The organism is Erwinia sp. 1181_3 (assembly GCF_052824965.1).
The window spans coordinates 1-57,671 of sequence record NZ_VTDE01000011.1 but is presented as its reverse complement, the minus strand read 5'-3'; the positions used below and the strand labels follow the sequence as shown (position 1 = coordinate 57,671).

The window sequence follows — 57,671 nt, the reverse complement described above, 5'->3', positions numbered from 1 at the left end:
GGATTTTTTGCTGCGCAGGAAGTGCATCGAGAATGGTCGCGGGCAGGCCACGTGTTTCAGGTCCAAACAGCAGGTAATCCCCCGCCTGATAGCTGACAGCGCTGTGGGCAGGTGTTCCCTTGGTCGTTAGGGCAAACATGCGCTGTGGGGCTTCTGAGGCCGCAAATGCCGCATAGCTCTCATGATGGGTAATGGCGGTGAACTCATGATAATCCAGCCCGGCACGGCGTAGCCGTTTGTCATCCCAGGCGAAACCGAGCGGACCGATTAAGTGCAGTTTAAAGCCCGTATTGGCGCACAAACGAATGATATTGCCGGTGTTCGGCGGAATTTCGGGTTCAAATAAAACGATATTTAGCATGTTACGGCCCTCAGGAACGAGGGCCGAAGGATAGCAAATTATTCACGCTGAGTGGTATACAGCGGTAGCCAGAGTGTCAGACGCAATCCACCCAACGGGCTGTCGTCAGCTTTGACCCAGCCGCGATGCTGCTGAATAGCATTATCAACAATGGCCAGGCCCAAACCTGTGCCGCCGGATTCACGATCGCGTGCTTCATCAGTTCGATAGAACGGACGGAAAATCTGTTCGCGATCTTCCTGGCTGACACCAGGCCCATCATCATCCACATGCACGGTGATACCCTGTTTATCCACGGCAAAACTGACGGAAATCTTGCTGTGTGAATAGCGAAGCGCGTTGCGAACGATATTTTCCAACGCACTTTCGAGCGCACTGGGGTTCCCGTACAGCGGCCACGGACCGGGTGGATAAGGCACCTCCAGTGTTTTCCCCATCTGTTCCGCTTCGAAGCGTGCATCTTCCAGAACATCGGACCATAAGTGGTTAGCCTTAATGGCTTCACTGACCAGCGCATTGGTATGCTGAGTGCGTGATAACACCAACAGATCGTTGATCATGCCATCCAGACGCTGTGCCTCCATCTCAATCCGTCCCAGCTCTTTGCCTTCACCATGACGACGGCGCATCAACGCGGTCGCCAGCTGCAAGCGTGTCAACGGGGTGCGTAATTCGTGAGAGATATCGGACAGCAGCCGCTGCTGAGAGTTCATCATACGTTCCAGCGCACTGACCATCTGATTAAAACTGGCACCCGCGGCCAGAAACTCTTGCGGTCCGGATTCCAGTTCAGGCCGCTGACGCAGATTGCCCGCCGCAACATCATCGGCAGCATGTTTAAGCTTACGTGCGGGTTTCGCCAGGCTCCATGCCAGCCACAACAGCAGCGGTGAACTGATCAGCATCGTGACAATCAGCAGTAACAGCGGGCGGTCAAACAGCAGATTAATAAAATCGAGCTGCGAACTGCCTGCCGGACGGATCAGATACAGCTGATAGTTATCTTCTCCGTCGCGTATGGAAAACGGCCCGACCATCTCAAGTCGGCCATATTTTTTCTTCTGCGGATGATCGGCATTATCGGACTGGCCGATAAAGTTACGGATCACCTGCATTTCGTTATGCTGAGCGCCAATCACACGCCCTTCGCTGGTGACCAGCAGCAGGCGTTGACCGGGCGGAGCCCATTTATCGATGGCGCGGAATAGTCTGCGCCACCACATTAAGTCATTGGGCGGATCCTGACTCAGCTCCGCTTCAACGTGCTGCTCAATCATAATCCCCTGCCGTTGCTCATTATCCAGCAGCGGCGTCATCTGACGGGAATCGAGCTTGGGCAGCATTAACACCAGCATCAATACCAGTGCCAGAGTCAGCCAAAAAATGGCAAAGATGCGGGTGGTCAGGCTGGATATCATGTAGCAGACACCATCAGATATCCCCGGCCACGCAGCGTTTTAAACCACGGATGGCCGTCTCTGCGCTCCGGCAGCTTACGCCGCAGGTTAGAGATATGCATATCAATTGCCCGGTCAAACGGTGTCAGTCGCTTGCCGAGAACTTCCTGGCTGAGATGTTCACGGGATACGACCTGGCCCAAATGCTGTGCCAGCAGGTAGAGCAACGTGAATTCCGTTCCTGTTAAATCCAGCGTGACCTCATCGAAACTGGCTTCCTGACGACCCGGGTTCAGGCGCAGTAAATCCACTTCCAGCGTGGGTGAGCTGTTGTCGTGCTGTTGCTGCTGTTCACTCCAGTTAGAACGACGCAAAATGGCACGAATACGGGCAACCAGTTCGCGGTCGTTAAACGGTTTCGGCAGATAGTCATCTGCGCCCAGTTCGAGACCAAGGACACGGTCCAGTTCACTACCACGTGCGGTTAACATAATGACCGGCGTCTGGTGCTGCTGACGCAGTTCTTTCAGGGTATCGATACCGTTTTTCTTCGGCATCATCACATCAAGTAATAATAGATCGACAGTGCTGTCCAGTAGCGCCAGTGCCTGTTCGCCGTCACCGGCCACCAGGACATTGAATCCTTCCATTTCAAGCAATTCTTTCAGTAGCGAAGTCAATTCGCGGTCATCGTCAACCAACAGGATCTTATTCATTTTTTATTGCCCTCCGCAGGCAAAATACCGTGAACGAATGCGCTCAATCCATGACTTTACGTAGTTTTACACCCCCTGACGCATGTTTGCAGCAGGCACCGTAGACTCATTCTCGTTGAATCGAAATACGGAAACAAACCTGGGAGTAAACGATGCGCAAAGTTACCGCCGTCGTTGTTGTTCCGGCGCTGATGTTCACTCTCTCCGCCGCATGGGCTGACAACGTCGCGACGACTGACGAGATGCATCAGGATGACGGAGCAAACCGTACACTGAGGCAGGTTCCGCAGAGTCATATGTTTGATGGCATCAACCTCACGGAACAGCAGCGTCAGCAGCTACGAGATCTGATGCAGCAGGCACGACACGATCGTTCTCCTATAAGTATTAACGATTTAGAGCGACTGCACGAACTGATTATTGCAGATAAATTTGATGAAGCGGCCTACAAGGCTCAGGCGGAAAAAATTTCACAGGCAGAGGTAGCGCGCCAAATCGAGATGGCTCGGGTTCGCAACCAGATGTATCACCTGTTAACGCCTCAGCAGCAGGACGTTTTAGAACAGAAACATCAGCAGCGCTTTGATGAAATGCGCCGGCTAACGAACATGCAGCAGGCTTCACCGCTGCAGGCAGCAAGCAGTACCGGCAGTACCCAGTAACATAGTATCCCTGTTTTTCCTTGCCATAGACATATCCCTGTCTTCCCCCGCCATGATGGCGGGGTTTTTTTTGCCCAAAACTCAGTATACTTAGCACTCCGACGTCACGGGGTATTCCATGAATGCAAATTACGCCCGGCTGGTGAATGCCGCTGCCCTTGCAGCGACGGTGCTGGCCTCGATGCTGTTAATTATCAAGATTTTTGCATGGTGGTATACGGGCTCAGTGAGCGTACTGGCGGCGCTGGTGGATTCTCTGGTGGATATTGCCGCTTCGCTGACCAACCTGTTTGTGGTGCGCTACTCACTGCAACCGGCTGATGCTGAACATACCTTCGGTCATGGCAAGGCGGAGTCCCTTGCAGCACTGGCGCAGAGTATGTTTATCTCCGGTTCTGCACTGTTTTTATTCCTCACTGGCTTACAACACCTTGCGTCTCCTGCACCGATGAAAGCCCCGCTGGTGGGGATGGTCGTCACGGTGATTGCACTGGTGGCAACGCTCGTGCTGGTCACATTCCAGCGTTGGGTGGTTCGGCGTACCCGCAGTCAGGCTATTCGCGCTGATATGCTGCACTATCAATCTGACGTTGTGATGAACGGTGCCATCTTGCTGGCCCTGGCCCTCAGCTGGTACGGCTTTCATCGTGCCGATGCGCTGTTTGCGTTAGGGATTGGCGTGTGGATTCTGTACAGTGCTTTGCGTATGGGTTATGAGGCCGTTCAGGCCCTGCTCGACCGCGCCCTGCCCGTTGAGGAGCATCAGGCGATTATAGACATCATTGCGGCCTGGCCCGGTGTTCAGGGGGCGCATGACATTCGCACGCGCCAGTCCGGGCCGACGCGTTTTATTCAACTGCATCTGGAAATGGACGACGACCTTCCGCTGTACCAGGCTCATCAGATTGCGGAGCAGGTTGAACAGGCGCTGCTGCATCAGTTTCCGGGTTCCGATGTGATTATTCATCAGGACCCGTGTTCTGTGATACCCGACAGGCCGCAGGGCAAATTTGAGCTGTAAAGCGTTTTTAAATGAAATGGTTAGCGTTTACACTACTTAAAACGTGATACACCGCAAAAAAAATAGCCGAAAGTTGCCTGACCTGAATCAATTCAGCTTGAAGTGTTTGATATACTATTGCCAATAATTGAGCCGGTTATCTCGTATGTATGTTTTTAATCCCGCTCCGGCGTCCAGAATTCATCATTTGCATCATCAAGTTCAGAGGTTGTCATGATCAAAAAAATCGGTGTACTGACAAGCGGCGGCGACGCCCCAGGTATGAATGCTGCGATCCGGGGTGTTGTTCGCGCCGCGCTCAGTGAAGGGCTGGAAGTTTGTGGCATTTATGACGGCTACCTCGGCCTGTATGAAGATCGCATGGTCAATCTCGACCGCTACAGCGTGTCAGATATGATTAATCGCGGCGGCACCTTCCTCGGGTCTGCGCGTTTTCCTGAATTCCGTAATGACGATGTGCGCACTGTTGCCATCGAAAATATGAAAAAGCGCGGTATTGATGCGCTGGTGGTGATCGGCGGTGACGGGTCTTACATGGGCGCCAAGCGCCTGACCGAGATGGGCTTCCCGTGTATTGGCCTGCCAGGCACCATTGATAACGATGTAGCGGGAACGGATTACACGATTGGCTATTTCACCGCGCTGGAAACCGTTGTCGAAGCGATTGACCGCCTGCGTGACACCTCATCATCACATCAGCGTATTTCTATCGTGGAAGTGATGGGCCGTTACTGTGGCGATCTGACGCTGGCTGCGGCGATTGCCGGTGGTTGTGAGTTTATCGTTCTGCCGGAAATCCCTTACACCCGTGAAGAGCTGGTGAGCGAAATCAAAGCGGGGATTGCCAAAGGCAAAAAACACGCCATCGTGGCCATCACTGAGCACATCTGCGATATCGACGAGCTGGCGAAATTTATCGAAGAAGAAACCAAACGCGAGACGCGTGCCACGGTGCTTGGCCATATTCAGCGCGGTGGCCCACCGGTAGCCTATGACCGCATTCTGGCCTCGCGTATGGGTGCCTATTCCATTGAGCTGCTGTTGCAGGGCTACGGCGGTCGCTGCGTCGGTATTCAAAACGAGAAGATGGTGCACCATGACATCATTGACGCGATTGAAAACATGAAGCGTCCGTTTAAAGGCGACTGGCTGGATACCGCTAAAAAACTTTACTGATGAAAAACAAGGCGCTGCTTGTCAGCGCCTTTATTATGCAAATCGTTATTCCATATAGTTATTACAGCTAATTTTTAATTCTTTAATTCACTCTACACTTTGTGTCACGCTCCTTATCAGATAAACCTTTGGGAGTACGTGCAATGAAGAAGTGGAGTGTAGGAATTACCCTGTTACTGGCCTCAACCAGCGTGCTGGCCAAGGATATCCAGCTGTTGAACGTGTCTTATGACCCAACGCGTGAGCTGTACGAGCAGTACAACAAAGCGTTTAGCGCGCATTACAAACAGGAAACGGGCGATAATGTCGTCATCCGCCAGTCTCACGGTGGTTCAGGTAAACAGGCAACTTCGGTCATCAATGGCATCAAAGCCGATGTAGTGACGCTGGCGCTGGCCTCCGATGTGGATGCGATTGCCGAGCGCGGCCGTATTGATAAGAACTGGATCAAGCGCCTGCCAGATAACTCCGCTCCTTATACCTCCACCATCGTATTCCTCGTTCGCAAAGGTAACCCGAAACAAATTCATGACTGGCAGGATTTAACCAAACCTGGCGTGTCTGTTATCACCCCGAACCCGAAAACCTCTGGTGGTGCACGCTGGAACTATCTGGCGGCCTGGGGCTGGGCACTGGACCAGAACAAAGGTGACCAGGCTAAAGCTCAGGAATACGTGAAGGCCCTGTTTAAAAACGTTGAAGTGCAGGATTCTGGCGCACGTGGCGCCACCAATACCTTCGTTGAACGTGGCATTGGCGATGTGCTGATTGCATGGGAAAACGAAGCCTATCTGGCGGTGAACAAATTGGGCAAAGATCAGTTTGAAATCATCACGCCAAGCGAATCGATCCTCGCAGAACCGACTGTTTCCGTGGTCGACAAAGTGGTGGACGAGCGTGATACCCGTAAAGTCGCTGATGAGTATTTGAAGTATCTGTATTCCACCGAAGGGCAGGATATTGCCGCTCAGAACTTCTATCGTCCGCGTGATGCTGCAGTCGCGAAGAAATATGCCAGCACCTTCCAGCCGGTGAAACTGTTTACTATCGATAATAAGTTCGGTGGCTGGACGCAGGCGCAGAAAACCCACTTCGCTGAAGGGGGGACTTACGACCAGGTGATGAAGCGCTAATTCGTGTAACCCTGAATTGTTCCGAAGGGCCGACATTTGTCGGCCCTTTTTCGTTATTTGATTTAAGTATTTATCAGGTAGCCTGGTTTCCAAAAAAGTACCGTGAAGTGATGATTTCGCATGATATTTCACGCAGCTTAGATTACATTGTGAACAACAATTGGGTAGAGGTTTGGAAAAGATGCTGGAACGAAGGCGGGTTGTTATCACGCTGGTCACTATGGTGGTATTGGTAACCGTCGGTTGTGCTTATATTGCATTGAATTACTTAAAAAATTCTGACCAGTTATGGAAAATAGTCAGCCAGCAATGTGTACCAGGCCAGGAGCAAAAAAACAATCCGTCCCCCTGCCGTCAGGTCAATATTCAGGACGGGTATGTGGTATTAAAAGACAGGAACGGTGCGCTGCAATTTTTGCTGATGCCGGTAGCGAAAATAACGGGAGTGGAGAGCCCGGGTTTACTTAATCCCTCTACGCCTAATTATCTGGCGGAAGCCTGGCGTGCACGTCATTTTATGGAAGAGAAACGCGGTGCGGTTATAGATGATCGGATCTATTCACTGGCGGTTAATTCGCGCTGGGGACGTACCCAAAATCAGTTACACATTCATATCTCTTGCCTGCGCCCGGATATTCGTCACCAGTTAGATGCGCTCAGTGCGCGGCTGAATGATCGCTGGCAAAGCCAGCGTCTTGGCAGCCATGAGTATCTGGTCAGAGTGATCAGTCGTGATGAGTTTAAGCGCACCAGCCCGTTTATCCGTATGGCAAATGAGTTGCCAGGTGCGCGTGAAAACATGGGCAGTTATGGTATTGCCATTGCCGCTTTGGGTGATGGCAGACGAGTGTTGATGGTGGTTAAGCGTAATCTGCTGCTGCTTAATCGCGCCTCTGCGGAGGAATTACAGGACCATCGCTGCGCATTATTGAATTCGACATCGGGTAGTGAGCTTTGACAGGAGCCGGTAAAACCGGCTCCTTTTGACACTACACCGCTTCGTTTTTTTGCACTGGTTCCGGGTCATTTTTATAACGGGCGGTGGCAATCCATGCCGCGCAGAACAGCGTCAGGCGTGCAAAGAAATAGAAGAATGCCATCAGTCCTAACACCGACCCAAAGGCCGCACCGGATGGCGAAGAGGCCAGTTTCGGTAGCGTCAGCGTCATAATAAATTTAATCACTTCAAACCCTATTGCGGCCAGCAATGTGCCACGAAACAGGGCTTTTTTACGCGGCTTATGGCGCGGCAGGATCCAAAAAATCCACAGAAACAGCAAATAGTTAGCGAAAATAGAAATCGACAAGGCAATCAACGTCATGGCCGGCCGCAGCCATTCAATCCCCTCCAGCCCCAGGGCACGTACGATAGCGGCCTGCGCGGCACCCGCAATCGACGTCAGTGATAGCGTGATAATCAGCGCCAGCACCAGTCCGGTTAGCGAAATAAAATCGCGCGAATATTTAAACCAAATTTTTTCCTGATCCTGCGGCGTACGCTCCCAAACATCGCGTGACTGAGCGCGTATCGCTTCGCGCAGATTGCCCATCCAGCTAATCCCGGAATACAGTGCCACCAGCAGGCCCGTCAGGCCAACGGTGGTTCGTTGCTGAATAGCGGTGTTCACCGTGCTTTTTAGCGTGGCAGCCAGTGATGGATCGCTGATATTACTGACGATCGTATTGATCAACCTGGCCAGCAGATCAGGGTTAGACGCCAGCACAAAACCGACGCCGGCGAAAGAGACCATCAGGATCGGGATCAGTGAGAGAAAAGAGAAGTAGGTGATCGCAGCGCCAAACTGGCTGCCAAGACGATCGTTAAAGCGCTCACCGGCGCGGATAAAATGCGCCACTGCTGGAATAGCACGGAACCACTCAACCAGTCGCGATACCCGCGTCAGGGATTTATCTACCGTATGATTGCCGGTTTTCAGGGTGATAAGCGGCTTCTCTGCGGACTGCTCTTCGGGCCGGGTCGTACGTTGTGGTTTCTCTGCCATGAATCCTTCTTTATCCTGGTTTGACGGTAAGACTGCCGCTAATTATAGCCTGCTGGTCAGGTGACGTAACGCGTAAGGGCCTGACTGAGCCATTCAATAAACACTCGCACCCTGCGCGCCAGGTTACGGCGGTGGGGGTAGAGCAGTGAGACGGGCATGGCGCGTGCCGGGAACTGTGGCAGGATTTCGACCAGTTTTTTCTCTTTCAACGCCTGCAATACCCCTGCCCGTGGGACCTGGATAATCCCCAGGCCGGCGATACAGGCGGCGCGGTAAGTTTCAGTACTGTTGACAGTCATCACGCCGCCGGTCTTAATCAGCCGGGCCGTTTTCCCATCGTAATATTCAAACCCTTCAGGCTGGCTCCCCAGATGCTGGCTGTAATGCACCATGGCATGTTGAGAGAGGGCTTCCAGCGTATGCGGTGTGCCAAAGCGCGCCAGATAGCCCGGGCTGGCACAGTTGATCAACGGTAGATGGCCGAGCTGACGCGCAATCAGCCCGGAATCCTCCAGTACGCCAACGCGCACTACGCAGTCGAAGCCCTCGCGAATCACATCCACTCGCCGATCGCTGCTGCTCAGCTCCAGCTCAATTCCCGGGTAATGTTGTAAAAAATCCGGCAGCAGCGGGATCAGGTAGTTACTGGCCAGGCTTACCGGCATATCGACCCGCAGTCGTCCGCTCAGGGTCGCGGGGTCGTGCTGAAACAGCGAGTCCATCTCATCCAGCGTGGCCAGCACATCACGGCAGCGCTCGAAGTAAACCTGCCCATCCTGAGTCAGCTGCACCCGGCGTGTGGTACGGTGCAGCAGACGTGAACCGAGACTGTTTTCCAGCGCCAGGATCTGGCGCGACAGGCTACCCTTTGGCAGGCCCAGGCTCTCCGCTGCTTTGGTAAAACTCTGCATTTCCGCCACTCTGACAAACACCTGCATTGCGTGAATTTTATCCATTGCTGAGCTCATTGTTGTTATTAATGGAACAGTGAAGCGTATTTGAAGACATTTATAGTTCAGCTGGCAGGTAATATCCTCTTTTTTGTCCACAGCCCACTCCCTGGAGAAAAAAATGAGCCAGAAAATAGCACTGATTACCGGCGGAAGCCGTGGTTTAGGCCAGAATGCAGCCCTGAAACTCGCCGCAAAGGGCGTTGATGTGATTTTGACGTACCGTAGCCAGCAGCAGGAAGCGGAAGCCGTTGTGGCCCGCATTCAGGCGCTCGGGGCCCGTGCGGTGGCACTTCCGCTGGATGTGGCGGACAGCCAGAGCTTCAGCGCATTTGCCGCTGAGGTTGCCCAACAGCTCAAAACGGTATGGCAGCGTGAAACCTTTGATTATTTATTAAACAATGCCGGTACGGGTTTGTACGTCCCTTTCACTGACACCACGGAAGCGCAGTTTGATCATCTGGTGAATGTCCATTTTAAGGGGCCGTTTTTCCTGACGCAGATCCTGTTGCCGCTGATGGCTGACGGTGGGCGCATCCTGAATGTCTCCAGCGGTCTGGCACGCTTCAGCCTGCCGGGCTCCAGCGCTTATGCGGCGGTGAAAGGGGCAATGGAGGTGCTGACGCGTTATCAGGCCAAAGAACTGGGCGTGCGCGGTATTGCGGTAAATATTCTGGCACCTGGCGCGATTGAAACGGACTTCGGTGGCGGAAAAGTCCGTGATGATGCGGCAATGAATGCGTTTGTCGCCTCACAGACTGCGCTGGGACGCGTTGGGCTGCCAGATGATATCGGCCATGCGGTTGCCGCGTTGTTCAGCGAAGAGTGCCGCTGGGTGAACGGTCAGCGTATCGAGGCTTCGGGCGGAATGTTCCTGTAATTCTGGGGGCAGGCGGACCGAAACAGAAGGTCCGCCTCTACGGGGAAAGGATTATACCCGGACCGTGCCGTCAATCACGGTGACGGTCTGACCGCCAATCCAGATGCCGTCAGCCGCATAGCGCACGCTGAGGCGCCCGGCCCGCTGCATCGCGCTTCCCTGGCGTACACGGTAATCCAACTCGACGCCACGTGCCTGGAAGTAACGCGCCAGGCACGCGTTGGCGCTGCCGGTGACCGGGTCTTCGGTTAGCGAGCCCTGCTCAATCAGCAGGCCGCGCACTTCGTATTGCTCTTGCCCACCGGGCAAGGGGCCAAACGGCATCACGCCATCGACCCGGGCTTTCTGCACCAGGCGAGAAAACTCCACCACGTCTGGCTTCAGCGCCAGTACGGCATCGGCTGACGTCATGGGCACCAGCAGCCAGCGAATCCCCATATCGGCAATCATCACGGGCAGTTCTGTTTCCAGGTGGTCGCTGTTGAGCGCGCTGCTGATTGGCGCATCGCTGAAGGGCGTGAGGATCGCTTCCGGGGCAGCAAAAGCCAGCGCGCCGTCGTCACTAATTTTGACCCGCACCAGTCCCAGCCCACACTCCTGCACAATCTGGCCAGGGTGGTGAAGTGTGATGCCCGCCTCCAGTAGCGCATGTGCCGTGCCCAGCGTGGGATGGCCTGCAAACGGGAATTCGGTATCCGGGGTGAAAATACGCACCCGATAGTCGGCCGTCGGATCGGTGGGGGGCAGGACAAACGTAGTTTCCGACAGGTTGGTCCAGCGGGCGATTGACTGCATCTGCTCATCACTCAGACCACTGGCATCCATAATTACCGCAAGCGGGTTGCCGTTGTACGGGGTGGAAGTAAATACATCGACCTGTTTAAAAGGGCGTAATTGCGTCATAGCTCTTCCTGTCAGCGTGAAGGTTCCGTTGGTTGACGATCCGCCTGGCGGTTGTCAGTACCGACTATTATGGGTATTAATAAACCACAGTGGTTAAAAAAGTGATGATTTTATGCTGAAAATACTGGGACGTACCTCATCTATCAATGTCAGAAAAGTGCTTTGGCTGTGCGATGAGCTGGAGATCGATTTTCACCGCGAAGAGTGGGGCGATGGTTTTAAGTCACCGCAGGAGGCAGAATTTAAGGCGATGAACCCCAATGCGTTGATCCCGGTGATTCAGGACGGTGAGTTTATTCTCTGGGAGTCAAACACCATCATTCGCTATCTGGCGAACGCTTACGGTGGCGAAGCGCTGTATCCCACGGCACCACAGGCCCGTGCCCGTGTCGATCAGTGGATTGACTGGCAGGCGACGGAACTGAATACTGCCTGGCGCTATGCCTTTATGTCACTGGTGCGTCACTCACCGGCGCATCAGGACCCGCGTCTGCTGGCTGCCGCATCAAAAGGCTGGGCTTACACGATGGGGATTCTCAACCAGCAGCTGGAGCGCACGGGTGCGTATGTGGCCGGGCAGACATTCTCACTGGCTGATATTCCGATAGGCCTGTCCGTGAACCGTTGGTATGAGACACCGCTCGATCACGCTAATCTGCCTGCGGTGCGTGCCTACTATGAGCGCCTGACGGCGCGTAAGGGTTATGCCACCTGGGGCCGTAACGGCACGCCATAACCCGTCCGGGTCGACTTTTTTGCGGTCGACCCGCAGTGGCGTCACACCACGCCGTTACATCCCCGCCGCAATGCCACTCATTTCACACGCCAGCGCGCCCGTACGTTTCAGCGCCCAGGTATAGCGTTCGTCAAAGGGATAACAGCAGGAGAGGCGCAGTGCATTGTTGCAGCGTTCGGAGAGGGTGTAGAGCGCTCCCGGCGTCAGGCAAATCTTCTCCTGCAACAGACGATGGAACAGTTCCACGCTATCGACGTTACCCGGCAGCTCAACCCAGAAGACAAAGCCACCGCTCGGGCGCGTGGCCCGCGTTCCCTGAGGAAAATGGCGGGCGATAATACCGCGGGCCTCTTCCAGCTGCGCGGCGTAACGACGGCGCAGTGAGCGCAGATGATGGTCGTAGCCACCTGACTCGAGAAAATGCCCCAGCGCTTCCGACAGCAGGCGAGACTCTGCCAGTGAAGAGACGGCTTTCAGCCGCGCCAGCTGCTGGCTGAAACGCCCGGCGGCTATCCAGCCAAGGTGGAAGTCGGGGGCAACCGTTTTGGTAAAACTGGTGCAGTACATCACCCAGCCGCCGTCATCGAAGGCTTTTACTGCGGGCGTCAGCGGCCAGCAGAATTGCAGTTCAGTGTACAGCCCGTCTTCCAGCAGCGGCACCTGATAGTGATTGACCAGCCGCGCCAGCCGTTTTTTGCCATCCAGCGTCATGCTACTGCCTAACGGGTTCTGCGCATTTGGCATGGCGATCAGCGCCTGGATACGTTTTTCCTGTAACAACAGCTCCAGCGCATCCAGCGACAACCCGTACTGTGGGTCCGTTGGGATTTCCACCACTTTCAGACCGAGGCTGGCCAGCAGCGGGAACAGATAGAAATAGGTGGGTGTTTCCACGCCGACGCAGTCGCCAGGCTGTGTGACGGCACGCAGCCCGAGTTGCAGCGCTTCCATACAGCCATGCGTCAGGGTGATGTCTTCTGCGCTAAGGGTGATGCCCAGTTCCATTGAGCGGCGTGCAATTTCACGTCTCAGACGCAGACTGCCGGGGGGGAGCGCATAGCGGCCAATGAGTTCGGGCTCCCTGCGCAGAAGCGAGGCAATAATGCGGCTGATTTTCCCTGTCGGGAAAAAATCCCCGCTCTGAGGACAGGCCAGCGAGATATTGGTGTAGTCACTGTGGTTCTGTGCGGCGAACACTGCATCAATCAGATCGAGTTTTTCGCTGCTGGGGGAACGTACGCTGGTGCGCTGAAAAGAGGGCCGGGCCAGCGAAGGCAGCGTGTCGCGCACGTAGTAACCCGACTGCGGGCGAGCTTCAATCAGCCCGCGATCTTCCAGGATGCCATAGGCGGTGAGCACGGTGTTGACGCTGACCTGATGGTTGCTGGCACAGCGGCGAATAGCGGGCAGGCGGCTGCCGGGCATAAAGGTGCCCTGATGGATGGCCTCCGCCAGCGTTTCTGCCAGCTGATGGTACAACGTGATCGGCGGTTCAACGATGGACACAATGTGCTCCTCAACCTGTGGGTACAGTGACTATGTTTGACGTATTGTACTCATAACAATAGCGGGTTTCTGCATCTGTTACCATTGCTGACGGCTGATTACACTGATGCTCTCACTTGGAATGCAGGACAGAAATCATGCTTGATCCCTCTTTTATCAGCTACGTCACGGTGATGTCGATCACCCCAGGCCCGAACAATCTGATGCTGGCCACGTCAGGCGTGAACTTTGGCATACGCCGTACACTGCCGATGGTCAGCGGCATTCTGGTCGGCTGCGGATTACAGACGGCGCTGGCGGGGGCGATGCTTGAGGTATTACTGCAATGGATGGGCGCGATACGTCTGCCGTTGACTCTGCTCGGCTGTACCTACCTGTTGTGGCTGTCGTGGAAGATCTTCCGCTCTGGTGCACCGGAATTACGTGAGAAAGCGCGGCCAATGACCTTTGTCGGTGGGGCGTTGTTCCAGGCCGTGAATCCTAAAGCCTGGCTGATGGCGATCAACGTGGCGCTGATGTACACCGTGAACAGTACGATTCTGACGGTGATGCTGAGTTTTATGGCGCTGAACCTGCCGTGCATTCTGATCTGGGCAATGATGGGCGATCGGCTGGGAAAACATCTGCAGGTGGCGTGGAAACTTCAGCTGTTTAACGGCGTGATGGCGCTGTCATTGCTGGTCACCACGGTGTGGATGCTGGTGGAGGCATTCCAGCTGTCATAATCAGCGGGGAAGAGGGGCAGGCATGCCTGACCCCTACACAGATTACTTGCCGACCACGGAATCCACTGCAACAACGGGTTCGTCATTCGCGGCCGGGTTCATTGGCGTGTAATCCAGCTGCAGAATACGGCTGGTTTCGGCCAGTTCACGCTCAGTGGCTGCCACATTGCCATTCAGTTTCTGACCGTAGAAAGGAATGATCGCCTTTAGCTTGCTCTGCCATTCCGGCGATGCCATCTGGTCTTTGAACACTTTGCTCATCAGGTCCAGCATGATCGGTGCCGCCGTAGAGGCGCCTGGAGAGGCACCCAGCAGTGCCGAAATCGTGCCATCCTGTGAGGTGACCACTTCCGTCCCCAGTTTCAGCACGCCGCCTTTGTTGGCATCCTTCTGAATGATCTGCACGCGCTGGCCGGCTTTCACCAGGCGCCAGTCGGCTTTTTGGGCGTCCGGGAAGTATTCGCGTACGGCGTTGATGCGGTCATCTTCGTTCAGCATCACCTGACCGACCAGATATTTCACCAGGTCAAAGTTATCCAGGCCAACGCGTACCATCGGCATCAGGTTGGATGGCGTGATGGAACCGAACATATCCCACAGTGAACCCTGTTTCAGGAACTTGGTGGAGAACGTGGCGAACGGCCCGAACAACAGCACCTGCTTGCCATCCAGCGTGCGGGAGTCAAGATGCGGTACAGACATCGGCGGGGCACCCACCGACGCTTTGCCATACACCTTAGACTGATGACGCTTTACCACTTCCGGGTTATCGGTCACGAGGAACTCACCACCGACCGGGAAGCCGGCATAGTTTTTCGCTTCCGGAATACCGGACTCCTGCAACAGCGTCAGCGCTGCCCCACCGGCACCGATAAACACGTATTTTGCCCTGATGATTGTTTTCTCATCGTTGTTCTTCAGGTCGGATACGGTGATGCTCCAGGAACCATCGTCATTGCGTTTAATCGCACGCACTTCATGGCTGGTCTGACGTTCAAAGTTTTTGCTCTGCTGTAGCGATGCCACCAGCTGGCGGGTGATTTCACCGAAATTCACATCGGTTCCGGTCGGAATGCGGGTCGCCGCGACTTTCTGCGCGCTGTCACGACCTTCCATCACCAGTGGCACCCACTCTTTAATCTGATCCGGGTCTTCAGAGAACTCCATCCCGCGAAACAGAGTGCTCTGTTGCAAGGCGGCAAAACGCTTTTTCAGGAAATCGACGTTCTCTTCGCCCCAGACGAAACTCATATGCGAGACGCTGGTGACAAAGCTGCGAGGATCGCGCAGGACATTACGCTGCACCTGGTGTGCCCAGAAGCGACGGGAAACCTGGAAGGCTTCGTTAATTTCCACCGCTTTTTTGATATCGACAGAACCGTCTGCGTTCTCTGGGGTGTAGTTCAGCTCCATCAGAGCGGAATGGCCGGTACCGGCATTATTCCAGCCGTTTGAGCTCTCTTCGGCTACACCATCCAGACGCTCTACCATGCCGATGCGCCATTCTGGCTCCAGCTCTTGCAGGTAGGTACCGAGTGTTGCGCTCATCACGCCACCCCCGATCAGTAATACATCGACGTGCTTCTCTACTGCCAGTTTGCGCATGAGACGACATCTCCGTGTTGAAGGAAATCAACATGTTAAGTAGAGAAGCAGTGGCAGGCCTTCTGGAACCCGTCTGACTGCTTCGCCCTTTCTGGATTGCTGACAGCGAAAATCCACATGAATTCAAAGTGTTTAATCGCTGTTCAAAAGCGTCAGAAATATAGCATTGTTACGGGGTAATTAAAAAAGTGTTTAAAGATTAAAAATGAGAATGATGAGCGTTAAAAAATAAGCAACATTGATACGGGCCGTTGAACGGCCCGCCAGGGCGAAGGATATCCCACAGGATAATGAAGGGTAACTATTTGAACAGAATGAAGTTAGGGGCGAGGAGCACTGTCCGGCAATTTACGCAGGGCGATCGCCAGTCGGTTGTAAGCATTCATTAAACCAATGGTGATCGTGAGGTCGGTGATCTCTTTGTCACTAAATTCCGCTTGCACCTGAGCAAAAACCGCGTCCGGCGCGTGGGTCTGTGCAATCAGCGTCAATGATTCTGCCCAGGCCAGCGCCGCCTGTTCACGTGGGGAGAACCAGTTACCCGCTTCGCGCCAGACTTTGGTGAGCACAATTTTGTCCCAGGGCAGGCCCGCTTTATGTAACGCTTTGGTGTGCATGTCGATACAGTAAGCACAGCCGTTGATCTCAGAGACGCGCAGGAAGGCCAGCTCAATAATATCGTGTGGCAAACCGCTTTGCGTGACATAGCCTGAGACACCTGCCAGTGCTTTCATACCCGCGGGTGAAGTGGTGTAGAAGTTGATACGTTCGCTCATTGCCTTGTCCTTTTATCTGGGTAGGGCGCTATTCTCATCTGTTTTATGGGCGGCTAAAAGTGCCAGGAATTCATAAAAATAATGGTCCATCCGTTCCCGATATTCTGCTGCGGCGCGATACGGGCCACTCGCTGAGTGAGCAGATCCGTCAGGGGATCACGCAGGCGATTGATGAAGGGCGTCTGAAGCCCGGATCGCGCGTCCCCTCCTGCCGCGATCTGGCCGCACAGCTTGGTGTGGCACGTGGCACGGTACGCACAGCGTATGACATGCTGGTCGACGGTCAGCGGCTGGTGGCGAAAGGATCGGCGGGCACCTGGGTGAGCGAGGTTCACCACTCACCGGGAAAAAATCTGCTGTCGGATACGGCAGTGATGGCACCGCTGGCGGCGGTTATCCACGCTTTCGATCGTCCGCCGCTGACGTTTCAGATGGGCGTGCCTGCCAACGATGCCTTTCCTGCCAAGGTCTGGTCGCGCATTCTCACGCGTCATGCCCGGGAAATGGTGAGTAAACCGATCGGCTATTCCGATCCGCGTGGCAGCCTGGCACTGCGGGAACAACTGGTCAGCTATCTGTCGATGGCTCGCGGCATACGTTGTCAGGCTTCGCAGGTGATGATCACCAATGGTTATGCCGGGGCGCTGGGGCTGATCTGCCTGGCGCTGGGTTTGCGTGGCAAGTCGGTATGGACAGAAGACCCCGGTTATCTGCTGGCCCGTAAAGCGCTAACGCTTGCAGGTGTCGAAGCCGTTCCCGTTGCCGTGGATGAGCAAGGACTGTGCGTGGAGGAAGGAATACGGCTGGCGGCAGATGCCGCTGCGGTGCTGGTCACGCCGGGTCAGCAGGCCCCGTTAGGTATGACGCTGTCGTTGGAACGGCGAGCGGCGCTGCTGGCGTGGGCGGAACGCCAAACAAGCTGGATTATTGAAGATGACTATCTCGGTGAGTTGCAGCTGGAAGGGCGGGCGGCCCCGGCCCTGGCTGCGCTGGATGGTGGGCGCGTGCTGCATATTGGTACTTTCAGTAAAAACATCAGCCCGTCGCTGCGTCTGGGCTATCTGGTTGTTCCGGCATCACAGGCGGCACATTTTGCTGAGGCAGCTGCGTTGCTGGCACCCGCCTCGTCCTTTGTGCTGCACAACGCGGTGGCTGAATTTCTGCACGAAGGCCACTTTATGCGTCATTTACGCCGGATGAAGCGGCTGTACAACGAACGGCTGGTGGCGCTGCTGGCAGCACTGCAACCGCTGTTCCCGCAGGCAACGCGTGCGGCACTGGCGGTGATCATTGCGCTGCCAGAGGGATGCCAGGATACGCGCATCGCGCAGGAAGCACTGGCGTTTGGCATGGCGCCAACACCGCTGTCGGTGTGGTATCAGGATGAGGGGCGTCGTCGTTATGGGCTGGTACTGAGTGTGACGAATATGCCACGTGAAGGGTTTGAGGCGTGTGCGCAGCAGCTGAAAGCGCTGGTCGGGACATTCGGTTAAATCCTGCCCCGGGGAGGGGCAGGAGGCATCATCAGGCTTTTTTCGCTGCAGCAGCAGCTTTAACGATCACCGCGAAAGCATCCGCTTTCAGTGATGCGCCGCCCACGAGGGCACCGTCGATGTCTGGCTGAGCAAACAGCTCTGCCGCATTTTTATCGTTCACAGAACCGCCGTATTGAATGATGACCTGAGCGGCCACCGCAGCATCTTTCTTCGCAATATGGTCACGAATGAATTTGTGAACGGCCTGAGCCTGAGCAGGGGTGGCAGATTTGCCGGTACCGATAGCCCATACAGGTTCGTAAGCGACAACCACGCCGTTGAACGCGTCAGCGCCCAGGGTGTTCAGCACGGCATCGATCTGACGTGCGCACACTTCTTCGGTTTTGCCCGCTTCGTTTTCTGCATCAGTTTCGCCGATGCACAGTACAGGGATCAGACCGGCTGCTTTCAGCACAGCGAATTTTTTCGCGATCAGCTCATCGCTCTCAGCGTGATAAGTACGACGCTCAGAGTGGCCGATGATGATGTATTGCGCGCCCAGATCTTTCAGCATGTCGGCAGAGACTTCACCGGTGAAAGCGCCAGACAGGTTAACGTCAACGTTCTGCGCACCCAGTGCGATATGGCTACCGGAAATGGCATGTTTCGCCTGATCCAGATACATAACAGGCGGAGCAATCGCCACACCACAACCATCAACACCGCTCAACTCGGTACGCAGACCGGCGATCAGCTCGTTGACCATGTGTTTGTTGCCGTTCAGTTTCCAGTTACCCATAACTAATGGATGTCGCATTGTATCCTCCACGCTTAGAGAGTATTAAAGCTGCCAGCAGGCAGCATTGTCTGCCAGACAGTATAGAGATCAAACATCGGAAAGGCTTTGCTTTTCGTCATCCTTTGGGCCTGTCGTCTCAGGGTGTGCTCAAGGCCAGTTTTAACGGTTCCACCGCAAAGGTTAATCCTTTATCGCCGTTATCGGCCACGATATAGCGCAGTGCCCCTTCGGTCTGTTGGTAAAAGCGAGAGCCTTTGCCTTTGGTCACCAGCGCCTCGGCACGTTTCTGGCTTTGGGCTTCACTCAGCATCGGTTCGAAGTAATGAATCAGCGCTGCGATGTACGCCAGCGCTTTATCGCGTGAGGCTTTCTGTTCCGGGCCGGGAATGGGCAACCAGGTGATCTGCAACGTTTTGATTTTTCCCGTGCCTTGTTCCAGTGCAGTCGACGAATAAAGATTTTCGTTGATCTTGCTGGCAGCACGCGTCAGATTGCTTTTATCATTCCTGCTGTCAATGGCGCGATATTCACTTAACGGTAACGTTTTATTGGCAGCATTATACTTTTCGCGAAACTGGCCGATAGTCATATCAAAGGTGGGGGCGCCGGCCTGTAAGTAGGGCGCGCCAGGCAAATGCTCAGTCCGATCCTGCGGGTCCGGATCGGCGTGTGCCGCAGCGATCGTCATTGCGGATAGCAGTGCAACTGCTGCCAAAATCGCGTTCTTCATTTCAATGACCCTAACCAGTAAACTCAGCCCAAGATTAAAACGGACAATGACCGGCAAAGTCAAAGGGCACCCGGACTCTGAGATAAAAATAATGACGTTACAGCAATGGTGTTTCTCTTTTCGTGGTCGCCTGGGACGGCGCGACTTCTGGATCTGGCAGGTGGCCTGGCTGCTGATGCTGGTGCTGCTCTTTACGCTGGCAGGCAATGGTCTGTTGGATACGCAGACGGCCGCTTTCTGCGTGGTGGCCCTGCTGTGGCCCACCAGCGCTGTCATGGTAAAACGACTGCACGACCGTAACAAAGGCGGCCAGTGGGCGCTGCTGTTTATCGTCGCCTGGATGCTGATGGCCGGGCACTGGGCGATATTGCCGGCAGATGCGCAGTGGCTGGTGGGCCGTTTTATTCCCACATTGATCATGGTCGGTATGGTGGTTGAACTGGGCGGTTTTGCGGGTACACCGGGTGATAACCGGTTTGGCAAAGCGACGCAGCCTGTGGTGTATCTGCGCCGCCGCTCACCGGATTACCAGTAATGTTCGCTGGTGATATGCCCGGGTTTGCGCTTGAGATGTTTACGCATGCCGCGGGTTTCTTTTAAAACTTGCTGGGTATCGCGCACCATTTGCGGGTTGCCGCACAGCATGACATGGCTTTGTTCGGCATCGATGCTCAGCCCGGTCACCGCTTCCAGCTGGCCACTCTCTATCAGCGCGGGCACTCTGCCCGTCAGTGAGCCCGGGCTCTCTTCGCGACTGACCACGGTTTGAATCTGGAGTTTCCCAACGTAACGCTGCTGTAATGCCTGCATCACTGGCAGATAACTCAGATCCTGTGCATAACGTGCGGCATGGACCAGTACGATATTTTTGAAGCGCTCCAGCCCTTTTCCTTCCTGTAAAATCGACAGATACGGCCCGATGGCGGTGCCGGTTGCCAGCATCCACAGCGTTTCGCACTCAGGGATTTCATCCAGTACAAAGAAGCCCTGAGCATCCTGGGTAATCATCACCTCATCGCCGGGTTTCAACGCATGCAGTCGTGGGCTTAGTTTCCCTTCCGGCACGGTGACCAGGTAGAACTCCAGATTTTCATTGCTGGGCGCATTCACAAAGGAATAGGCGCGCACCACACGTTCACCGTCAATTTCCAGTGCCAGCTTGGCATATTGCCCGGCGGTAAACGGGTCGATGGGAGCGGTCACCGTCAGACTGAACAGGCTGTCAGTCCAGTCGGTGACATGTTTAACGCGGGCGTTGACCCATACGGCCATAAAAAAACTCCTTCATTCGCTTGCGACATAAGTGACGTCTCTGCGGCTATCTTCGCCAGCCATCGGTTTTTTTTCCACCCGACGGCCCGGGTGAAAGCTCATATCGACAAAGTATGAGCACTATTTAAACGTAGCGTAAAAAATGTTTTACAGACACGCCTGCTTTTACTGACAGTGGCGCCAGCGTTATTTACCGCGACCCCCTCGCTTTGCTACGCATTCCTGATATTTTCAGCGCCATTGTGCCGGTATGACTGGCCACCCTTGCTGGTTGGGTGAGTTTCCGCTTTTTATAAGAGTCGTAACTTAATGAAAAAAATAGAAAATGGCCATTTGCTGGTGATGCTGATGGCGTTGCTGGCGGTGGGACAGATGGCGCAGACGATCTATGTTCCGGCGATGTCGATCATTGCTGATGTCTTCCATGTACGCGATGGTGCGGTACAACGGGTGATGGCTGCCTATCTGATGGCCTACGGTGCCTCGCAGCTGTTTTACGGCCCGCTGTCTGACAGTATCGGGCGTCGCCCGGTGATCCTGATGGGAATGGCGGTGTTTATTGCCGGATCGCTCACCGCACTGTTGGCAGGCAGTCTGAATGGCCTGGTGCTGGGGGCTGCTATTCAGGGAATGGGCACGGGTGTTGCCGGGGTGATGGCGCGCACAATGCCGCGTGATCTCTACGCCGGTAGTGCGCTGCGTCAGGCCAACAGCCTGCTTAACATGGGAATTTTGGTCAGTCCGTTGATTGCTCCCGTGATTGGTGCCGGGCTGACACACCTGTTTGGCTGGCGCGCTTGTTTCGCTTTTTTACTGCTGTTGTGCCTGATTGTTGCTGGCGTGATGCTGCGTTGGCTGCCGGAAACGCGTCCCGCAGGACAGCAGACACGCCCGCTGTTCTCCCGTTACCGTCCACTGCTGGCCGACAGCAGTTTTGTCCGTTATCTGGTGATTCTGATCGGTGCGCTGTCTGGGATTGCGGTGTTTGAGGCCAGCTGTGGCGTGCTGATGGGAGGTGTACTGGGTATGAGCAGCCTCGCCGTCAGCGTGTTGTTTATATTGCCCCTGCCTGCGGCCTTCTTTGGTGCCTGGTTTGCCGGGCGCAGTGAGAAACCCTTCACCACGGTGATGTGGTATGCGGTGAACAGCTGCCTGCTGGCGGGCGTGATGATGTGGATCCCCGGCTGGCTGGGCGTGATGAATCTGTGGACGCTGATTGTGCCGGCATCGCTGTTCTTTTTCGGTGCCGGGATGCTGTTTCCGCTGGCAACGACGGGTGCAATGGAGCCCTGGCCGTATATGGCGGGCACCGCCGGAGCGCTGGTGGGGGGATTACAGAATCTTGGTTCTGGGCTGGTCGCGTGGCTGTCTGCGCTGTTGCCGCAAACCGGTCAGTTCAGTCTGGGGATGCTGATGTTTGCCACTGCGCTGCTGATCCTGCTGTGCTGGCTGCCGCTGTCAAAACATCCACAGCCGCACGCGGTGTAAGGCTGTCATTTACCCGCTTTGGTACCGGGCGAGGCGTGCCTCGCCCCTACGGTCTCAGAGGCCGTGTAGGGACCCCTAGGGTCTCAGAAGCCGTGTAGGGGTCGGGCATGCCCGACCCGCATTGACACCTACTGAGACGGTAGACGATCACAAAATATACGGGTGCAGGCTTTCGTCTTTCAGATCGAGGTAATGGATCGACTGAATACGGCGGATGGTGCGGGATTTACCACGTATCAGCAGCGTTTCAGTGGTCGCCATATTGCCCTGACGGGTGATGCCTTTTAACAGGTCGCCGCTGGTAATGCCGGTCGCGGAGAAAACCACGTTGTCGTTGCGCGCCATCTCTTCCAGCTTCAGCACCTGTCCGGCAGCAATCCCCATTTCCGCACAGCGTGACAGCTCCTGTTCGCCCAACTGACGGTTCTCAGGGGTATCACCCTTAACGTCATGACGTGCCAGCAGACGAGCCTGCATATCGCCATCCAGCGCACGGATCACCGCTGCGGAGACTACGCCTTCCGGTGCGCCACCGATGCCGTACATCACGTCGACTTCGCTGTCCGGCATGCAGGTCAGGATCGACGCGGCAACATCACCGTCCGGGAACGTAAATACGCGTACGCCAAGCTGTTGCAGGCTGGCAATCACCGCATCGTGGCGTGGTTTCGCCAGCAGGGTCACGGTCAGTTCTGTCAGGGATTTATTCAGGGCACGGGCAACGCGTTGCAGGTTCTCTTCCAGCGGCAGGTTAAGGTCAATAGCGCCTTTAGCCCCAGGACCGACCACCAGCTTCTCCATATACATATCCGGTGCGTGCAGGAAGGTGCCTTTGTCCCCGACGGCCATGACCGCCAGTGCATTGGCCTGCCCCAGTGCGGTCATGCGCGTACCTTCAATGGGATCGACGGCAATATCCACCGCATCTCCGTTGCCTGTCCCGACTTTCTCGCCGATATACAGCATCGGCGCTTCATCAATTTCCCCTTCGCCAATCACGATCTGACCGTCGATATCCACTTTGTTGAGCATGATGCGCATTGCATGTACGGCTGCACCGTCTGCCGCATTTTTATCGCCACGCCCCAGCCACTTATAGCCAGCCAGTGCCGCTGCTTCTGTTACGCGGGAAAATTCAATCGCCAGTTCTCGTTTCATGATATGCCTTTAAGGAAACTAATGAGGCGGGAAGTTTATCACAGGGAGCGGAGCGGGGAAGGGAGATACCCGTGGTCAGGCGACCACGGGCAGGAGATGATTACTTGTCGTCAGCGTCTTCCCATGCCTGCGCACGGGCGACGGCTTTCTTCCATCCTGCGTACAGCACGTTGCGCTGGGTGGTTTCGATGCTTGGGCGGAATTCGCGCTCGATGACGGACTTGGCGCGCACTTCATCCAGATCTTTCCAGAAGCCCACTGCCAGACCGGCAAGGTAAGCAGAACCCAGCGCAGTCACTTCACGCACTTCAGGACGCTCAACGCGCGCACCGAGGATATCGGACTGGAACTGCATCAGGAAGTTGTTCGCCACGGCACCACCGTCAACGCGCAGTGATTGCAGACGGGTGTTGGCATCGTTCTGCATCGCTTCCAGCACGTCACGCGTCTGATAAGCAATGGACTCCAGCGTGGCGCGAATGATGTGGTTAGCATTGGCACCACGCGTCAGGCCGAAGATAGCGCCTCGGGCATACGGGTCCCAGTAGGGGGCACCCAAACCGGTGAATGCAGGCACCATATACACGCCGTTGGTGTCTTTGACTTTGGTGGCGAAATATTCGGAGTCAGTAGAGTCACTGATCAGCTTCATTTCGTCACGCAGCCACTGAATGGATGCACCGCCGATAAACACCGCACCTTCCAGCGCATAGTTCACTTCGCCACGTGGGCCGCAGGCGATGGTGGTCAGCAGGCCGTGTGTTGAGGTCACCGCTTCTGTACCGGTGTTCATCAACATAAAGCAGCCCGTGCCATAGGTATTTTTCGCCATACCCGGCTGGACGCACAGCTGGCCATACAGCGCCGCCTGCTGGTCACCCGCAATACCGGCGATTGGAATACGCGTTCCGCCTTTACCACCGATGTTAGTCTGGCCGTAAACCTCTGACGAGGATTTCACTTCCGGCAACATTTCACGCGGGATATCGAGAATGTCCAGCATGCGCTGATCCCACTCCAGCTTGTGAATATTGAACATCATGGTACGGGAGGCGTTGGTGTAGTCGGTGATATGAACCCGTCCCTGCGTCATTTTCCACACCAGCCAGGAGTCGACGGTGCCGAACAGCAGTTCGCCACGGCGTGCACGCTCGCGGGAGCCTTCCACGTGGTCGAGGATCCACTTCACTTTGGTGCCGGAGAAGTACGGGTTAATCACCAGACCCGTGGTATGACGGATGTACTCTTCCAGGCCTTCTTTTTTCAGCTTCGAGCAGTAGTCGGCGGTACGCGGGTCCTGCCAGACGATGGCGTTGTAAATCGGCTTGCCAGTTTCTTTGTCCCACACAATGGTGGTTTCACGCTGATTGGTGATACCAATCGCGGCAATCTCGTCAGAGTTAATGTCCGCATGTGCCAGGACTTCGACCAGGGTGGAGCTCTGTGACGCCCAGATATCCATCGGGTCATGCTCAACCCAACCCGCTTTCGGGTAGATTTGCTGGAATTCACGCTGCGATACCGCAACGATATTGGAGTCATGATCCAGAATCACGGCGCGGGAACTGGTGGTTCCCTGGTCGAGTGCGACAATGTATTTTTTTTCTACGGTCATAATAGGTTCCTGATGGTGTAAGCAATGAGCAGGATTACGCTTTACGCTGTGCAGCGCGCGGTGCTGATTTTTCCTGTTTCTCCACAACCTTACCCGGAAGGTTGTTGGCAATCAGGGCGCGGTAGCCAAAGGCTCCGAGGCTTGCACCGATCAGTGGGCCAAAGATCGGAACAAGGAAATACGGAATATCACGGGCACCGGTGAAGGCAACATTACCCCAGCCAGCCACCCAGGCGAACAGCTTAGGTCCGAAATCACGTGCCGGGTTCAGTGCAAAGCCAGTCAGTGGGCCCATTGCGGCACCGATGATGGCGATAAGGAAACCAATCAGCAGCGGTGCCATCGGGCCACGCGGCAGGCCGTTACCGTCATCGGTCAGCGCCATAATCAATGCCATCATGATAGCGGTAATGACCATTTCAACCAGGAATGCCTGACCCACGCTGATGTGCGGGTTAGGATACGTGGAGAAGATGCCCGCGAGGTCGAGGCTCTCAACGCTGCCACGTACCATGTGATGTGTCTGTTCGTAATCGAGGAAGAGATTGTGATACAGGCCGTACACCAGCGCTGCGGAGCAGAATGCACCCGCTATCTGCGCAATCGTATAGGGCAGCACTTTACGCCCTTCGAAATTGGCGAATAGCCACAGCGCGACGCTGACGGCGGGGTTCAGGTGAGCACCTGAAATACCCGCGGTCAGATAGACGGCCATCGCAACGGCCAGGCCCCAGACAATACTGATTTCCCAGAGGCCGAAACTGGCTCCGGCAACTTTCATTGCGGCCACGCAGCCAGCACCGAAAAAGATGATCGTGGCAGTGCCGAGAAACTCGGCGATGCACTGCCCCTTAAGTGTACTTGTTGTCTGACTCATGATGAATTCCTGAAGGCGAGGTTAATGGTTTAGCTTCTTAGTTTTGTTTCATCCATGAATCACCCAAATCTTATGTAGGGCTGTTGTGAATTTATCGTTAACGAGCATAAACGAGAAATAGCGAAATCAAAAATTGTGTTCTGTGTCATAAAAATGAGCGTTTTCGCGTCTTTTTGCTTTCCAAAAACGACCTGGTGCGCGTTTGATCGCGTGTGAAATGCGCAATTATTTAACGCTGACCTTACATCAGGAGGGGGAAGATGTTAATGAGACCAGGTATAGACTGAAAATTGTTACAGACTACGCCCTGTAAGGGTTCGCTGCTGGACTTGAGCTGTCGCTCTACTTACAATCGGAGAATCGTTGTTATCCGCGGAATGCCGGTTCATTCCTCACCCCTGCGGCTAGCATCATCAACGCCCTGCGATTAGGAGAGGTTATAGACATGTCATTTGAAGTATTCGAGAAACTGGAAGCGAAAGTGCAGCAGGCGATTGATACCATCACGCTGTTGCAGATGGAAATCGAAGAGCTTAAAGAACAAAACGGTAATTTGAACCAGCAGGTTCAGCAGGCAGCAGGCAGCAGTGATGCGCTGGTGCGTGAAAATCAGCAGTTAAAAGAAGAGCAGCATGTCTGGCAGGATCGTCTGCGGGCTTTGCTGGGAAAAATGGAAGAGGTGTAATGCTGCACCTGGCGTAAAAGCAGGAAGCAAGCAGAAAACGGGTGCCCTGGGGCACCCATTTTATATGTTCGTCTTTATTCGATGTCGAGCGCGTCTTCGGACAGGATCATTCCCGTGTTGTCTGCGTACAGATGATCGCCGGAGAAGAACGTGACGCCACCAAAGTTCACCCGCACGTCGCTTTCACCAATGCCTTCACCTGCAGCCCCGGCAGGAATAGCCGCGATGGCCTGAATGCCGATATCCAGTTCTTCCAGATCATCCACCTGGCGAACAGAACCATACACCACAATGCCTTCCCACTCATTTTGCTGAGCCAGCGTTGCGAGCGCGGCGTCCACCAGCGCACGGCGTACTGAACCACCACCATCAACCAGCAGAACACGACCACGGCCGTTTTCCTCCAGCAAATCATAGAGCAGCCCGTTATCTTCGAAACATTTTACCGTGGTGATTTGCCCGCCAAACGAGGTGCGACCACCAAAGTTTGAGAAAAGCGGTTCAACGACATTCACATCTTCATGGTAGATGTCGCACAGTTCTGAAGTATCGTATTTCATAGGGGTTTCGTCTGTTTGCCGCAGGAGGGCTAAGTATATCGCTTAAAGGCCACTGTTGGCAAAATCATCAATTGTTAAAAATTGCGATGGGTCAAGCACATCGCGTTTAGCTGAACACTAAGCCGATGGCAAACAGGATATTGATCAGCAGGGCTGCTTTAACGGTTTTTTCCAGCATGGGTCGCATCGCCAGTGCACTGGTTTCTCGCAAAATGAAACGTCCCTGCTGCCACAACAGAGGTGCCGCGAGCAGGAATAACCAACCCACCGGACGCAGGCTGACCAGCGCACTGTAGAGAGCAAAGCAGGCCAGTGCGGTGGTTAACAGCACGGCATGATAGCGGCGTGCTCCATGTGCACCCAGGCGAACTGCCAGCGTAAATTTCCCATTCTGCCGGTCGCTGTCGATATCGCGCAGGTTGTTGACGTTCAGTACGGCGGTCGCCAGCAGGCCACAGCCACTGGCGGGCAGCAGCAGCAGCAGATCAATCTGGTGTGTTTGCAGATAGCTACTGCCGATGACCCCCAGCCAGCCAAAGAAGATCATCACAGACAGATCCCCAAGGCCAAGATAGCCATAGGGTTTTTTCCCCACGGTATAAGCGATGGCTGCGACTATCGCCAGCGCGCCCATCGCCACAAAGCCGAGGATATCGGCGGGAGACTGGCAGGCCCGCAGGATCAGTAGCAGGCCACAGCCGGTGGTGATGGCCACGGTCAGCATCAGCGCGATGCGCATCTGCTCTTTGGTGATCGCCCCTTTCTGCATGCCACGCAACGGCCCGATACGCTGCGGCGTATCGCTGCCTTTCAGCGCATCGCCGTAGTCATTCGCCAGGTTAGAGAGGATCTGTAACAGAGTGGTGGTCAGCAGCGCCAGCAGGGCGATGGTGGGGTCAAAATACCCCTGATGCCACGCCAGAGCGCTACCGGTAATGATCGAGGCACAGGCCAGCGGCAGTGTGCGCAGACGCAGGCTTTCCAACCAGGCCTGGGGCATTGAGAGTGGGGGAGCCAGTTGAGTATTATCCATGACAGGTTGCGCCTCCGATCCGTTTCAGGTCCAGTGCGGCGAGTGCCAGCACGATATCGGTGTCATGGTAAGCGGCTTTTTAACAACGGGAGTTAATCCTGGTCAAGTTGGTGCAGGATATAAAAAAAGGAGGCCGAAGCCTCCTGATGTGTCGAGCCGTTTGCTTACAGGATAAAGCGGCTGAGATCTTCGTCAGCCACCAGCTCGTCGAGATGTTTGCCTACATATTCGGCATCAATGGTAATCGACTGGCCATTCAGGTCGCTGGCGTCGTAGGAGATGTCTTCCATCAGACGCTCCAGGACGGTATGCAGACGACGTGCACCGATGTTTTCAGCGGTCTCATTCACCTGCCATGCCGCAGCCGCAATCTTACTGATGCCGTCAGGGGTAAAGTTAATCTCTACGCCTTCCGTGTTCATCAGTGCTTTATATTGCACGGTGATGGAGGCACTTGGCTCTGTGAGGATGCGCTCAAAGTCGTGCGTGGTCAGCGCCTGGAGTTCAACGCGGATAGGCAGACGGCCCTGCAACTCAGGGATCAAGTCTGACGGGCTGGCTACCTGGAATGCGCCGGAAGCGATAAACAGGATGTGGTCAGTTTTTACCATGCCGTGTTTTGTCGACACCGTACAGCCTTCGACCAGCGGCAACAGGTCACGCTGTACGCCTTCGCGAGACACGTCAGGACCGGACGATTCACCCCGTTTACAGACTTTGTCGATCTCATCGATAAACACGATACCGTGCTGTTCAACCGCGTCGATCGCTTCCTGCTTCAGCTCTTCCGGGTTCACCAGCTTGGCGGCTTCTTCTTCCACCAGCAGTTTCATCGCCTCTTTGATTTTCAGCTTACGAGGTTTCTGTTTCTGCCCGCCGAGGTTTTGGAACATCGACTGGAGCTGACTGGTCATCTCCTCCATACCTGGAGGTGCCATGATTTCTACGCCACCGGATACGGCAGCCAGATCGATTTCGATCTCTTTGTCATCCAGCTGGCCTTCGCGCAGCTTCTTGCGGAAGGACTGACGCGCAGCAGAAGGCTCAGGTGCTGCTTCATTCTGGCCCCAGTTATTTTTTGCCGGTGGGATCAACACATCGAGAATGCGCTCTTCAGCCATTTCTTCGGCGCGGTAACGATACTTCTCAATCGCCTGTGAGCGCACCATCTTAATCGCAGAATCGGTCAGATCGCGGATAATCGAATCCACTTCTTTACCCACATAGCCCACTTCGGTGAACTTGGTCGCTTCGACTTTGATGAAAGGGGCGTTAGCCAGTTTTGCCAGGCGGCGGGCAATTTCCGTTTTACCCACCCCGGTTGGGCCGATCATCAGAATGTTTTTTGGCGTCACTTCATGACGCAACTCTTCGTCCAACTGCATACGGCGCCAGCGGTTACGCAGCGCGATGGCGACGGCACGTTTGGCGCCATCCTGGCCGATGATAAATCTGTTCAGTTCGCTGACAATCTCGCGCGGAGTCATAGCAGACATAAATTAGGATCCTTACGCTTTAGACGGTAATGCTTCGATGGTGAGGTTATGGTTGGTATAGATGCAGATATCACCTGCAATACCTAGCGCTTTTTCCACGATGTCGCGTGCGCCGATATCGGTGTTTTCCAGCAGCGCACGGGCTGCTGCCTGAGCGTATGGACCGCCTGAACCGATAGCAATTAAGTCGTTTTCTGGCTGGATGACATCCCCGTTACCGGTAATGATCAGCGAGGCATTTTCATCGGCCACGGCCAGCAGTGCTTCAAGTTTGCGCAGCATACGGTCGGTGCGCCAGTCTTTTGCCAGTTCGACGGCGGCTTTCACCAGATGACCCTGGTGCATTTCCAGTTTGCGTTCAAAAAGTTCAAACAGAGTGAAGGCATCGGCGGTACCGCCCGCAAAGCCCGCAATGACTTTGTCATTGTAGAGACGACGCACTTTTTTGACGTTGCCTTTCATCACGGTATTGCCGAGGGTAGCCTGGCCATCACCGCCAATTACTACCTGGCCGTTGCGTCGTACACTTACTATTGTTGTCACGGGCAGACCCCTTATTGCAGTCGGAAGATGACCCCGCACGTTTTGTACGGGGTACTGATGCAATCAGATATGGGGCGGGTTTGAGGGGTTTCAACCCCCGATGGACAGAGGAATACAATTTGAGTGGCCGGAACCACGCAGGCGTTTTAGCGTGCTGTCGGCCGCACTGCGGTTGTTATACGGTCCGATAACGACACGATTCCAGCCACCGCCGGTCGTGATCCTGCTTTCAAATCCTTCAAAAGCTAACTGAGCACGAATGGACTCGGCCTGGTCGGTACCTTTGAAGGAGCCACACTGCACCATCCAGCGCTGCGCGCTCTCTTTTTCCGCTTCTTTTGGCTTGGTTTCCACTTTCGGCTGCGCGGCAATTTCCGGTTTCGGCTGGCGAACAGGTTCGCGGGTGACCGGAGTTATCGGTGCCGGGCGCGGTGTCTGAGTTTGAGTCTGTGGCTGCGTGCGCGGCTGCGTTTGCTGCTGCGGCATACGCGACTGCTGCTGAAGCTGGCCCTGCTGCTGCTGACGTTGAATGGTCTGCTGGCGCTGCGCCGGCGTTTGTTCATTCCACGGCACTTCGTTGAGCTGAGTAGGTTGCTGGCGCATATCGGCCTGCATCTGGTCCAGTAGCTGACGCTGTTCATCGGTTAACTGGGTCTGGGAATGTGCTTCGCCCCCTGACGTCGGTTCTGTAGGCGTAGGAACGCCAAGCTGACGGTTCTCCAGCTCTTTGATATAGCGCCAGCGTTCTTCCGGTTTGGGTGGCAGGCCATTGCCGGTCGCCTTGTGGTCAGGGATCACTGGTGTATCTTCTTTTTTATGATGCGCGATAAACCACAAGCCACCAATAAAGGTGACCAGAACGGCAACCGCCAGCACTATCATGATTTTTGATACACCGGACCCACTGCTGCGCTTCTTGCTGCGACTGTTGGTATTTTTGCGACGCGTCCCTGTCGAACGCCCGCGGCCTACATAATCTTTTTGTGCCACTATCGTTCCGCTAATAATCGATGAAGGTAAGGCCGGGCTAAAAGAGTGAAAATGTGTACCCGATGATAGCCCGCCATGTTACTGAAGGGCCGGAAGTTTGACCAGCAGCGATCTTACTAAGAATCCGCTGATTTTTGCCCAAAAGCAGGCATGGCGTGCTACCCGCTATCTGGGAAAAATCAATCTTCGTCGCGCAGGGAGGGCGCGGTGCTCCCGCGAATTTTCAGCTCGAAGTCCAGCAGGCGTGAACCATTGCTGACCATCCTGCCCTGCAACTGCTCCAGCAAGAGTAGCATCGCTTCGCGACCTATGTTGAAACGCGGCTGGGCAACGGTGGTTAATTGCGGATCGCTGTAGCGTGACAGTTCGATATCATCGAAGCCGATGATTGACAGATCTTTTGGTACGCGCAGGCCCATATTCTTCGCCTGTGACATCGCACCCAGTGCGATGATATCGCTATGACAGAACAAGGCATCGGGCGGTTTCGGCAGGGTCATCAGATGTTTCATCGCCTGCGAACCGGCATCGAAGGTGAAGTCACCCCGCACGATATAGGTCGGGTCGACCGCCATGCCGTGACGGCGCAGAGCCTGAATATAGCCCTGCAGGCGATACTGGCACAGCGGCATCTCTTCCGGGCCGGAGATGCAGGCAATGCGGCGATGTCCGAGCTTTTGCAGGTGGTTAACGGCTTCAAAGGCTGCCGTCAGATTATCGATATGGACCGTTGGCAGTTCCAGCTCCGGTGCAAACTCATTGGCCATCACCATTGGCGGCAGATTACGTTGCTCTTCCACTCCGGTGTCAAAAGGGACATTGGAGCCAAGCAGCACCATGCCGTCGATCTGGCGGGTCAGCATCAGATTAAGAAAGGATTTTTCCTGTTGGTTCTGGTGAGCACAGTCGCCAATCAGTACCAGATACCCTTCAGCCGCCGCCACGACTTCAATGCCACGAATAATTTCACTGAAAAATGGGTCGCAGATATCGGGCACAATCACCAGTACGGTCCGTGATTCACTGCGTCGCGCGCTGCGCGTCATTGAATGCGGGGAGTAGCCGACGGCGATCACCGCCTGTTCAACCTTATAGCGTGTTGCAGCAGAGACCTTTTCCGGATTCATCAGGGCGCGGGAAACCGTCGCCGTTGATACGCCGGCTTTTTCAGCCACGTTTTTCATGGTCACCACGGATGTGTCTTGATTCTGCTCCAACGCTTTTCTCCTCACGCCAGCCCCTGAGCCGACCTGACCAACTAATAACGATGTATTGTCCGGCGACTCAACATGTCGCTTGCGGTGAACGCCCCCGCATTCTTAACAGATATGCGAGGTGGCTGTTACTTAATTTGCATAAAAATTGTGACTTGTGCGACTTTTTTCGATCCAGTGCGCAACTTTGCAGGCAATCGATTACGTTGTCAGCTTTCTGTCGGGTCGATATCTAACGTCCATTTCACCTTACGGGCCTGAGGCAGTGTTGAGATCAGGGGCAAGCTGGATTTAATCAGGCGCTGCAAGACGGCGCGCGAAGGATGTTGAAGCAGGAGCTGCCAGCGATACCGGCCACTGCGTTTTGCCTGCAATGCCGGAACCGGGCCCATGACCCAGAATGATTCACTGTTAAGTGGGCTGGCTTCGAGCAAATTGCGCAGCTGCTGCAGGAAGAGGTTGGCCTGCTGGTTGTCGTGATCCTCTGCACGAAACAGAGCGTGGCTGGTGAACGGTGGCAGGAACACGCTGTTGCGCTCGCTGAGTGCCTGGTGGGCGAAGGCATCGTAACCCTGATGCATCAGGGTTTGCAGCAGGGGATGTTCCGGATGATGGGTCTGCAACAATACTTCCCCCTGTTTACCGGCACGGCCTGCTCGCCCCGCGACCTGGGTATACAGCTGAGCAAAGCGCTCGGCCGAACGAAAGTCTGCCGAGAACAGCGCGCCATCGACGTCCAGTAGTGACACCAGCGTGACATCCGGGAAATGGTGGCCTTTCGCCAGCATTTGCGTTCCGACCAGAATGCGCGCCCCGCCGCGATGAACCTCAGCCAGTTGCTGCTCAAGCGCCCCTTTACGGCTGGTGGTATCGCGGTCGATACGCGTCAGGGGGACGCCCGGGAACAGCTCACTAATATTGTGTTCGAGCTGTTCGGTTCCCAACCCAACCGGCACCAGATGCGTGGAACCGCACTGCGGGCACTGATGGGGAACCGGACGCTGGCTGTCACAGTGATGGCAGCGCAGTTGGCGCTGATGCTGGTGCAGGGTGTAGTAACGGTCACAGCGCTGGCATTCGGCAATCCAGCCGCATTCATGGCACAGCAGCGTTGGCGAGAAACCACGACGGTTGAGGAACAACAGCACCTGGTTATCGGCTTTAAGATGCTGGCCAATTTTCTTAATCAGCATCGGAGACAGGCCACCCTGAAGCTTGACGCCTTTCAGGTCGACCAGCAGCTGTGTGGCTTTGGTGGCATTTCCGGCGCGTTTGCTGAGGTTAAGCTGGCGATATTTACCGGACTGAACGTTTTGCAGGGTTTCCAGCGCTGGGGTCGCTGAGCCCATCACGATTGGAATATTTTCCTGACGGGCACGAAACACCGCCAGATCGCGTGCGTGATAGCGCCAGCCTTCCTGCTGTTTGTAAGAGCTGTCATGCTCTTCATCAATAATGATGGCGCCCAGACGGGCAAACGGCGTGAAGAGGGAAGAGCGGGTGCCAATCACAATGGCTGTTTCGCCACTGCGCGCGCGCAGCCATACGGCGAGGCGTTCGCTGTCGTTCAGCCCGGAATGCAGCACATCTACCGGGGCGCTAAAGCGCTCACGAAAGCGGGCGATGGTTTGCGGTGTCAGACCGATTTCTGGCACCAGCACCAGTACCTGGCGGCCGTTGGCCAGAATGTTTTCCAGAACGCTGAGATAAACCTCAGTTTTACCCGATCCGGTGATCCCCGCGAGTAACCAGGCAGAAAACTGATCGTCGGCACTGCGTATGGCTCCCACGGCGGTCGCTTGTTCAGTATTGAGCCGCAGACGTTCGCCCTTCACCGTATAATTTTCCCGCCAGTCCTGGTGGGCACGTGGCTGGGCGCGCAGCTCACACAGGCCTTTCGCCCGCAGCGCTTGCAGTGTGGCCTCAGTGATGTCGTGCTGGCTGACTTCATGGCGATACAGCCCGCTGTGTCGCAGCGCAGCCAGTGCCTGCTGCTGTTTTGGGGCACGTTTGAGGCTTTCCGGTGCGGTCGCTTTGCCTTCTTCTGTCATCAGCCATTGCCAGAGAGGGGCTTCTTCGGCGGGTTTGCCCTGACGCAGTAGCACGGGCATGGCGTGGAACAGCACTTCACCCAGTGGATAATGATAATAATCAGCAGCCCATAGCAGGATGCGCCACAAGGAGGCGGGGTACAGTGAGTCGCTATCTAACACCTCATGCACGCTTTTTAGCTGGTCGAGGGGGAAATCGCTGTGTTCAACAATGCCGACAACCACGCCGATCGCCTTGCGCTTACCAAAAGGCACGCTGACGCGCCCACCGACCACGGCATGGCTGAGGTGAGGTGGCAACAGATAATCAAAGTTGCGGGCAAGCGGAACGGGTAGCGCGACCTGAACAACGGGCATGGATTCATCCGGGTGAAAAACAGGGCCAGTTAGTGTACACTGTGTCGTCCGGAATGTGCGGATCCGATTGCGGCGGCTGTTTAATTTCTGTATAGTTCGCCGCCGTTGGTATGGCATTTTGGTATCAACTTCACTTGAAATATTAATCTTCGTGTGGTGCCGGTGCAGGAGTGATCCTGGCGCGGGAGAGCGACACGGCCTTAACTGAGGTTTTCCCATGAAAAAAGGTATTCACCCTAATTACGCTGAAGTTACTGCTAAATGTTCTTGCGGTAATGAAATCAAAACCCGCTCTACCGTGGGTCACGACCTGAACCTGGACGTGTGTGGCAACTGCCACCCGTTCTACACCGGTAAGCAGCGTGATGTTGCTAGCGGCGGCCGTGTGGATCGCTTCAACAAGCGTTTCAGCATCCCAGGCGCTAAATAAGCACCCTGAAAGAAACGGTTACCGTTTCGGATGTAAAAAAAACCCAGCCTCTGGCTGGGTTTTTTTATGCCTGCTTATCGGGAAGCGGCGGTGTGTAATATGCGGGGCTATCGGGTAACCCGGCAGGCCCTGATGTGACATCAGGTGCCTGACCGGATAACCGAACGGTTTAGTATTCCCAGGTCTCAGGATCGACGCCCATTGCACGCATGATCGCTTTTGCTTCCTCGGGAATTTCGTCACTGCGTTCTTTGCGCAGGTCAACATCATCCGGCAGAGGCTGGCCGGTAAATGCATGCAGAAATGCTTCGCACAGCAGTTCGCTGTTGGTGGCATGACGCAAGTTATTAACCTGGCGGCGGGTGCGCTCATCGGTCAAAATCTTTAATACTTTCAACGGAATGGATACCGTGATTTTTTTAACCTGCTCGCTTTTTTTACCGTGCTCAGCGTAAGGGCTGATATATTCGCCGTTCCATTCAGCCATGAGTTACCTTAATCATATTAAATGTAGAATTGCCGAAATTTGGCTAATTATGCCCGAAGTCGATGGCTATCACACCGGGATGGCACAACTTTCTCTGGGGTATATCGACATAATTCTAACGGTTATTGACGCATTGCTCAATCTATACGCAAAGACATTTAGATGTCCAGATGTATTGACGTCTATCTCGCTGCTGTTTACTCTATCAGTCTTATCTTATTAACCAGCAGGAAGTTATGCACCATGACGCGTAAACAGGCAACCATCGCAGTACGTAGCGGTTTGAATGATGACGAGCAATATGGCTGCGTTGTCCCACCGATTCATCTCTCCAGCACCTATAACTTTACCGACTTCAATGAGCCGCGCGCTCATGACTACTCACGTCGCGGCAACCCGACGCGTGATGTCGTGCAACGTGCGCTGGCAGAGCTGGAAGGGGGCGCTGGTGCAGTGATGACCAATACGGGCATGTCTGCCATCCATCTGGTGTGTACCGTATTCCTGAAACCCGGCGACCTGCTGGTGGCGCCGCATGACTGTTACGGCGGCAGTTACCGTCTGTTCGATAGCCTGAGCAAACGCGGTGCGTATCGCGTGAAGTTTGTTGACCAGGGCGATGAGGCTGCTTTACAGGCGGCGCTGGCTGAGAAACCTAAGCTGGTACTGATTGAAAGCCCGAGCAACCCGCTGCTGCGTGTGGTGGATATTGCGTCGATCACCCAGGCTGCGGCAGAAGCTGGCGCGATTAGCGTGGTGGACAATACCTTCCTCAGCCCGGCTTTACAGAATCCGCTGGCGCTGGGTGCTGACCTGGTGATTCACTCCTGTACCAAATACCTTAACGGTCACTCCGATGTGGTGGCCGGTGCTGTTGTTGCCAAAGACCCGCAGCATGTGACTGAACTGGCCTGGTGGGCGAACAATATTGGTGTGACCGGTGGCGCATTTGACAGCTATCTGCTGTTGCGCGGCATGCGTACACTGGCCCCGCGTATGGCGGCGGCACAGCGTAATGCGCTGGCGATTGTCGATTATCTGAAACAACAACCGCTGGTGAAAAAGCTGTATCATCCTTCCCTGCCGGAAAATGCCGGACATCAGTTTGCGGTACGTCAGCAAAAAGGCTTTGGCGCCATGCTAAGTTTTGAGCTGAACGGTGATGAGGCAACGCTGCGTCGTTTCCTGAAAGCGTTGGAATTATTCACACTGGCGGAATCGCTGGGCGGCGTCGAAAGCCTGATTTCCCACACCGCAACCATGACCCATGCGGGCATGTCTGCTGAAGCGCGTGTGGCAGCGGGGATTTCGGAGACGCTGCTGCGTATTTCGGTGGGAATTGAAGATCACGAAGATTTAATCGCCGATCTGGATAATGCATTCCGGATCGCGGCCAAGAGGTAAGCATGAGTTATTCAGCAGTGGCAGGGGCAGACAGTTCGCGGCAGTTACATAAATTTGGTGGCAGTAGCCTGGCCGATGCCAAATGCTACCTGCGTGTTGCCGGGATCATGGCAGAGTACAGCCAGCCGGGTGACCTGATGGTGGTCTCGGCAGCCGGCAGTACCACTAACCAGCTGATTAGTTGGCTTAAGCTGAGTCAGAATGATCGGTTGTCTGCGCACCAGGTGCAACAGGCATTACGCCGTTATCAGAGTGAGCTGATTAGCAGTCTGTTACCGTCGGATGTCGCTGAACCGCTGATTGCTGAGTTTATTCATGACCTCGAAAAACTGGCCGTCCTGCTGGATAACAAAATCACTGATGCAGTTTATGCACAAGTCGTGGGGCACGGTGAAATCTGGTCGGCACGTCTGATGTCAGCGGTGCTGAACCAGCGGGATATTCACGCAGGCTGGCTGGATGCTCGCGATTTTTTACGCGCCGAACGTGCCGCACAGCCGCAGGTGGATGAAGCGAAGTCACAGCCGCTGTTACAGCAGTTGATGGCGCAGCGTCCTGAACAGCGTTTGGTGGTCACTGGTTTTATCTGCGCAAATGATGCGGGTGAAACGGTGCTGTTGGGGCGTAACGGCAGTGACTATTCTGCAACGCAGATCGGTGCGCTGGCCGGTGTGACACGCGTGACCATCTGGAGTGACGTGGCTGGCGTGTACAGTGCTGACCCGCGTAAAGTGAAAGATGCGTGTTTGCTGCCGCTGCTGCGTCTGGATGAAGCCAGTGAGCTGGCACGTCTGGCGGCTCCGGTCCTGCATACGCGTACGCTTCAGCCGGTTTCAGGCAGCGATATCGATCTGCAACTGCGTTGCAGCTATCAGCCAGAACAGGGATCAACACGTATTGAACGCGTGCTGGCTTCAGGCACCGGGGCGCGTATCGTGACCAGCCATGATGATGTTTGTCTGATTGAATTCCATGTACCTGCACAGCATGATTTTGCCGCGCGGCATAAAGAGATCGATCAGCTACTGAAGCGTGCACAGGTTCGTCCGCTGGCAACCGGCGTCCATCCTGACCGTAATCTGTTACAGCTGTGCTACACCTCGGAAGTGGTAAACAGTGCCCTGACTCTGCTGGAGGATGCCGGATTACCGGGGCGTTTGCAGCTGCGTGAAGGCATGGCAATGGTGGCGATGGTGGGGGCAGGCGTTTGCCGTAACCCGCTACACAGTCACCGTTTCTGGCAGCAGATGAAAGATCAGCCGGTGGAATTTATCTGCCAGTCACAGGAAGGCATCAGCCTGGTGGCGGTGCTGCGCGTCGGGCCGACGGAACATCTTATCCGGGGCCTGCATCAGACGCTGTTCCGTGCGGAGAAGCAGGTAGGCCTGGTGCTGTTTGGCAAAGGCAACATCGGTTCCCGCTGGCTGGAGCTGTTTGCCCGTGAGCAGGAAACCCTTTCTGCGCGCACCGGGTTTGAATTTATTCTTGCCGGAGTGGTGGACAGCCGCCGCAGTCTGTTGAGTTACGACGGGCTGGATGCCAGCCGCGCGCTGGCCTTCTTTGAAGAGGAAGCGGTAGAGCAGGACCAGGAGTCGTTGTTCCTGTGGATGCGCGCTCATCCGTTTGACGATCTGGTGGTGCTGGATGTGACCGCCAGTGAAACGCTGGCTGCGCAGTACTTAGATTTCGCCAGCTACGGTTTCCACGTGATTGGTGCGAACAAAGTGGCAGGCGCGGCCAGTAGCAATAGCTATCGCCAGATCCGCGATGCGTTTGCGAAAACCGGGCGCCACTGGTTGTATAACGCCACGGTCGGTGCCGGGTTGCCGGTGAACCACACGGTGCGCGATCTGCGTGAAAGCGGTGACAGCATTTTGTCGATCAGCGGTATCTTCTCCGGCACGCTCTCGTGGCTGTTCCTGCAATTTGATGGCACGGTGCCCTTTACCGAACTGGTGGATCAGGCGTGGCAGCAGGGTCTGACTGAACCCGATCCGCGTGTCGACCTCTCCGGCCAGGATGTGATGCGTAAGCTGGTGATTCTGGCGCGTGAGGCGGGCTACGATATTGAACCTGACCAGGTACGCGTTGAGTCGCTGGTTCCCGCCAGCTACCAGTCGGGATCGGTGGATGACTTCTTTGAGAATGCCGATGAGTTGAATGACCAGATGGTCCAGCGCTTTGAAGCCGCTCAGGAACTGGGACTGGTACTGCGCTACGTCGCACGTTTCGATGCCAACGGCAAAGCGCGTGTTGGCGTGGAAGCCGTGCGTGACGATCATCCGCTGGCGGCGCTGTTGCCGTGTGATAACGTGTTCGCTATCGAAAGCCGCTGGTATCGCGATAATCCCCTGGTGATCCGTGGGCCAGGTGCAGGGCGCGATGTCACTGCCGGAGCCATTCAGTCGGATCTCAACCGCCTGGCACAGTTGCTGTAATCTCCTCCTCATTTGGGCCAGGCATGCCTGGCCCCTTCGCCACACCACACCATCATGAAATTCCCTCATCTTTGTTGAGGATTTGTCACGCCAGGCCATCATTTATCTGTTGACTGAATAACCAATTTCCGTCATTTTGAATGTCTGGACGTCTAAACGGATAGACGTTCAAGGTAGCGAGCCATCTTCAGCAGCGATCGATGAGGTAAAGGGTATGAGTTTTTTCCACGCAAACCAGCGCGAAGCATTGAACCAAAGTCTTGCCGAAATCAGCGGGCAAATTAACGTTTCCTTTGAGTTCTTTCCGCCGCGTACCAGTGAAATGGAAGACACCCTGTGGAGCTCAATCGATCGCCTTAGCAGCCTGAAGCCAAAATTCGTTTCGGTCACCTACGGTGCCAACTCAGGTGAACGTGACCGTACCCACAGCATTATCAAAGGCATTAAAGACCGCACCGGTCTGGAAGCCGCCCCACATCTGACCTGTGTTGATGCTACCCGCGATGAACTGCGCGCCATTGCCCAGGATTACTGGGACAACGGCATCCGTCATATTGTGGCGCTGCGCGGTGACCTGCCGCCGGGCGGTGGCAAGCCGGAAATGTACGGGGCTGACCTGGTCGCCGTGCTGAAAGAAGTGGGTGATTTCGATATTTCTGTCGCGGCCTACCCGGAAGTGCATCCGGAAGCGAAAAGCGCACAGGCCGACCTGATCAACCTGAAACGTAAAATTGATGCCGGCGCGAACCGCGCGATCACTCAGTTCTTCTTTGATGTAGAAAGTTACCTGCGTTTTCGTGACCGTTGCGTGTCTACCGGTATTGATGTTGAGATTGTCCCGGGTATTCTGCCGGTGTCGAACTTTAAGCAGTTGCAGCGCTTTGCCACCATGACTAACGTGCGCGTACCGGGCTGGATGACCAGCATGTTTGAAGGACTGGATAACGACCCGGAAACCCGCAAAATGGTGGGTGCCAATGTCGCGATGGATATGGTGAAGATCCTCAGCCGCGAAGGGGTGAAAGATTTCCATTTCTACACGCTGAACCGTGCCGAAATGAGCTATGCCATTTGCCATACGCTGGGCGTACGCCCGGGGGCGCAGATCATCGCCTGAGAGGGGCGGCACAAACAGAAAAAGGACGCGAAAGCGTCCTTTTTTGATCGTGGCGGGCGAACATCTGTAGGGGCCGATCATTTTTTCCGATCGGCCCGTGAGGCCAGATTAACCGGTATTACGCATCCCTGCCGCCACCCCGGCAATCGTCACCATCAGTGCCTGCTCAACGCGGGCATCCGGCTCTGCGCCTTCTGCTTCCTGCTGGCGTGAACGATGTAACAGTTCGGCCTGCAATACGTTCAGTGGGTCAGTGTAGACGTTACGTAGCGCAATCGATTCGGCAATCCACGGCTGGTCGGCCATCAGATGGGAATCGTTGGCGATGGTCAGCACCGCTTTAATATCGGAGTCCAGCTGGTCACGTAGCTGTTTGCCCAGTGCCCACAGCGACTTATCGACCAGGCGCTGATCGTAGTACTCCGCCAGCCACAGGTCGGCTTTCGAGAACACCATTTCCAGCATCCCCAGGCGGGTAGAGAAGAACGGCCAGTCACGACACATGGTCTCCAGCGTTTCCTGATGACCATCTTCCATCGCTTTCTGCAATGCGGCACCGGCACCTAACCAGGCAGGCAGCATCAGGCGGTTTTGCGTCCAGGCGAAGATCCACGGAATGGCGCGCAGTGATTCGACACCCCCCGTCGGACGACGTTTAGCCGGACGCGAACCCAGGGGTAATTTGGCCAGCTCCAGCTCCGGTGTGGCGGAGCGGAAGTACGGCACGAAATCGGCGTGTTCACGCACATAGCCACGATACATTTTGCAGGAAACATCAGAGAGCTGATCCATGATGCTGTTCCACTCTGCTTTCGGCTCCGGTGGTGGCAGCAGGTTAGCTTCGAGGATCGCGCCGGTGTACAGCGACAGGCTGCTGATGGTGACTTCTGGCAGGCCGTATTTGAAGCGGATCATCTCACCCTGTTCGGTGACACGCAGGCCACCTTTCAGGCTGCCCGGAGGCTGAGACAGCAATGCCGCATGCGCTGGCGCACCACCACGGCCGATTGAGCCACCGCGTCCATGGAACAGCGTCAGGGTGATACCCGCTTTCTCGCAGGTTTTGATCAGTGCATCCTGGGCCTGGTATTGTGCCCAGCTTGCTGCCATCACGCCCGCATCTTTCGCGGAGTCAGAATAGCCAATCATCACCATCTGTTTGCCCTGAATCAGGCCGCGATACCAGTCAATGTTGAGCAGCTGGCTCATCACGTCGTTGGCGTTATTCAGGTCATCGAGGGTCTCAAACAGCGGTGCGACCGGCATGGCGTAAGTAATGCCCGCTTCTTTCAGCAGCAGGTGAACCGCCAGCACGTCTGACGGCGTTTTCGCCATCGAGATCACATAGGCAGCAATCGAACCCTGAGGCACTTCTGCGGCCACGCGGCAGGTATCCAGCACTTCTTTGGTGTCGGCGCTGGGTTCCCACTGGCGCGGCATCAACGGACGCTTGGAATTCAGTTCACGGATCAGGAAGGCCTGTTTGTCGGCCTCTGACCAGCTTTCATAGTCGCCAAGACCGAGGTAACGGGTGATCTCTGCAATGGCTTCAGTGTGGCGGGTACTCTCCTGGCGCAGGTCAATACGCACCAGTGGAACGCCAAAGCACTTCACGCGGCGCAGGGTATCAAGAAGCTGACCGTTCGCGATGATGCCCATGCCACACGCCTGCAGTGACTGGTAGCAGGTGTACAGTGGTTCCCACAGCTGGTCGTTGGAGATCAGTAAATTGGCCGGGCGTGGTAAGCGCTCGCCCTTCAGGCGGCGTTCGAGATAAGCCTGAGTGCTCATCAGCTGGCCACGGAGGTTTTTCATGATCTCGCGGTAAGGTTCCAGGGCTTCCGGGTTACCACACAGCTCACGGACTTCTGGCGTACATTCAGACATCGACAGCTCAGAAACCAGCACGGCGATATCACGCAGGAACAGGTCGGTCGCTTTCCAGCGGCTCAGTTGTAAAACATGGCGAGTGATGTCGGCCGTGACGTTCGGGTTGCCGTCGCGGTCGCCGCCCATCCAGGAGGTAAATTTCACGGGGACAAAATCAACCGGCAGGGTGTAACCAAAAGCGGCTTCAACCTGTTCGTTTAGCTCGCGCAGGAAGTGAGGAACACCTTCCCACAGGCTGTTTTCGACGACCGCAAAGCCCCATTTAGCTTCATCGACCGGTGTCGGGCGGTATTTACGAATTTCATCGGTATGCCAGGCCTGTGCAACCAGCTGACGCAGGCGGCGCATGATCTTGCCGTGGTCATAATCAGACAGGTCATTGTGATCCAGCTGTTGCAGGCAGGTATTCACTTCTACCAGCTTATGGATCAAGGTGCGGCGGGTGATTTCAGTCGGGTGCGCGGTCAGAACAAGTTCAAGCGACAGGGACTCAATAGCTTCACGAACGGCGGCTTCGGTCAGGTCCGGCTGCTGCTTCAGGCGTTCAAACGTCTTTGCCAAGAGCTCCGGGTGATTCGCACCTTCGCCTTTTGGCGAAATGGTGTGGTACTGCTCGGCCACGTTGGTCAGGTTGAGGAACTGGCTGAAAGCGCGGGCAACCGGCAACAGTTCGTCATTGGACAGATTTTGCAGCGTGGACAGCAACTCTTGACGGTGGGCATCATTTCCCGCACGTGATGACTTAGAGAGCTTACGGATGGTTTCTACCTGGTCCAGGATGTTCTCTCCCAGTGCATCCTTAATCGTATCCCCGAGCAGTTTGCCGAGCATACTGACATTACTTCGCATTGCGGAATATTGTTCGTTCATATGACCCCTGACACCCTTCTTGTATTTGTAACTTTAATATCCGTCATACTTGAAGCTGCAACTACGTTGGCTGCTCTCACTCACCCGAATCACTGACTAATGTAAGCTCATCGGGACTCGCTCTTTTGCCGCCTTGCTGCAACTTCAACTATTTTGGCTATAAATAACCCTTGTGGGCATAACTTAGCCTTTTATCTAGCCACGTTAGCAACCATTCGTCAATTGACTTAAATTTGCCGCATCGTGACGCTAAATAGCGGGAATTTATGAAATTTAATTACAACGGAGTGAGATAAGTTATTCTTATCAACCAGAATAATTGAAATCGGTGGCAAACGGCTGTTTTGGCAGTCATTTACCCCCTTTTTTACTCAGTGATGGCAAAAATGATGCACCACCTGGGCGATTAACTCCCGGGTAGGTTTGATAAATGCCGTGTCAATAAATTCATCCGGCTGGTGTGCCTGATCGATCGATCCTGGGCCTAAAACCAGCGTCGGGCAGATTTCCTGAATAAATGGCGCCTCGGTACAGTAGTTCACTACTTCCGTTTCTGTCCCCAGCAATTTCTCCACGACCTGTACCAGCTGATGCTCGCGCGGGCACTCATAACCCGGGATCGGGGGATGCAGTTCACCCACGGTCAGGCGGCCTGGCCAGCGTGCACTGACGGGTGCCAGCGCTTCATTCAGCAAACCGTCAAGGTCGCTTAACGTCAGGCCTGGCAGTGGGCGGATATCCATATGCAATTCACAACAGGCGCAGATACGGTTGGCAGCGTCGCCACCGTTGATGTGGCCAAAGTTCATGGTCGGATAGGGAATGGCGAATCCGTCATGGTGGTAGCGCGTTTTTAGCGTATTACGCAGTTCCATCAGTTGGGTAATCGACTCGTGCATCAGCTCAATGGCGTTGACGCCGCGTCCTGGATCGCTTGAGTGGCCGGACTGGCCCTGAATGCGAATCACATTGGAGAGATGGCCTTTGTGGGCGCGAACGGGTTTCAGTGAGGTGGGTTCACCGATAATGGCGCAGTCCGGGCGCAGGCTGGTGGTTTCTGAGAAAAACTTCGCGCCTGCCATCGTGGTTTCTTCGTCAGCGGTGGCGAGGATATACAGCGGTTTTTTCAGCGTTGAAACGTCAATATCACGCAGGGTATCTAAAATGAAGGCGAAGAAGCCTTTCATATCGGCGGTGCCCAGACCGTACAGTTTGTTGTCGTGCTCGGTCAGGGTAAAGGGATCGCGCGTCCAGCGGCCATCGTCGAAGGGAACGGTATCGGTATGACCCGCCAGCAGCAGCCCGCCGGCGCCGTGGCCGCTCTTCGCCAGCATATTGAATTTGTTGTGCGTACCGGGAACGGGTTGGACTTCCACGCTGAAGCCAATATCGCGGAACCAGCCGGCCAGTAAATTGATTAAAGTCTGATTACTCTGATCGAGCGCGCTGTCGGTTGCGCTGATTGATGGTGTAGCAATCAACTGGCGGTAAATCTCGATAAAAGGGGGTAATTTTGTCTTCACTGTTGACAGTCCTTGAGTTAGGATAGTATCAATATTCATGCATTAATAGTGAATAAAAATACATTAACGACGACCGGATGGAAACCGATAAATTTGTCTTCCACGGTAGCAGTTCAACAGGCGTTTTGGCAGCCCTGAAGCGCAATGACTCACAGTGAGCGAGTGACTTTCATGACAAATCCGTTAATTATCAAGTTGGGTGGTGTGTTGCTGGACAGCGAAGAAGCGCTGGAGCGGCTGTTTGACGCCCTGGTGACCTACCGTGCTGCCCACCAACGCCCACTGCTGATTGTTCACGGTGGTGGCTGCCTGGTGGATGAGCTGATGACTAAGCTTGCGCTGCCGGTGAAGAAGAAAAACGGCCTGCGCGTGACACCTGCCGATCAGATTGACATTATTACCGGTGCACTGGCCGGGACGGCGAACAAAACCCTGCTGGCCTGGTCGAAAAAACATGGCATTGATGCCGTTGGTCTGTGCCTCGGTGACGGCGGAAGCGTCAATGTAGCGCAGTTTGATGATGAACTTGGGCACGTGGGCCTGGCAACGCCGGGATCGCCACGGCTGATCGCCACACTGCTGGAGGCGGGTTATCTGCCAGTAGTGAGTTCGATTGGTATTACTCAGGATGGCCTGCTGATGAACGTTAACGCCGATCAGGCCGCGACGGCGCTGGCCGCCACTCTGGGTGCAGACCTGATTCTGCTCTCTGACGTTAGTGGTATTCTCGATGCCAATAAACAGCGCATCGCCGAGATGACGGCAGAGAAAGCAGAACAGCTGATTGCTGATGGTGTGATCACTGACGGCATGATCGTCAAGGTGAATGCCGCACTGGACGCTGCCCGTACCCTGGGCCGTCCGGTAGATATTGCCAGCTGGCGCCATGCTGAACAGCTGCCAGCCCTGTTTAACGGTGTGTCTATTGGCACCCGTATCCTCGCTTAATTATAAACCTTTCCCGAAAAATTTCGGGTTGCAGCAAGGCGGCGACGGAATGAATCCCCGGGAGCTTAGTTCACTAAGTGACTGGGGTGAGTGTAGGAAGCCAACGTAGTTGCAGCGTGAAAGATGATGGGAAATTGAAGGAAGAGACAATGCAAGATAAAAGCATCAAGAAAATCGTACTGGCTTACTCCGGCGGTCTGGATACTTCGGCCATTATTCCGTGGCTGAAAGAGAACTACGGCGGCTGTGAAGTGGTGGCATTCGTGGCCGATATCGGTCAGGAACGTGGCGATCTGGAAGGTGTAGAGCAGAAAGCGCTGCAATCCGGTGCATCTGAATGCCACGTTGTGGACCTGCGTGAAGAGTTCATCAGCGAGTACGTGTATCCGGTGCTTCAGACCGGTGCCCTGTATGAAGGCACCTACCTGCTGGGGACGTCAATGGCGCGCCCAATTATCGCTAAAGCTCAGGTTGAGCTGGCACTGAAAGTGGGGGCAGATGCACTGTGCCACGGCGCAACCGGTAAAGGTAACGACCAGGTGCGTTTCGAAACCACCTATACCGCACTGGCTCCGCAGCTGAAAGTGGTGGCACCGTGGCGCGAGTGGAACCTGCGTTCCCGTGAAGCCCTGCTGGACTACCTGAAAGAGCGTAATATCCCGACCACCGCGTCGCTGGAAAAAATCTACAGCCGTGATGAAAACGCATGGCATATCTCCACCGAAGGCGGCGTGCTGGAAAGCCCGTGGAACGCACCGAACAAAGATTGCTGGGTGTGGACCGTGGATCCTTTGGAAGCACCAGACCAGCCGGAGCAGGTGACCGTTGCCGTTGAGAAAGGCCGTGTAGTTGCCGTCAACGGTGAAGCGTTAAGCCCGTTTGGCTGCCTGGACAAATTGAATGCTATCGGTGCCCGTCACGGTGTTGGCCGTATCGATATCGTGGAAAACCGCCTGGTGGGCATCAAGTCCCGTGGCTGTTACGAAACCCCAGGCGGCACCATCATGGTGAATGCGCTGCGTGCGGTTGAGCAGCTGGTTCTGGACCGTGACAGCTTCAAATGGCGTGAGCAGCTGGGCCTGGAAATGTCCTACGTGGTTTACGATGGCCGTTGGTTCGCGCCACTGCGCAAATCCATTCAGGCATCTGCCGCTGCCCTGGCAGAAGAAGTGAACGGTGAAGTGGTTCTGCAACTGTATAAAGGCCAGGTCACCGCGATTCAGAAGAAATCTGCTAACAGCCTGTACTCTGAAGAGTTTGCGACCTTCGGTGAAGATGAAGTATACGATCACCGTCATGCAGGCGGCTTTATCCGTCTGTTCTCACTCTCTTCACGCATCCGTGCGCTGAACGAGAAGAAGTAATTTTTTGGGCGAGGCAACTCGTCCCTACAGGTATTCGTAGGGGCGGCACATGTGCCGCCCTTATTACATTATTTGAATGGAGTACGCATCATGGCACTTTGGGGTGGACGGTTTACGCAGGCAGCAGATCAACGTTTCAAGCTCTTCAATGACTCACTGCGCTTCGACTATCGTCTGGCAGAGCAGGACATCACTGGTTCCATTGCCTGGTCCAAAGCGCTGGTGACGGTCAATGTATTAACCACAGAAGAACAGCAGCAGCTGGAAGTGGCGCTGAATGTTCTGCTGGAAGACGTGCGCGCGAACCCACAGCAAATTCTGGAAAGCGATGCCGAAGATATTCACAGCTGGGTGGAAGGCAAACTGATTGACAAGGTCGGTGCGCTGGGTAAAAAACTCCACACTGGCCGTAGCCGTAATGACCAGGTCGCTACCGATCTGAAACTGTGGTGTAAAGCGCAGGTCAGCGAACTGCTGATCGCCACACGCCAGTTCCAGCAGGCGCTGGTGGCGACGGCGGAAGCCAATCAGGACGCCGTCATGCCGGGCTATACCCACCTGCAACGTGCCCAGCCGGTGACGTTTGCACATTGGTGCCTGGCCTACGTTGAGATGCTGGCACGCGATGAAAGCCGCCTGCAGGATACGCTGAAGCGTCTTGACGTCAGCCCGTTGGGCTGTGGCGCACTGGCCGGAACCGCGTACGAAATCGACCGTGAGCAACTGGCAGGCTGGTTAGGTTTTGCCTCCGCGACCCGTAACAGCCTGGACACCGTGTCTGACCGTGACCATGTGCTGGAACTGCTGTCTGATGCGTCCATCGGCATGGTTCACCTGTCGCGTTTCGCGGAAGATCTGATCTTCTTCAACACCGGCGAATCCGGTTTCGTTGAGCTGTCCGATAAGGTCACTTCGGGGTCATCCCTGATGCCGCAGAAGAAAAACCCGGATGCGCTGGAGCTGATCCGTGGCAAAGTCGGCCGCGTACAGGGCGCATTGACCGCGATGAGCATGACCCTGAAAGGTCTGCCTCTGGCGTATAACAAAGATATGCAGGAAGACAAAGAAGGGCTGTTTGATGCGCTCGATACCTGGTCTGACTGCCTGCATATGGCCGCACTGGTGCTGGATGGTATTCAGGTGAAACGCCCACGTTGCCAGGAAGCCGCTGAGCAGGGTTACGCGAATTCGACGGAGCTGGCGGATTATCTGGTCGCGAAAGGCGTGCCATTCCGTGAAGCGCACCATATTGTAGGTGAAACCGTGGTCGAAGCGATTAAACAGGGTGTGGCGCTGGAAGCGCTGACGCTGGGTGATTTACAGAAGTTCAGCAGTGTGATCGGAGAGGATGTGTACCCGTTCCTGTCTCTGCAATCTTGCCTGGATAAGCGTAACGCGAAAGGCGGTGTCTCTCCGCATCAGGTATCAAAAGCGATTACTGAAGCGAAACAGCGTCTGGCGTAATGCCTTTTGTGTCAGGCATGCATAGGGTCAGGTATGCCTGACCCCTGGGATGACATAGGGGATGGGTATGCCCATCCCTGTTCGGTTTATGCCGTAAAGAACTGCTCTAAATCATCGCTTCCGCCAATATGGCGACCACCGATAAACACCTGCGGCACAGTGGCACGGCCAGTAACGGCGCGCAAACTGACGGTCGTGGCATCCTGGCCCAGCACGATCTCTTCGAACTGAATTCCACGATCTAACAGCATCTGTTTGGCTTTCGCGCAGAATGAACAGCCTGGTTTGGTGAACAGGGAAACGGATTCCTGCACTTTAAATTCTGGTGCGACGTAGCGCAGCATGGTGTCTGCATCAGACACTTCAAACGGGTCGCCCGGCTTGTTAGGTTCTACAAACATCTTCTCTACCACACCGTTGCGTACCAGCATCGAGTAACGCCATGAACGCGGACCGAAGCCGAGATCGGCTTTCTCAACCAGCATCTCCATGCCACGGGTGAACTCACCGTTACCGTCAGGAATAAAGGTAATGTGTCCGGCGTTCTGATCGGCCTTCCAGGCATTCATCACAAAAGTATCGTTAACCGAGACGCACAGGATACTGTCCACTCCATGTTTTTTGAACACATCCGAGAGTTCGTTATAGCGCGGCAGGTGGCTGGAGGAGCAGGTAGGAGTAAAAGCCCCCGGCAGTGAAAAGACGATCACGGTTTTGTCTTTAAACAGCTCATCAGTAGTGACATCGACCCAACTGTCGCCCTGACGTGTGTGAAAAGTGACCTGCGGGATGGACTTACCTTCCTGACTTGCAAACATAAAAGACCTCAAGGTGATTGAATTTGGTGTGCCCCTTTTTGGCACCGGCACATTATTATCATTCAGGCTTGATAGGGATAATCGTTGGTTGCTATGCTATCTATCGTCACGGGCTATCGTGAAAAAGAGGATAAGATGAATATTCGTGATCTGGAGTATCTGGTTTCGCTGGCAGAACATCGCCATTTTCGTCGTGCAGCCGATGCCTGCCATGTGAGTCAGCCAACGTTAAGCGGCCAGATTCGCAAGCTGGAAGATGAGCTGGGGGTGATGCTGCTGGAACGTACCAGCCGCAAGGTATTATTCACTCAGGCAGGTCTGCTGCTGGTGGATCAGGCCCGGACTGTGCTGCGGGAGGTCAAGGTCCTGAAAGAGATGGCCAGCCAGCAAGGCGAGGCGATGTCCGGCCCGCTGCACATTGGGCTGATCCCGACCGTTGGCCCGTATCTGTTGCCGCAGATTATTCCTACGCTTCATCAGACCTTCCCTAAGCTGGAGATGTATCTGCACGAAGCACAAACGCAGCAACTGCTGGCGCAACTCGACAGCGGTAAGCTGGACTGTGCGATCCTGGCATTGGTGAAAGAGTCAGAAGCGTTTATTGAAGTCCCACTCTTTGATGAGCCGATGAAACTGGCGATCTATGCGGATCACCCGTGGCACGACCGCGATCGTGTTCCGATGTCGGATCTGGCCGGGGAGAAACTGCTGATGCTGGAAGATGGTCACTGTCTGCGCGATCAGGCGATGGGCTTTTGCTTCCAGGCGGGGGCGGATGAAGATACGCATTTCCGTGCGACCAGTCTGGAAACGCTGCGCAATATGGTGGCGGCGGGCAGCGGTATCACACTGTTACCTTCGCTGGCCGTACCGAACGAAAGAGTGCGTGATGGCGTCTGTTATCTGTCCTGCTATAAGCCGGTACCACAGCGCACTATCGCCCTGGTGTATCGCCCAGGTTCACCTCTGCGTGGCCGTTATGAACAGCTGGCAGAGGCGATCCGTGAGCACATGCGAGGTGTGATGGGCCGCTTAGAACAGCCTGTTTAAACCGTTAAGCGCCGCCACCCGATAGGCTTCCGCCATGGTGGGGTAGTTAAAGGTGGTATTCACGAAGTACTCAATCGTGTTGCCACCGTTTTTCTGCTCCATAATCGCCTGGCCGATATGGATAATCTCCGCAGCACGTTCACCGAAGCAGTGAATACCGAGGATCTCTTTGGTTTCGCGGTGGAACAGAATTTTCAGACTACCAACGTTCATACCAACAATCTGCGCACGTGCCAGGTGTTTAAACTGCGCACGGCCCACTTCATATGGCACTTTCATTGCTGTCAGTTGCTGCTCGGTTTTCCCGACAGAGCTAATTTCCGGAATGGTATAGATACCTGTAGGAATATCTTCGATCAGATGAGCGGTGGCCTCGCCTTTGATCATCGCCTGAGCGGCAATGCGGCCTTGATCGTAGGCGGCTGATGCGAGGCTCGGATACCCGATGACATCGCCTACCGCATAGATATGCGGCTGCGCCGTCTGATACATACTGTTCACCTTCAGCAGGCCGCGGCCATCCGCTTCCAGTCCGACATTTTCCAGCCCCAGCCCATCGGTATTACCGGTGCGGCCGTTGGCGTACAGCAGGCAGTCTGCTTTGAGTTTTTTTCCGGATTTCAGGTGCATGATCACACCATCTGCCACACCTTCAATCTTCTCGAACTCTTCGTTGTGGCGTATGACCACGCCGTTATTCCAGAAGTGATAGGACAGCGAGTCAGACATTTCCTGATCGAGGAAAGCCAGCAGACGGTCACGGGTATTGATCAGGTCAACTTTGACGGACAGACCCCGAAAAATCGATGCATACTCACAGCCAATCACCCCTGCGCCATAGATAATCACATGACCAGGTTCATGGTGCAGATTCAGGATGGAGTCGCTGTCATAAACACGTGGGTGGGTAAAGTCGACATCCGGCGGATGGTAAGGACGTGATCCGCAGGCGATGACAAACTTGCCTGCGGTCAGGCGCTCAATGCTGCCATCGTGGCTCTCGATTTCAATGGTGTTGGCATCGATAAAGCGTGCATCCCCCTGGAACAGTTCACAGTGGTTGCGCTCATAGAAACCCTGGCGCATATGGGTTTGCTGGCTGATAACGTTTTCGGTGTGATTCAGAATGTCGGCGAAAGAAGAACGGAGAAGACGCGTGTGGTCGCTATACAGTGGGTTCTGGTTGAACTCGATAATGCGGCTGACGGCGTGACGCAGCGCTTTCGACGGGATTGTTCCCCAGTGTGTACATCCGCCACCAATATTGTGGTAGCGCTCGATGACGGCAATACGTGCACCTTGCTTCACCAGTCCCATCGCAGCACCTTCACCGCCAGGACCGGAACCAATGACAATGGCGTCGTAATCATAAGACTGTTGCATACCAATACGTCCTATTTTCTTATACAATTTTACAACGAGATTCTAACATCTCGCGCCTCAGTTCCCAATTCTAACCGTGCTTTTTGCCATCAAATGCCAAATGACAGGGTTAACAGCCGCTCACAAAGTTTGGCCCACTGTACGCTGAAATTTTTGCTATAGTGCCCACTTGCAGGCTAAACAGGCACAAAAATGGGCGTTAGAGCGCAGCAAAAAGAACGTACACGACGTTCACTTATCGAAGCGGCATTCAGTCAACTCAGTGCCGAACGTAGTTTTGCCAGCCTCAGTTTGCGGGAAGTTGCCAGGGAGGCGGGGATTGCCCCAACGTCATTTTATCGTCACTTTCGTGATGTAGATGAATTGGGATTAACCATGGTGGACGAAAGTGGTCTGATGTTGCGACAGTTGATGCGCCAGGCGCGTCAGCGTATTGCCAAAGGTGGCAGTGTCATCCGCACTTCTGTTTCTACCTTTATGGAGTTTATTGGTAATAACCCAAATGCCTTTCGGTTACTGCTGCGTGAACGCTCCGGCACGTCATCCGCATTTCGTGCCGCTGTTGCCCGTGAAATTCAGCACTTTATTGCCGAACTGGCCGATTATCTGGAAGTTGAGAACCGTATGCCGCGCAGCTTCACCGAAGCGCAGGCAGAAGCGATGGTCATTATCGTGTTTAACGCCGGTGCTGAAGCACTGGATATTGATGTCGATCAGCGACGCCAGTTGGAAGAAAGGCTGGTACTGCAACTGCGTATGATCTCGAAAGGGGCATATTACTGGTATCGACGTGAGCAGGAGAAGCTGGCGGTGACGCTGGAAGCAAAAGACTAAGCGGCCTGGTCAGGGCCTACATGGCAAATAACCTAGCCGACTGGAACAAATTCAAGGGGATGACATGAATTTAGCGACTGGCCGCGATAAAGGCACTCTGCTGTTAACATTTCTTACCGGGCTGTCGATTAACGGCTCGTTTTCGGTGCTGTTCAGCGCAGTGGTGCCATTTTCTGTTTTCCCTCTGATTGCATTGGGTCTGTCGGCCTGGTGCCTGCATCAACGTTATCTTAACCGTGCCATGCCGGACGGTATGCCCTCGCTGGCTGCGGGATTCTTCCTGTTGGGCATTCTCTTGTACAGTGCGATTGTCAGAGCGGAGTATCCTGAGATTGGCTCAAACTTTGTGCCGACCATTCTGATGGTGGCGGTGGTGTTCTGGATTGCTGTTAAGTGGCGCGCGCGTCATTCCAGCGTGTAATGCGAAAGCCGGGCGATGGATATCGCCCGAGCCAGATTAGCGGCGAGTCAGCAGAACGCCGCACTCCATATGGTGTGTGTACGGGAACTGGTCGAACAGGGCCAGACGCGTAATCTCATGAGTAGCCGATAATGTGGCGAGGTTCTCGCACAGCGTTGTCGGGTTGCAGGAGATATAAAGGATACGTGGATACGCCTGCACCATCTTCACCGTTTCGTCATCTAGGCCGCTGCGCGGAGGGTCGACGAAAATGGTTTCACACTCGTAGCTGGTCAGATCGATGCCTTCCAGGCGTCTGAAGCTTCTTTCTCCGTTCATTGCCTGAGTAAACTCTTCTGCCGCCATACGGATAATCTGGACGTTATCGATCTGGTTTACCGCGATATTGTACTGAGCAGAGGCGACTGACGGTTTGGCGATTTCCGTTGCCAGCACGCGGCGGAAGTTACGTGCCAGCGCCAGCGAGAAATTGCCATTGCCGCAGTACAGTTCCAGCAGGTCGCCGCGACAATCGCGCGTCGCATCCAGCGCCCATTCCAGCATCTTCACATTCATTGCCGCATTTGGCTGCGTAAAGCTGTTTTCTACCTGGCGATAGATCATCTCACGCCCGTCCACCATCAGACGCTCATCCACGAAATCCTGATCCAGACAGATTTTGGTTTTAGTCGCGCGGCCGATGAGGTGCAGATCGAAACCTTCAGCGCGCAGCGCATCACGCAGTAGCGTGGCAGCCTGCTGCCATTCATCATCCAGCTTACGATGATAGAGCATAGAGACAACGACCTGCCCACTGACCGTCGACAGGTAGTCAATCTGGAACAGTTTAAAACGCAGTGCACGCTGGTCGCGCACGGCATCGATCAGCCGGGGCATCAGGCGGTTAATCAGCTCACTGGCTGCGGGGAAGCTGTCCACCCGGATGCGGTCATGTGTCTTCTGATCGAAAATAATGTGGTACAGATCATCACCGTCATGCCAGATACGGAACTCTGCACGCATCCGGTAATGGCTGACCGGTGAACGGAAGACCTCGACGTTGGGAGCATTAAACGCAGACATCATGGATGTCAGTCGTGTCACTTTCTCTGTGAGTTGGTCGTCATAGTGTTCAACAGGCAGTTGTTCGGGTGTCATGGGCGTTCCTGAGTATGTGGCAGTGATAGCCGGGCGATTGTAGGGATTCTTTACCTCATGTCCAGTATTGTCCACGATTCACCCTTTATGGATGTCTGGATATCTGGACTTCTAACACATTTGTTCATAAAATGCGTTCCCCGGCCTCCCACGAGTTAATAGGGAATCCAGTGTAAATCTGGAGCTGACGCGCAGCGGTATAGAATGTCGTGACAATAGCGTAACGCAGACACTGTCTTTTGACGGGAAGTCATTGCCACCCAACGATTCTGAGCCCGAAGACCTGCCGGATTAACGTCGCATTTCTTACGGTCATCGCGTGCTATCGATCGTATGCCTGCGGCATCCTGCACATTTTTTGGATGCTTGGTCATGATTACAACAAAAAATACGCTGTTGGCGTTTAGCGCTACGGCAATTTCCCTCTGGGCGCAAAACGGCTTTGCACAGGACAGTAATAAAGAAGAAACGCAGGTTGTGACTGCGAATCGTTTTGAACAGCCAGTCTCTGCTGTATTGGCCCCTACCACGGTGGTCACGAAAGAGCAGATCGACCGCTGGCAGTCAAAAACGCTGACGGATGTGATGCGCCGCCTGCCTGGCGTCGATATTGCTCAAAATGGTGGACTGGGCCAGCAAAGCTCACTGTTTATTCGTGGCACTAACTCCAGCCATGTTCTGGTCTTGATTGATGGTGTGCGCCTTAATCAGGCGGGGATCAGCGGTGCTTCCGATCTCAGCCAGATCCCAATTTCACTGGTTCAGCGGATTGAATATGTACGTGGAGCACGTTCAGCGGTCTATGGTTCTGATGCCATTGGTGGGGTACTCAACATCATTACCACGCGCACTAAGGAGGGTACGACGCTTGCGGCAGGGGTCGGTTCCAACGGCTATCAGTCTTACGACGGTTCCACTCAGCAGATGCTGGGCCAGAATACTCGTGTGACGCTTGCAGGTAACTATACCTACACCAAAGGCTATGACGTTGTTGCTAATTATCCTGATGCGCTTGGCAACACTGCACAATCCGATCGTGATGGGTTTATGAGCAAGAACATCTATGGCGCGATTGAACATCAGATCAATGATGATTTTAGTGTCTTTGTTCGTGGTTATGGCTTTGATAACCGTACTGCCTATGACGGTAGCCCGACCTACGTTCAACCCGATACCTATGTTGATACTCGCCAGCTGTATAGCCAGACATGGGATGGTGGACTCCGCTTCAATAATGGTCTCTATTCTTCCAATCTGACCGCCAGCTACAGCCACACGAAAGATTATAACTACAGTCCTGATATGGGACGCTATGCGTCCTCCGCCACTCTTGATGACTCCCAGCAGTATAATTTGCAGTGGGCCAATAATGTGGTCGTGGGACAGGGCAGTGTGGGTGGCGGCGTTGACTGGCAGAAGCAGTCCATTGAGCCAGGGACTGCTTATGTGAATGACCGTCGTGAAGTGACCAATACGGGTTTGTATGCCACCGGGCAGCAGATGTTTGGTCCAGTGACGCTGGAAGGTGCCGTTCGTGGCGATGATCACTCCGTGTACGGCTGGCATAATACCTGGCAAACCAGCGCAGCCTGGGAGTTCATTGAGGGTTATCGTTTTATCGCCAGTTACGGGACTGCATTTAAGGCACCTAACCTCGGTCAGCTGTACGGTTCTTTTGGCGGCAATAGCAATCTTGATCCTGAAGAGAGCAAGCAGTGGGAAGGGGGCTTCGAAGGCTTAACGGGCCCTGTAACCTGGCATGTATCCGCATATCGCAACGATATCGACAGCCTTATTGATTACAGTAGTGCCAACGGCGGTTATTACAATATCAACAAAGCGACCATCAAAGGTGTTGAAGCAACGGCTTCATTTGATACCGGTCCGGTATCTCACCAGATTTCCTATGATTACGTTGATCCGCGTAATGCTGAAACCAATGAGATTTTGCTGCGTCGGGCTAAACAGCAGGTGAAGTATCAGCTCGACTGGACGGTGTATAATTTCGACTGGTCAGTGAGTTATCAATACCTGGGTGAACGCTACGACCGTCAATACGCAACAAATCCAAACGGTGATCTGGCCAAATTGGGCGGTGTCAGCCTGTGGGATCTCGCGGTTTCGTATCCAGTCACATCCCATCTCACTGTTCGTGGTAGAATTGCCAACCTGTTCGATAAAGATTACGAGACAGTGTATGGCTATGAAACCCCTGGACGGGAATACTACCTCAGCGGCAGCTACACCTTCTAAACCGCGCCCCACCGTGCTGGTCTTTGACTCCGGCGTCGGTGGGCTTTCTGTCTATGATGAGATCCGCAAATTATTGCCGGATCTCCATTATCTCTATGCTTTCGACAACGTTGCTTTCCCCTATGGCGAAAAGTCGGAAGAGTTTATCGTCGAGCGTGTGGTGACCATCGTGGAAGCGGTCACTCGGCTCTATCCTCTTGCGCTGGTGGTTATCGCCTGTAACTCGGCGAGCACCGTGACGCTCCCTGCTCTGCGAGAACGCTTTGAATTTCCTGTTGTCGGTGTTGTGCCAGCGATTAAGCCAGCGGCACGTCTGACCCGTAACGGCGTGGTTGGTCTGCTGGCGACGCGTGGCACAGTAAAGCGTCCTTATACTAAAGAGCTGGTGGCGCGTTTTGGTGGTGAGTGCAAAACCGAGATGCTGGGCTCTGCGGAACTGGTGGAGTTAGCAGAAGCTAAGCTGCATGGTCAGCCTGTTCCTATAGAAGAAGTAAAACGTATTCTGCAACCCTGGCTGCGGATGCAGGAGCCACCCGATACCGTGGTGCTTGGCTGCACGCATTTCCCTCTTATCAGTGAAGAGCTACAGCAAGTACTGCCTGAAGGCACTCGTTTAATCGATTCTGGCGCTGCCATTGCCCGCCGTACGGTGTGGCTGCTGGAAAATGAGTCTCCTGAGGCTTTTTCTCAGGATGAGAACATGGCGTTCTGCATGGATATCACTGAACAGGCAGTTCAATTAATGCCCGTTTTACAACGATATGGCTTTGCAAAGCTCGAAAAACTGGCGCTTTAGGGAACTTTAGGGCAAAAAATCATCACTCAGAAAGTTTTTTGCAATTAGCCCTTGTCACTCTCCAGAAAATCCCTATACTGCGCCTCCACTGACACGGAACAACGGCTTACAAGCCACCGGGTCAGGAGCGTCAGGTAACTGATAGCGCCGG

52 protein-coding genes and 1 riboswitch (1 of these 53 running past the window's edge) are annotated in these 57,671 nt (G+C 54.7%); of the genes, 24 read left to right on the top strand and 28 right to left on the bottom strand.

All coding sequences use genetic code 11. The annotated features are described in order from the left end of the window. The 3 genes in view from trmL to cpxR are tightly spaced (at most 38 nt apart) and all read right to left on the bottom strand, a layout consistent with a single transcriptional unit that may run on beyond the window. Nucleotides 1-361, bottom strand: partial view of a tRNA (uridine(34)/cytosine(34)/5-carboxymethylaminomethyluridine(34)-2'-O)-methyltransferase TrmL gene (trmL, locus tag FY046_RS19925; RefSeq protein WP_133846422.1) — the 5' portion only. 113 nt of this gene lie to the left of the window's left edge; only the first 361 of its 474 coding nucleotides appear in the window; it begins with the start codon at nt 359-361; the stop codon falls past the left edge of the window. A 38-nt stretch (nt 362-399) separates the two neighbouring features. Then, nucleotides 400-1,779, bottom strand: a complete 1,380-nt coding sequence (cpxA, locus tag FY046_RS19920) for an envelope stress sensor histidine kinase CpxA (RefSeq protein WP_133846421.1) — start codon at nt 1,777-1,779, stop codon at nt 400-402. Further along, nucleotides 1,776-2,474 (bottom strand): envelope stress response regulator transcription factor CpxR, encoded by a 699-nt coding sequence (gene cpxR / locus FY046_RS19915; RefSeq protein WP_133846420.1) that lies wholly within the window; start codon nt 2,472-2,474, stop codon nt 1,776-1,778. The genes cpxA and cpxR overlap by 4 nt, the downstream gene beginning before the upstream one ends. 152 nt (nt 2,475-2,626) lie before the next feature. Here cpxR and cpxP point away from each other — a divergent pair, with 152 nt between their 5' ends. The 5 genes from cpxP to FY046_RS19890 all read left to right on the top strand — a co-directional run bounded on the left by cpxP (nt 2,627) and on the right by FY046_RS19890 (nt 7,424). Next, nucleotides 2,627-3,136, top strand: coding sequence for a cell-envelope stress modulator CpxP (gene cpxP / locus FY046_RS19910; RefSeq protein WP_133846419.1), 510 nt, complete (start codon nt 2,627-2,629; stop codon nt 3,134-3,136). 118 nt (nt 3,137-3,254) lie between these two features. Continuing rightward, a complete protein-coding gene (fieF, locus tag FY046_RS19905) occupies nt 3,255-4,157 on the top strand; it encodes a CDF family cation-efflux transporter FieF (protein WP_446186414.1) in 903 nt (300 codons plus the stop codon). 213 nt (nt 4,158-4,370) lie between these two features. Beyond that, nucleotides 4,371-5,333 (top strand): 6-phosphofructokinase, encoded by a 963-nt coding sequence (pfkA, locus tag FY046_RS19900; RefSeq protein ID WP_133846380.1) that lies wholly within the window; start codon nt 4,371-4,373, stop codon nt 5,331-5,333. Between the two features lie 143 nt (nt 5,334-5,476). Then, the gene (locus FY046_RS19895; RefSeq protein WP_133846379.1) at nt 5,477-6,466 is read left to right on the top strand and encodes a sulfate ABC transporter substrate-binding protein; all 990 of its coding nucleotides are present in this window, start codon (nt 5,477-5,479) and stop codon (nt 6,464-6,466) included. Between the two features lie 181 nt (nt 6,467-6,647). Beyond that, nucleotides 6,648-7,424 carry a CDP-diacylglycerol diphosphatase gene (locus FY046_RS19890; RefSeq protein WP_446186413.1) on the top strand — a complete coding sequence of 259 codons (777 nt, stop codon included), beginning with the start codon at nt 6,648-6,650 and terminating at the stop codon, nt 7,422-7,424. 31 nt (nt 7,425-7,455) lie between these two features. On the opposite strand, the gene yhjD is transcribed toward FY046_RS19890, so the two are convergent. Both yhjD and FY046_RS19880 read right to left on the bottom strand, forming a co-directional pair. Next, nucleotides 7,456-8,469: an inner membrane protein YhjD gene (gene yhjD, locus FY046_RS19885; protein ID WP_339455346.1), complete on the bottom strand. Its 1,014-nt coding sequence runs from the start codon at nt 8,467-8,469 to the stop codon at nt 7,456-7,458. 56 nt (nt 8,470-8,525) lie between these two features. After that, nucleotides 8,526-9,425: a LysR family transcriptional regulator gene (locus tag FY046_RS19880; RefSeq protein WP_133846376.1), complete on the bottom strand. Its 900-nt coding sequence runs from the start codon at nt 9,423-9,425 to the stop codon at nt 8,526-8,528. A gap of 115 nt (nt 9,426-9,540) precedes the next feature. On the opposite strand from FY046_RS19880, the gene FY046_RS19875 reads away from it, so the two are divergent. Next, on the top strand, nt 9,541-10,299 hold the full coding sequence (locus FY046_RS19875; protein WP_133846375.1) for an SDR family NAD(P)-dependent oxidoreductase: 759 nt from the start codon (nt 9,541-9,543) through the stop codon (nt 10,297-10,299). 51 nt (nt 10,300-10,350) lie between these two features. Here FY046_RS19875 and FY046_RS19870 read toward each other — a convergent pair whose 3' ends face one another. Then, on the bottom strand, nt 10,351-11,202 hold the full coding sequence (locus tag FY046_RS19870; protein ID WP_167864830.1) for a PhzF family phenazine biosynthesis protein: 852 nt from the start codon (nt 11,200-11,202) through the stop codon (nt 10,351-10,353). Nucleotides 11,203-11,314: 112 nt separating this feature from the next. Between FY046_RS19870 and FY046_RS19865 the strand changes: the two genes are divergently transcribed. Beyond that, nucleotides 11,315-11,938: a glutathione S-transferase family protein gene (locus tag FY046_RS19865; protein ID WP_446186412.1), complete on the top strand. Its 624-nt coding sequence runs from the start codon at nt 11,315-11,317 to the stop codon at nt 11,936-11,938. Between the two features lie 54 nt (nt 11,939-11,992). Here the strand turns inward: FY046_RS19865 and FY046_RS19860 are convergent, their stop codons facing one another. Then, on the bottom strand, nt 11,993-13,444 hold the full coding sequence (locus tag FY046_RS19860) for an aminotransferase-like domain-containing protein (RefSeq protein WP_133846372.1): 1,452 nt from the start codon (nt 13,442-13,444) through the stop codon (nt 11,993-11,995). 137 nt (nt 13,445-13,581) lie between these two features. Here FY046_RS19860 and FY046_RS19855 point away from each other — a divergent pair, with 137 nt between their 5' ends. Then, nucleotides 13,582-14,169 (top strand): LysE family translocator, encoded by a 588-nt coding sequence (locus tag FY046_RS19855; RefSeq protein ID WP_133846371.1) that lies wholly within the window; start codon nt 13,582-13,584, stop codon nt 14,167-14,169. Nucleotides 14,170-14,211: 42 nt separating this feature from the next. Here the strand turns inward: FY046_RS19855 and mqo are convergent, their stop codons facing one another. Both mqo and FY046_RS19845 read right to left on the bottom strand, forming a co-directional pair. Beyond that, nucleotides 14,212-15,774: a malate dehydrogenase (quinone) gene (mqo, locus tag FY046_RS19850; protein ID WP_446186411.1), complete on the bottom strand. Its 1,563-nt coding sequence runs from the start codon at nt 15,772-15,774 to the stop codon at nt 14,212-14,214. A gap of 320 nt (nt 15,775-16,094) precedes the next feature. Then, nucleotides 16,095-16,550: a carboxymuconolactone decarboxylase family protein gene (locus tag FY046_RS19845; protein WP_133846369.1), complete on the bottom strand. Its 456-nt coding sequence runs from the start codon at nt 16,548-16,550 to the stop codon at nt 16,095-16,097. Between the two features lie 59 nt (nt 16,551-16,609). Between FY046_RS19845 and pdxR the strand changes: the two genes are divergently transcribed. Continuing rightward, nucleotides 16,610-18,043, top strand: coding sequence for a MocR-like pyridoxine biosynthesis transcription factor PdxR (pdxR, locus tag FY046_RS19840; protein ID WP_446186410.1), 1,434 nt, complete (start codon nt 16,610-16,612; stop codon nt 18,041-18,043). A 31-nt stretch (nt 18,044-18,074) separates the two neighbouring features. Here the strand turns inward: pdxR and tpiA are convergent, their stop codons facing one another. Together tpiA and FY046_RS19830 are read right to left on the bottom strand one after the other, a co-directional pair. Continuing rightward, nucleotides 18,075-18,842 carry a triose-phosphate isomerase gene (gene tpiA / locus FY046_RS19835; protein WP_133846367.1) on the bottom strand — a complete coding sequence of 256 codons (768 nt, stop codon included), beginning with the start codon at nt 18,840-18,842 and terminating at the stop codon, nt 18,075-18,077. Nucleotides 18,843-18,960: 118 nt separating this feature from the next. Continuing rightward, nucleotides 18,961-19,554 carry a YiiQ family protein gene (locus FY046_RS19830; protein WP_133846366.1) on the bottom strand — a complete coding sequence of 198 codons (594 nt, stop codon included), beginning with the start codon at nt 19,552-19,554 and terminating at the stop codon, nt 18,961-18,963. Nucleotides 19,555-19,645: 91 nt separating this feature from the next. Between FY046_RS19830 and FY046_RS19825 the strand changes: the two genes are divergently transcribed. Further along, nucleotides 19,646-20,089, top strand: a complete 444-nt coding sequence (locus FY046_RS19825; protein WP_133846365.1) for a DUF805 domain-containing protein — start codon at nt 19,646-19,648, stop codon at nt 20,087-20,089. Here FY046_RS19825 and fpr read toward each other — a convergent pair. After that, complete coding sequence (fpr, locus tag FY046_RS19820; protein WP_133846364.1) at nt 20,080-20,826, bottom strand: ferredoxin--NADP(+) reductase; 747 nt, start codon at nt 20,824-20,826, stop codon at nt 20,080-20,082. The genes FY046_RS19825 and fpr overlap by 10 nt on opposite strands. Before the next feature lie 309 nt (nt 20,827-21,135). On the opposite strand from fpr, the gene emrD reads away from it, so the two are divergent. Continuing rightward, nucleotides 21,136-22,314: a multidrug efflux MFS transporter EmrD gene (gene emrD / locus FY046_RS19815; protein ID WP_446186409.1), complete on the top strand. Its 1,179-nt coding sequence runs from the start codon at nt 21,136-21,138 to the stop codon at nt 22,312-22,314. Nucleotides 22,315-22,461: 147 nt separating this feature from the next. Here the strand turns inward: emrD and glpX are convergent, their stop codons facing one another. The 3 genes from glpX to FY046_RS19800 all read right to left on the bottom strand — a co-directional run bounded on the left by glpX (nt 22,462) and on the right by FY046_RS19800 (nt 25,964). Further along, on the bottom strand, nt 22,462-23,472 hold the full coding sequence (glpX, locus tag FY046_RS19810; protein ID WP_133846362.1) for a class II fructose-bisphosphatase: 1,011 nt from the start codon (nt 23,470-23,472) through the stop codon (nt 22,462-22,464). A gap of 100 nt (nt 23,473-23,572) precedes the next feature. After that, entirely contained in the window at nt 23,573-25,087 is a 1,515-nt protein-coding gene (gene glpK, locus FY046_RS19805) for a glycerol kinase GlpK (RefSeq protein WP_133846361.1), read from the bottom strand. A gap of 34 nt (nt 25,088-25,121) precedes the next feature. Beyond that, on the bottom strand, nt 25,122-25,964 hold the full coding sequence (locus FY046_RS19800) for an MIP/aquaporin family protein (protein WP_133846360.1): 843 nt from the start codon (nt 25,962-25,964) through the stop codon (nt 25,122-25,124). Between the two features lie 445 nt (nt 25,965-26,409). Between FY046_RS19800 and zapB the strand changes: the two genes are divergently transcribed. Next, on the top strand, nt 26,410-26,649 hold the full coding sequence (gene zapB / locus FY046_RS19795) for a cell division protein ZapB (protein ID WP_133846359.1): 240 nt from the start codon (nt 26,410-26,412) through the stop codon (nt 26,647-26,649). Nucleotides 26,650-26,723: 74 nt separating this feature from the next. Here zapB and rraA read toward each other — a convergent pair whose 3' ends face one another. The 7 genes from rraA to priA form a co-directional block, all read right to left on the bottom strand. Next, nucleotides 26,724-27,209: a ribonuclease E activity regulator RraA gene (gene rraA, locus FY046_RS19790; RefSeq protein WP_133846358.1), complete on the bottom strand. Its 486-nt coding sequence runs from the start codon at nt 27,207-27,209 to the stop codon at nt 26,724-26,726. A gap of 106 nt (nt 27,210-27,315) precedes the next feature. Beyond that, nucleotides 27,316-28,242 carry a 1,4-dihydroxy-2-naphthoate polyprenyltransferase gene (locus FY046_RS19785; RefSeq protein WP_446186408.1) on the bottom strand — a complete coding sequence of 309 codons (927 nt, stop codon included), beginning with the start codon at nt 28,240-28,242 and terminating at the stop codon, nt 27,316-27,318. Between the two features lie 164 nt (nt 28,243-28,406). After that, nucleotides 28,407-29,738 carry an HslU--HslV peptidase ATPase subunit gene (gene hslU, locus FY046_RS19780; RefSeq protein WP_167864836.1) on the bottom strand — a complete coding sequence of 444 codons (1,332 nt, stop codon included), beginning with the start codon at nt 29,736-29,738 and terminating at the stop codon, nt 28,407-28,409. A 12-nt stretch (nt 29,739-29,750) separates the two neighbouring features. Next, entirely contained in the window at nt 29,751-30,281 is a 531-nt protein-coding gene (gene hslV, locus FY046_RS19775) for an ATP-dependent protease subunit HslV (RefSeq protein ID WP_133846355.1), read from the bottom strand. A gap of 90 nt (nt 30,282-30,371) precedes the next feature. Next, the gene (gene ftsN, locus FY046_RS19770; protein ID WP_159338329.1) at nt 30,372-31,271 is read right to left on the bottom strand and encodes a cell division protein FtsN; all 900 of its coding nucleotides are present in this window, start codon (nt 31,269-31,271) and stop codon (nt 30,372-30,374) included. Nucleotides 31,272-31,450: 179 nt separating this feature from the next. Next, a complete protein-coding gene (gene cytR / locus FY046_RS19765) occupies nt 31,451-32,488 on the bottom strand; it encodes a DNA-binding transcriptional regulator CytR (RefSeq protein WP_133846353.1) in 1,038 nt (345 codons plus the stop codon). Nucleotides 32,489-32,694: 206 nt separating this feature from the next. Beyond that, a complete protein-coding gene (gene priA, locus FY046_RS19760) occupies nt 32,695-34,893 on the bottom strand; it encodes a primosomal protein N' (protein ID WP_133846352.1) in 2,199 nt (732 codons plus the stop codon). A gap of 217 nt (nt 34,894-35,110) precedes the next feature. Here priA and rpmE point away from each other — a divergent pair, with 217 nt between their 5' ends. After that, a complete protein-coding gene (gene rpmE / locus FY046_RS19755; protein WP_133846351.1) occupies nt 35,111-35,323 on the top strand; it encodes a 50S ribosomal protein L31 in 213 nt (70 codons plus the stop codon). Between the two features lie 169 nt (nt 35,324-35,492). Here rpmE and metJ read toward each other — a convergent pair whose 3' ends face one another. After that, nucleotides 35,493-35,810 carry a met regulon transcriptional regulator MetJ gene (gene metJ, locus FY046_RS19750; RefSeq protein WP_133846350.1) on the bottom strand — a complete coding sequence of 106 codons (318 nt, stop codon included), beginning with the start codon at nt 35,808-35,810 and terminating at the stop codon, nt 35,493-35,495. Between the two features lie 243 nt (nt 35,811-36,053). Here metJ and metB point away from each other — a divergent pair, with 243 nt between their 5' ends. The 3 genes from metB (at nt 36,054) to metF (ending at nt 40,769) form a co-directional block, all read left to right on the top strand. After that, a complete protein-coding gene (gene metB / locus FY046_RS19745) occupies nt 36,054-37,214 on the top strand; it encodes a cystathionine gamma-synthase (protein WP_446186407.1) in 1,161 nt (386 codons plus the stop codon). A 2-nt stretch (nt 37,215-37,216) separates the two neighbouring features. Next, a complete protein-coding gene (locus FY046_RS19740; RefSeq protein WP_133846348.1) occupies nt 37,217-39,652 on the top strand; it encodes a bifunctional aspartate kinase/homoserine dehydrogenase II in 2,436 nt (811 codons plus the stop codon). A gap of 214 nt (nt 39,653-39,866) precedes the next feature. Continuing rightward, complete coding sequence (metF, locus tag FY046_RS19735; RefSeq protein WP_446186406.1) at nt 39,867-40,769, top strand: methylenetetrahydrofolate reductase; 903 nt, start codon at nt 39,867-39,869, stop codon at nt 40,767-40,769. A 108-nt stretch (nt 40,770-40,877) separates the two neighbouring features. Here metF and ppc read toward each other — a convergent pair whose 3' ends face one another. Both ppc and argE read right to left on the bottom strand, forming a co-directional pair. Next, the gene (gene ppc, locus FY046_RS19730) at nt 40,878-43,529 is read right to left on the bottom strand and encodes a phosphoenolpyruvate carboxylase (protein WP_133846346.1); all 2,652 of its coding nucleotides are present in this window, start codon (nt 43,527-43,529) and stop codon (nt 40,878-40,880) included. 371 nt (nt 43,530-43,900) lie between these two features. After that, nucleotides 43,901-45,052 carry an acetylornithine deacetylase gene (gene argE, locus FY046_RS19725; RefSeq protein ID WP_446186405.1) on the bottom strand — a complete coding sequence of 384 codons (1,152 nt, stop codon included), beginning with the start codon at nt 45,050-45,052 and terminating at the stop codon, nt 43,901-43,903. A gap of 171 nt (nt 45,053-45,223) precedes the next feature. Between argE and argB the strand changes: the two genes are divergently transcribed. From argB to argH, 3 genes are all read left to right on the top strand, one after another. Continuing rightward, nucleotides 45,224-46,000: an acetylglutamate kinase gene (gene argB / locus FY046_RS19720; protein WP_133846344.1), complete on the top strand. Its 777-nt coding sequence runs from the start codon at nt 45,224-45,226 to the stop codon at nt 45,998-46,000. Nucleotides 46,001-46,149: 149 nt separating this feature from the next. After that, the gene (locus FY046_RS19715; protein WP_133846343.1) at nt 46,150-47,364 is read left to right on the top strand and encodes an argininosuccinate synthase; all 1,215 of its coding nucleotides are present in this window, start codon (nt 46,150-46,152) and stop codon (nt 47,362-47,364) included. A gap of 90 nt (nt 47,365-47,454) precedes the next feature. Continuing rightward, nucleotides 47,455-48,828, top strand: coding sequence for an argininosuccinate lyase (gene argH / locus FY046_RS19710; RefSeq protein WP_133846342.1), 1,374 nt, complete (start codon nt 47,455-47,457; stop codon nt 48,826-48,828). Nucleotides 48,829-48,914: 86 nt separating this feature from the next. Here argH and FY046_RS19705 read toward each other — a convergent pair whose 3' ends face one another. Continuing rightward, on the bottom strand, nt 48,915-49,646 hold the full coding sequence (locus FY046_RS19705) for a glutathione peroxidase (RefSeq protein WP_133846341.1): 732 nt from the start codon (nt 49,644-49,646) through the stop codon (nt 48,915-48,917). Nucleotides 49,647-49,781: 135 nt separating this feature from the next. On the opposite strand from FY046_RS19705, the gene oxyR reads away from it, so the two are divergent. Next, a complete protein-coding gene (oxyR, locus tag FY046_RS19700) occupies nt 49,782-50,696 on the top strand; it encodes a DNA-binding transcriptional regulator OxyR (RefSeq protein ID WP_133846340.1) in 915 nt (304 codons plus the stop codon). Here oxyR and sthA read toward each other — a convergent pair. Beyond that, the gene (gene sthA / locus FY046_RS19695) at nt 50,679-52,079 is read right to left on the bottom strand and encodes a Si-specific NAD(P)(+) transhydrogenase (RefSeq protein ID WP_133846339.1); all 1,401 of its coding nucleotides are present in this window, start codon (nt 52,077-52,079) and stop codon (nt 50,679-50,681) included. The two genes, oxyR and sthA, sit on opposite strands and share 18 nt — an antisense overlap. Before the next feature lie 192 nt (nt 52,080-52,271). Between sthA and fabR the strand changes: the two genes are divergently transcribed. Then, complete coding sequence (gene fabR, locus FY046_RS19690; RefSeq protein ID WP_133846338.1) at nt 52,272-52,913, top strand: HTH-type transcriptional repressor FabR; 642 nt, start codon at nt 52,272-52,274, stop codon at nt 52,911-52,913. Between the two features lie 64 nt (nt 52,914-52,977). Then, nucleotides 52,978-53,334, top strand: coding sequence for a YijD family membrane protein (locus FY046_RS19685; RefSeq protein WP_133846337.1), 357 nt, complete (start codon nt 52,978-52,980; stop codon nt 53,332-53,334). Between the two features lie 36 nt (nt 53,335-53,370). Here FY046_RS19685 and trmA read toward each other — a convergent pair whose 3' ends face one another. Further along, on the bottom strand, nt 53,371-54,471 hold the full coding sequence (gene trmA / locus FY046_RS19680) for a tRNA (uridine(54)-C5)-methyltransferase TrmA (RefSeq protein WP_133846336.1): 1,101 nt from the start codon (nt 54,469-54,471) through the stop codon (nt 53,371-53,373). Nucleotides 54,472-54,596: 125 nt separating this feature from the next. Further along, nucleotides 54,597-54,776, top strand: a riboswitch (cobalamin riboswitch). A gap of 67 nt (nt 54,777-54,843) precedes the next feature. Between trmA and btuB the strand changes: the two genes are divergently transcribed. After that, nucleotides 54,844-56,724 (top strand): TonB-dependent vitamin B12 receptor BtuB, encoded by a 1,881-nt coding sequence (gene btuB / locus FY046_RS19675; protein ID WP_159338332.1) that lies wholly within the window; start codon nt 54,844-54,846, stop codon nt 56,722-56,724. After that, on the top strand, nt 56,669-57,520 hold the full coding sequence (gene murI, locus FY046_RS19670; protein WP_133846334.1) for a glutamate racemase: 852 nt from the start codon (nt 56,669-56,671) through the stop codon (nt 57,518-57,520). Before btuB ends, murI begins: the two co-directional genes overlap by 56 nt. Nucleotides 57,521-57,671: the final 151 nt, after the last annotated feature.

Coding starts and splice junctions, on each gene's coding strand:
- cpxA (WP_133846421.1), bottom strand. CDS start 1,779: ATGATATCCAGCCTGACCACCCGCATCTTTGCCATTTTTTGGCTGACT.
- cpxR (WP_133846420.1), bottom strand. CDS start 2,474: ATGAATAAGATCCTGTTGGTTGACGATGACCGCGAATTGACTTCGCTA.
- cpxP (WP_133846419.1), top strand. CDS start 2,627: ATGCGCAAAGTTACCGCCGTCGTTGTTGTTCCGGCGCTGATGTTCACT.
- fieF (WP_446186414.1), top strand. CDS start 3,255: ATGAATGCAAATTACGCCCGGCTGGTGAATGCCGCTGCCCTTGCAGCG.
- pfkA (WP_133846380.1), top strand. CDS start 4,371: ATGATCAAAAAAATCGGTGTACTGACAAGCGGCGGCGACGCCCCAGGT.
- FY046_RS19895 (WP_133846379.1), top strand. CDS start 5,477: ATGAAGAAGTGGAGTGTAGGAATTACCCTGTTACTGGCCTCAACCAGC.
- FY046_RS19890 (WP_446186413.1), top strand. CDS start 6,648: ATGCTGGAACGAAGGCGGGTTGTTATCACGCTGGTCACTATGGTGGTA.
- yhjD (WP_339455346.1), bottom strand. CDS start 8,469: ATGGCAGAGAAACCACAACGTACGACCCGGCCCGAAGAGCAGTCCGCA.
- FY046_RS19880 (WP_133846376.1), bottom strand. CDS start 9,425: ATGGATAAAATTCACGCAATGCAGGTGTTTGTCAGAGTGGCGGAAATG.
- FY046_RS19875 (WP_133846375.1), top strand. CDS start 9,541: ATGAGCCAGAAAATAGCACTGATTACCGGCGGAAGCCGTGGTTTAGGC.
- FY046_RS19870 (WP_167864830.1), bottom strand. CDS start 11,202: ATGACGCAATTACGCCCTTTTAAACAGGTCGATGTATTTACTTCCACC.
- FY046_RS19865 (WP_446186412.1), top strand. CDS start 11,315: ATGCTGAAAATACTGGGACGTACCTCATCTATCAATGTCAGAAAAGTG.
- FY046_RS19855 (WP_133846371.1), top strand. CDS start 13,582: ATGCTTGATCCCTCTTTTATCAGCTACGTCACGGTGATGTCGATCACC.
- mqo (WP_446186411.1), bottom strand. CDS start 15,774: ATGCGCAAACTGGCAGTAGAGAAGCACGTCGATGTATTACTGATCGGG.
- FY046_RS19845 (WP_133846369.1), bottom strand. CDS start 16,550: ATGAGCGAACGTATCAACTTCTACACCACTTCACCCGCGGGTATGAAA.
- tpiA (WP_133846367.1), bottom strand. CDS start 18,842: ATGCGACATCCATTAGTTATGGGTAACTGGAAACTGAACGGCAACAAA.
- FY046_RS19830 (WP_133846366.1), bottom strand. CDS start 19,554: ATGAAGAACGCGATTTTGGCAGCAGTTGCACTGCTATCCGCAATGACG.
- FY046_RS19825 (WP_133846365.1), top strand. CDS start 19,646: ATGACGTTACAGCAATGGTGTTTCTCTTTTCGTGGTCGCCTGGGACGG.
- fpr (WP_133846364.1), bottom strand. CDS start 20,826: ATGGCCGTATGGGTCAACGCCCGCGTTAAACATGTCACCGACTGGACT.
- emrD (WP_446186409.1), top strand. CDS start 21,136: ATGAAAAAAATAGAAAATGGCCATTTGCTGGTGATGCTGATGGCGTTG.
- glpX (WP_133846362.1), bottom strand. CDS start 23,472: ATGAAACGAGAACTGGCGATTGAATTTTCCCGCGTAACAGAAGCAGCG.
- glpK (WP_133846361.1), bottom strand. CDS start 25,087: ATGACCGTAGAAAAAAAATACATTGTCGCACTCGACCAGGGAACCACC.
- FY046_RS19800 (WP_133846360.1), bottom strand. CDS start 25,964: ATGAGTCAGACAACAAGTACACTTAAGGGGCAGTGCATCGCCGAGTTT.
- zapB (WP_133846359.1), top strand. CDS start 26,410: ATGTCATTTGAAGTATTCGAGAAACTGGAAGCGAAAGTGCAGCAGGCG.
- rraA (WP_133846358.1), bottom strand. CDS start 27,209: ATGAAATACGATACTTCAGAACTGTGCGACATCTACCATGAAGATGTG.
- FY046_RS19785 (WP_446186408.1), bottom strand. CDS start 28,242: ATGGATAATACTCAACTGGCTCCCCCACTCTCAATGCCCCAGGCCTGG.
- hslU (WP_167864836.1), bottom strand. CDS start 29,738: ATGTCTGCTATGACTCCGCGCGAGATTGTCAGCGAACTGAACAGATTT.
- priA (WP_133846352.1), bottom strand. CDS start 34,893: ATGCCCGTTGTTCAGGTCGCGCTACCCGTTCCGCTTGCCCGCAACTTT.
- rpmE (WP_133846351.1), top strand. CDS start 35,111: ATGAAAAAAGGTATTCACCCTAATTACGCTGAAGTTACTGCTAAATGT.
- metJ (WP_133846350.1), bottom strand. CDS start 35,810: ATGGCTGAATGGAACGGCGAATATATCAGCCCTTACGCTGAGCACGGT.
- metB (WP_446186407.1), top strand. CDS start 36,054: ATGACGCGTAAACAGGCAACCATCGCAGTACGTAGCGGTTTGAATGAT.
- FY046_RS19740 (WP_133846348.1), top strand. CDS start 37,217: ATGAGTTATTCAGCAGTGGCAGGGGCAGACAGTTCGCGGCAGTTACAT.
- metF (WP_446186406.1), top strand. CDS start 39,867: ATGAGTTTTTTCCACGCAAACCAGCGCGAAGCATTGAACCAAAGTCTT.
- ppc (WP_133846346.1), bottom strand. CDS start 43,529: ATGAACGAACAATATTCCGCAATGCGAAGTAATGTCAGTATGCTCGGC.
- argB (WP_133846344.1), top strand. CDS start 45,224: ATGACAAATCCGTTAATTATCAAGTTGGGTGGTGTGTTGCTGGACAGC.
- FY046_RS19715 (WP_133846343.1), top strand. CDS start 46,150: ATGCAAGATAAAAGCATCAAGAAAATCGTACTGGCTTACTCCGGCGGT.
- argH (WP_133846342.1), top strand. CDS start 47,455: ATGGCACTTTGGGGTGGACGGTTTACGCAGGCAGCAGATCAACGTTTC.
- FY046_RS19705 (WP_133846341.1), bottom strand. CDS start 49,646: ATGTTTGCAAGTCAGGAAGGTAAGTCCATCCCGCAGGTCACTTTTCAC.
- oxyR (WP_133846340.1), top strand. CDS start 49,782: ATGAATATTCGTGATCTGGAGTATCTGGTTTCGCTGGCAGAACATCGC.
- sthA (WP_133846339.1), bottom strand. CDS start 52,079: ATGCAACAGTCTTATGATTACGACGCCATTGTCATTGGTTCCGGTCCT.
- fabR (WP_133846338.1), top strand. CDS start 52,272: ATGGGCGTTAGAGCGCAGCAAAAAGAACGTACACGACGTTCACTTATC.
- FY046_RS19685 (WP_133846337.1), top strand. CDS start 52,978: ATGAATTTAGCGACTGGCCGCGATAAAGGCACTCTGCTGTTAACATTT.
- trmA (WP_133846336.1), bottom strand. CDS start 54,471: ATGACACCCGAACAACTGCCTGTTGAACACTATGACGACCAACTCACA.
- btuB (WP_159338332.1), top strand. CDS start 54,844: ATGATTACAACAAAAAATACGCTGTTGGCGTTTAGCGCTACGGCAATT.
- murI (WP_133846334.1), top strand. CDS start 56,669: ATGGCTATGAAACCCCTGGACGGGAATACTACCTCAGCGGCAGCTACA.